Annotated in this window: 36 protein-coding genes, 4 tRNA genes, 1 riboswitch and 3 other annotated features; of the genes, 36 read left to right on the top strand and 4 right to left on the bottom strand. The window is 37.3% G+C overall.

All coding sequences use genetic code 11. From position 1 onward, the window contains the following. The first annotated feature begins 21 nt into the window (after nt 1-21). From BUC45_RS09025 to BUC45_RS08935, 20 genes are all read left to right on the top strand, one after another. Nucleotides 22-96 (top strand) — tRNA-Gly (locus tag BUC45_RS09025). A gap of 12 nt (nt 97-108) precedes the next feature. Next, nucleotides 109-182 (top strand) — tRNA-Cys (locus tag BUC45_RS09020). 13 nt (nt 183-195) lie between these two features. Further along, a tRNA-Leu gene (locus BUC45_RS09015) sits at nt 196-284 on the top strand. Between the two features lie 7 nt (nt 285-291). Next, nucleotides 292-366 (top strand) — tRNA-Val (locus BUC45_RS09010). A gap of 126 nt (nt 367-492) precedes the next feature. Next, on the top strand, nt 493-1401 hold the full coding sequence (locus BUC45_RS09005; RefSeq protein ID WP_296971750.1) for a putative sporulation protein YtxC: 909 nt from the start codon (nt 493-495) through the stop codon (nt 1399-1401). 146 nt (nt 1402-1547) lie between these two features. Continuing rightward, a complete protein-coding gene (locus tag BUC45_RS09000; protein WP_296971747.1) occupies nt 1548-2156 on the top strand; it encodes a DUF445 family protein in 609 nt (202 codons plus the stop codon). 102 nt (nt 2157-2258) lie between these two features. Continuing rightward, nucleotides 2259-2433 (top strand) — a binding site (T-box leader). A gap of 79 nt (nt 2434-2512) precedes the next feature. Continuing rightward, nucleotides 2513-4423 (top strand): threonine--tRNA ligase, encoded by a 1911-nt coding sequence (thrS, locus tag BUC45_RS08995; RefSeq protein ID WP_296971746.1) that lies wholly within the window; start codon nt 2513-2515, stop codon nt 4421-4423. A gap of 167 nt (nt 4424-4590) precedes the next feature. Then, entirely contained in the window at nt 4591-5136 is a 546-nt protein-coding gene (infC, locus tag BUC45_RS08990; RefSeq protein WP_366750043.1) for a translation initiation factor IF-3, read from the top strand. A gap of 5 nt (nt 5137-5141) precedes the next feature. Continuing rightward, nucleotides 5142-5339 carry a 50S ribosomal protein L35 gene (rpmI, locus tag BUC45_RS08985; RefSeq protein ID WP_013777781.1) on the top strand — a complete coding sequence of 66 codons (198 nt, stop codon included), beginning with the start codon at nt 5142-5144 and terminating at the stop codon, nt 5337-5339. 22 nt (nt 5340-5361) lie between these two features. Further along, nucleotides 5362-5718, top strand: a complete 357-nt coding sequence (gene rplT / locus BUC45_RS08980) for a 50S ribosomal protein L20 (protein WP_013777782.1) — start codon at nt 5362-5364, stop codon at nt 5716-5718. 21 nt (nt 5719-5739) lie between these two features. Then, nucleotides 5740-7107 carry a TrkH family potassium uptake protein gene (locus BUC45_RS08975; RefSeq protein ID WP_296971745.1) on the top strand — a complete coding sequence of 456 codons (1368 nt, stop codon included), beginning with the start codon at nt 5740-5742 and terminating at the stop codon, nt 7105-7107. 12 nt (nt 7108-7119) lie between these two features. Then, a complete protein-coding gene (locus BUC45_RS08970; protein WP_366750046.1) occupies nt 7120-7776 on the top strand; it encodes a TrkA family potassium uptake protein in 657 nt (218 codons plus the stop codon). Nucleotides 7777-7824: 48 nt separating this feature from the next. Next, nucleotides 7825-8640 (top strand): RNA methyltransferase, encoded by an 816-nt coding sequence (locus tag BUC45_RS08965; RefSeq protein WP_296971743.1) that lies wholly within the window; start codon nt 7825-7827, stop codon nt 8638-8640. Between the two features lie 21 nt (nt 8641-8661). Then, nucleotides 8662-8784 carry a YqzL family protein gene (locus tag BUC45_RS12030; RefSeq protein ID WP_366750040.1) on the top strand — a complete coding sequence of 41 codons (123 nt, stop codon included), beginning with the start codon at nt 8662-8664 and terminating at the stop codon, nt 8782-8784. Beyond that, nucleotides 8782-9007, top strand: a binding site (T-box leader). Its footprint overlaps the gene before it by 3 nt. Before the next feature lie 49 nt (nt 9008-9056). Continuing rightward, nucleotides 9057-10073, top strand: coding sequence for a phenylalanine--tRNA ligase subunit alpha (gene pheS / locus BUC45_RS08960; RefSeq protein ID WP_296971742.1), 1017 nt, complete (start codon nt 9057-9059; stop codon nt 10071-10073). Nucleotides 10074-10085: 12 nt separating this feature from the next. Continuing rightward, the gene (pheT, locus tag BUC45_RS08955) at nt 10086-12482 is read left to right on the top strand and encodes a phenylalanine--tRNA ligase subunit beta (RefSeq protein WP_296971741.1); all 2397 of its coding nucleotides are present in this window, start codon (nt 10086-10088) and stop codon (nt 12480-12482) included. Between the two features lie 75 nt (nt 12483-12557). Beyond that, nucleotides 12558-12827 (top strand): cell division protein ZapA, encoded by a 270-nt coding sequence (locus tag BUC45_RS08950; RefSeq protein WP_296971739.1) that lies wholly within the window; start codon nt 12558-12560, stop codon nt 12825-12827. 6 nt (nt 12828-12833) lie between these two features. Continuing rightward, the gene (polX, locus tag BUC45_RS08945) at nt 12834-14555 is read left to right on the top strand and encodes a DNA polymerase/3'-5' exonuclease PolX (protein WP_296971737.1); all 1722 of its coding nucleotides are present in this window, start codon (nt 12834-12836) and stop codon (nt 14553-14555) included. Then, the gene (locus BUC45_RS08940; protein WP_296971736.1) at nt 14552-16915 is read left to right on the top strand and encodes an endonuclease MutS2; all 2364 of its coding nucleotides are present in this window, start codon (nt 14552-14554) and stop codon (nt 16913-16915) included. Before polX ends, BUC45_RS08940 begins: the two co-directional genes overlap by 4 nt. Continuing rightward, nucleotides 16912-17373, top strand: coding sequence for a DUF523 domain-containing protein (locus tag BUC45_RS08935; RefSeq protein ID WP_296971735.1), 462 nt, complete (start codon nt 16912-16914; stop codon nt 17371-17373). Before BUC45_RS08940 ends, BUC45_RS08935 begins: the two co-directional genes overlap by 4 nt. A 264-nt stretch (nt 17374-17637) precedes the next feature. Here BUC45_RS08935 and BUC45_RS08930 read toward each other — a convergent pair whose 3' ends face one another. Next, nucleotides 17638-20037, bottom strand: coding sequence for a transglycosylase domain-containing protein (locus tag BUC45_RS08930; RefSeq protein ID WP_296971734.1), 2400 nt, complete (start codon nt 20035-20037; stop codon nt 17638-17640). Nucleotides 20038-20327: 290 nt separating this feature from the next. Beyond that, nucleotides 20328-20563 (top strand) — a binding site (T-box leader). A 45-nt stretch (nt 20564-20608) separates the two neighbouring features. Here BUC45_RS08930 and ileS point away from each other — a divergent pair. From ileS to BUC45_RS08915, 3 genes are all read left to right on the top strand, one after another. Continuing rightward, nucleotides 20609-23746 carry an isoleucine--tRNA ligase gene (gene ileS, locus BUC45_RS08925; protein WP_296971733.1) on the top strand — a complete coding sequence of 1046 codons (3138 nt, stop codon included), beginning with the start codon at nt 20609-20611 and terminating at the stop codon, nt 23744-23746. Nucleotides 23747-23909: 163 nt separating this feature from the next. Next, a complete protein-coding gene (locus BUC45_RS08920; RefSeq protein WP_296971731.1) occupies nt 23910-24767 on the top strand; it encodes a DNA glycosylase in 858 nt (285 codons plus the stop codon). A gap of 83 nt (nt 24768-24850) precedes the next feature. Next, nucleotides 24851-25024 (top strand): hypothetical protein, encoded by a 174-nt coding sequence (locus BUC45_RS08915; protein WP_296971730.1) that lies wholly within the window; start codon nt 24851-24853, stop codon nt 25022-25024. Between the two features lie 131 nt (nt 25025-25155). Here the strand turns inward: BUC45_RS08915 and BUC45_RS08910 are convergent, their stop codons facing one another. After that, nucleotides 25156-25371 carry a DUF3006 domain-containing protein gene (locus BUC45_RS08910; RefSeq protein WP_296971728.1) on the bottom strand — a complete coding sequence of 72 codons (216 nt, stop codon included), beginning with the start codon at nt 25369-25371 and terminating at the stop codon, nt 25156-25158. 1 nt (nt 25372) lies between these two features. Beyond that, nucleotides 25373-26260 (bottom strand): ComEC/Rec2 family competence protein, encoded by an 888-nt coding sequence (locus BUC45_RS08905; protein ID WP_296971726.1) that lies wholly within the window; start codon nt 26258-26260, stop codon nt 25373-25375. 198 nt (nt 26261-26458) lie between these two features. On the opposite strand from BUC45_RS08905, the gene BUC45_RS08900 reads away from it, so the two are divergent. The 13 genes from BUC45_RS08900 (at nt 26459) to mgtE (BUC45_RS08840) (ending at nt 40084) form a co-directional block, all read left to right on the top strand. Next, on the top strand, nt 26459-27457 hold the full coding sequence (locus tag BUC45_RS08900) for an HD domain-containing protein (protein WP_296971724.1): 999 nt from the start codon (nt 26459-26461) through the stop codon (nt 27455-27457). Between the two features lie 35 nt (nt 27458-27492). Next, nucleotides 27493-28422, top strand: coding sequence for an HPr(Ser) kinase/phosphatase (gene hprK, locus BUC45_RS08895; RefSeq protein ID WP_296971722.1), 930 nt, complete (start codon nt 27493-27495; stop codon nt 28420-28422). A 37-nt stretch (nt 28423-28459) separates the two neighbouring features. After that, nucleotides 28460-29515, top strand: a complete 1056-nt coding sequence (locus BUC45_RS08890) for a bifunctional phosphoglucose/phosphomannose isomerase (protein WP_296971721.1) — start codon at nt 28460-28462, stop codon at nt 29513-29515. 25 nt (nt 29516-29540) lie between these two features. Further along, on the top strand, nt 29541-30290 hold the full coding sequence (locus BUC45_RS08885) for a phosphatase (RefSeq protein WP_296971720.1): 750 nt from the start codon (nt 29541-29543) through the stop codon (nt 30288-30290). A 23-nt stretch (nt 30291-30313) separates the two neighbouring features. Further along, nucleotides 30314-31165 (top strand): D-amino-acid transaminase, encoded by an 852-nt coding sequence (dat, locus tag BUC45_RS08880; protein WP_296971718.1) that lies wholly within the window; start codon nt 30314-30316, stop codon nt 31163-31165. Nucleotides 31166-31360: 195 nt separating this feature from the next. Next, nucleotides 31361-31621 (top strand): hypothetical protein, encoded by a 261-nt coding sequence (locus BUC45_RS08875; protein ID WP_296971717.1) that lies wholly within the window; start codon nt 31361-31363, stop codon nt 31619-31621. Nucleotides 31622-31740: 119 nt separating this feature from the next. After that, complete coding sequence (gene murB, locus BUC45_RS08870; RefSeq protein WP_296971716.1) at nt 31741-32652, top strand: UDP-N-acetylmuramate dehydrogenase; 912 nt, start codon at nt 31741-31743, stop codon at nt 32650-32652. Between the two features lie 14 nt (nt 32653-32666). Then, entirely contained in the window at nt 32667-34346 is a 1680-nt protein-coding gene (locus BUC45_RS08865) for a hydantoinase/oxoprolinase family protein (protein ID WP_296971713.1), read from the top strand. Beyond that, nucleotides 34333-35649 (top strand): histone deacetylase, encoded by a 1317-nt coding sequence (locus BUC45_RS08860; RefSeq protein ID WP_296971710.1) that lies wholly within the window; start codon nt 34333-34335, stop codon nt 35647-35649. The genes BUC45_RS08865 and BUC45_RS08860 overlap by 14 nt, the downstream gene beginning before the upstream one ends. 157 nt (nt 35650-35806) lie before the next feature. Then, a complete protein-coding gene (locus BUC45_RS08855) occupies nt 35807-36391 on the top strand; it encodes a hypothetical protein (protein ID WP_296971708.1) in 585 nt (194 codons plus the stop codon). Between the two features lie 81 nt (nt 36392-36472). After that, the gene (locus tag BUC45_RS08850; protein ID WP_296971706.1) at nt 36473-36898 is read left to right on the top strand and encodes a hypothetical protein; all 426 of its coding nucleotides are present in this window, start codon (nt 36473-36475) and stop codon (nt 36896-36898) included. Between the two features lie 106 nt (nt 36899-37004). Then, a riboswitch (M-box (ykoK) riboswitch) is annotated at nt 37005-37173 on the top strand. Between the two features lie 176 nt (nt 37174-37349). Further along, a complete protein-coding gene (gene mgtE / locus BUC45_RS08845) occupies nt 37350-38747 on the top strand; it encodes a magnesium transporter (protein ID WP_296971704.1) in 1398 nt (465 codons plus the stop codon). Beyond that, nucleotides 38744-40084: a magnesium transporter gene (gene mgtE, locus BUC45_RS08840; protein ID WP_296971703.1), complete on the top strand. Its 1341-nt coding sequence runs from the start codon at nt 38744-38746 to the stop codon at nt 40082-40084. Before mgtE (BUC45_RS08845) ends, mgtE (BUC45_RS08840) begins: the two co-directional genes overlap by 4 nt. Nucleotides 40085-40158: 74 nt before the next feature. On the opposite strand, the gene BUC45_RS08835 is transcribed toward mgtE (BUC45_RS08840), so the two are convergent. Then, the coding region (locus BUC45_RS08835) for a YlbF family regulator (RefSeq protein WP_296971701.1) at nt 40159-40521 on the bottom strand (363 nt) is incomplete at its 5' end.

Below are 40521 nucleotides of genomic sequence, written 5' to 3'. Positions count from 1 at the left end.
GCCCCAAGGCACCATAGATGTGCGGAAGTGGCTCAGTGGTAGAGCATCGCCTTGCCAAGGCGAGGGTCGCGGGTTCAAATCCCGTCTTCCGCTCCATTTGTATCTTCAGGCGGCATAGCCAAGTGGTAAGGCAGAGGTCTGCAAAACCTTTACCCCCAGTTCAAATCTGGGTGCCGCCTCCAATTAATTAGTTCTGCCGGGGTGGCGGAACAGGCAGACGCACAGGACTTAAAATCCTGCGGGAGTCAAATCCCATACCGGTTCGATTCCGGTTCCCGGCACCAATGATGTGGGCGCTTAGCTCAGTGGGAGAGCACTTCCTTGACGCGGAAGGGGTCGTAAGTTCAATCCTTACAGCGCCCACCATTTTTATGCAGAAAAAAGACTGAAAATTCAAAATGAATTTATTGGAACTACTTCCTTTGTTTTGTTGTATATGGTATAAGCTACAGACATATAATATATACTACAAAAATAAAAGGAGTGGTTGAGGTGAGAATACTGTCAATTGGTTCTATTAAACCTGTAGAAGGTTTTGAAGATAGATTGAAACTGGAATTTGATATTTTAAGTAAAAAAGGATTTAATGTAACCCTGAAAAAGAATTATAAAGGTAATGCTGTATTTTTTTATTGTTATATAGAAGATGAGATAATATTAAAAGAAAATCATTATAAAATCATGCGGCAAACATTTGTTAATTCCATAGCTAACGCACTTTCAGATATTGTAATGGATTATTGGGAACCAATTTTGATTAAAAAAATAATAAGAGATAACTGCTTTTATTTCAACGAAATCGAACAAAATCGAATATATGATTTCACGTTGGATATTGCAAATTGCGGCGAGTTAAATTTAACTCAAGATACCTCAAGCAAAATAAAACGTAAGATTTGTGTAGTACATAAAATCAGAGAATATCTTGCAGATAATAATATAATCATGCTGGACGGTTTTATTGACTTTCGCTTAAGAGAATATATGGAACAGTTGGAAGAGTTAGTAGACACAGCTATTGATGAATACCTTATTGATAGGGAGTATAAAGAGTTTATCGACTTACTTCGTTATTTTGTCGACCTTCAAGAACCTAAAAGAGATTTAGTAAATGTGGTATTTTGCAATACCAAAATAATACTAATGGATGAAGACTCTAAATTTATAGAGAATGATTTGAGTTTGGATTTACTGGCACAGGAAAATGATGAAGTGAGTACAGATGACATAGTTATAAGCACTTTGATAAATATAGCTCCAAGGAAAATCATTATCCATGGGTTTACGGGAGAAGATAAAATAGAGGTTATTAATACCATTTATAATATTTTTGAAGGCCGGATACACTTTTGCAATAGCTGTAATATATGCCTAAAATCAAAACCTTTAACGACAAAATGAGGGCCAAAGGCTCTTTTTTTTCTATTGAAAGTATGCTATCATAGTTAAGGCTGTGTTTAAGCTAATTTTAAATACTTTGTTTGAATTTTAGTTATAGCTTATCTTATTTATTTAGAATGCTAAATCGGAAAAATGGTGATACTTTTATGAATGCATACATTCAGTTGGCATTGATGCCGATAATCGGAGCATTTATCGGTTGGGGAACTAACCTTTTTGCTATAAAACTTATCTTTCGGCCTTTAAACCCCATTAAAATTCCCCTTCTTGGGATTGAAATACAGGGTTTAATTCCGAAGCGAAGGCTGGATATATCTAGAAGCATTGGAGAAGCTTTAGAAAATGAGATTATTTCTATGGAAGAAATTATAGAAAGCTTGGCTTCCGATAAAAATAAAACTGAAATAATAAAATATATAAAGGATGTTGTAGCAACAAAGATTGATGATAAACTTCCCGGATTTCTACCTTCCGGTCTTCGCGGGTCTATAGCAAATTATGTTGGCGATATAATCGATCGTAATGGAAATGAACTTTTTGATGAGATGAAGGCAACGCTCATTCAAAAGGCAAAGAAAGAATTTCAGCTTAAAGAGCTCGTGGAAGAAAAGATTAATTCATTTGATTTAGAAGAACTGGAAGATTTGATTATCAGACTTTCAAAGCAAGAATTAAAGCAGATAGAAGTTCTAGGAGGTGTAATGGGATTTTTTGTTGGTATAGTACAAGCACTGGTTTCTTATTATTTCTTATAATATATATAGCAAAATTCGTTGGCATTAGTTGTCATAGTATACGGCAAGTGCGCTCTTGACAATAGTAATCAATAGAATTATAATAAATAAAATTCTATTTATATAAAAACTATGAAGAGAAGAGTAAGTTTACGATTTTCTCTAAAGAGAGGGGCCGGAAGCTGCGAAAGCCCTGGGAATAGTAGACCGAAGACCAACTCGGAGTTTTATGGCTATAAGCCTTATTAAAATGAGTTTAAATTAGGGTGGAACCGCGGGAAAACCTCTCGTCCCTTAAGGGATGCGAGGTTTTTGATTTTAAAAAATAAATTATATTTGTAACATATCTGTATTTAAGGACAAAAGGAAGGGATATTATGGAACAAGTAAAAGTGAGTTTAAAAGATGGAGTTGAAAAAGTATATCAAAAAGGTATTACATTACTTGAAATCGCCGAAAATATAAGCAGGAAATTAGGCAAGGAAGCTCTAGCTGCTAAAGTTGACGGCGTTATTAAAGACCTTAGTTCGAAAGTTGATAAAGATTGTAATGTACAGTTTTTGACATTTGAAGATGAAGAAGGGCGAAAAGTATTTTGGCATAGCTCGTCACATGTTATGGCACAAGCCGTAAAACGATTATTCCCCGAAACTAAATTAGCCATAGGTCCGGCTATCGATGAAGGATTTTATTATGATTTTGACCGGGATGAAAGCTTTACCCCATCGGACCTTGAAAAAATAGAGCAGGAAATGGCTAAAATAATTGCTGAAGACTATGCTTTTTGTCGTAAAAATGTATCCAAAGAAGAAGCTATAGAAGAACTTAACAAAATAAATGAACCATATAAGGTAGAATTAGTAGAAGCCCTTCCGGAAGGAGCACCCATTAGCTTTTATCAGCAGGGCGAGTTTAAGGATCTTTGTGCAGGGCCTCATATTCCTTCCACTGGAAGGATAAAGGCATTTAAACTTACGAGTCTGGCAGGTGCTTATTGGAGGGGCGATGAACATAATAAGATGCTCCAGAGGATTTATGGCATCTCATTTCCAAAAAAATCTATGCTGGACGAATATTTAACACGCATAGAAGAGGCCAAAAAACGCGACCACCGAAAACTAGGTAAAGAATTGGATCTTTTCAGTATTCACGAAGAAGGTCCTGGATTTCCGTTTTTTCATCCAAAGGGCATGATAATATGGAATTTGTTGACAGATTTCTGGCGCAAGGAACATAGTAAAAGAGGCTATCAAGAAATAAAAACTCCAATCATATTAAATGAAGAGCTTTGGAGAAGATCTGGCCATTGGGATCACTATAAGGAAAATATGTATTTTACAAAAATTGATGATATGAATTATGCTGTAAAACCCATGAATTGCCCTGGAGGCATACTCATGTATAAAACAGATTCTCGAAGCTACAGAGATTTACCCATTAGATTAGGCGAACTTGGCTTGGTGCATCGTCATGAGCTTTCTGGAGTTTTGCACGGCCTTATGAGGGTAAGATGTTTTACACAGGATGATGCACATATATTCATGATGCCTTCTCAAATAGAAGATGAGATAATTGGTGTGATAGATTTGGTAGACTACTTTTATCAGATATTCGGTTTTGAATATAATGTAGAGCTGTCCACAAGACCAGAAAATTCCATGGGTTCTGATGAACTATGGGACCAGGCAACAGCAGCTTTGCAAGGAGCTTTGGATAAAAAGGGCATGTCATATAAGATTAATGAGGGTGATGGAGCTTTTTACGGCCCTAAAATTGACTTTCATTTAAAGGACAGTTTAGGCAGAACATGGCAGTGCGGAACCATTCAATTGGATTTCCAGATGCCTGAGCGCTTTGACTTGTCATATATCGGGGCAGATGGTGAAAAGCACCGGCCGGTTATGATTCACAGGGTTATCTTTGGAAGCATTGAGCGCTTTATCGGAATATTAATTGAACATTATGCAGGAGCCTTTCCGGTTTGGCTTGCTCCCGTGCAGGCAAGGATTCTTCCCATAAGTGAAAAACACATGGATTATGCCTATAAAGTAAAGAAACAGTTGGAAGAAGCCGGTATCCGAGTGGAAGTAGACGAAAGAAATGAAAAAATAGGCTATAAGGTAAGAGACGCACAGATGAAAAAAATCCCTTATATGCTTGTCGTAGGTGACAAAGAAGCGAATGAAAACACGGTTTCAGTGCGGACTAGAGAAAAAGGCGATGTAGGGCAAAAACCTGTTGAGACGTTTATCGATGAGGTATTGACATTGGCTTCAAAATTTAATTGACATTAAAGGTAAATATGTGATATATTTACTGATGTAGTGAAAAGATAATAAAGTAATTTTAAGCAGAAGATATATTCTCACCTTATGGCGAAAGCTTATAAGGTTATTATCCCACAGATTTCAATAGGGACGAGTGATTCTTCTTGTCCCTTTTTATTTTTATAATTTTGGAGGTGAACAGTATTAGTAAAGACAAAGACATCCAGGTGAATCATGAAATAAGAGACAAAGAGGTAAGAGTAATATCCCCTGATGGAAAGCAACTTGGAATTATGTCATTAAAAGATGCCTTGCATTATGCCCAGGAAGTTCAGCTAGATTTGGTAAAAATCGCATCTGATGCAAAGCCGCCGGTATGTAAAATTATGGATTTTGGGAAGTATAAATATGAACAGAGTAAGCGTGACAAAGAGGCTCGTAAAAAGCAAAAAATAATTAATGTAAAAGAAATCAGAATGAATCCTACCATTGATGAGCATGATTTTCAAGTAAGATTAAAAAATACCATTAAATTCTTAAAAGATGGGGATAAAGTAAAGGTAAGCATAAGATTTCGTGGCAGACAGATGACTCATACAAAACTGGGTGAAGAGGTTTTAAATAGAGTGGTTGAAAGCATAAGCGAAGTGGGTGTGGTTGAAAAACCGCCCAAAATGGAAGGCAGAAATATGGTCATGGTAATTGCACCAAAACAAACTACAAATAAGGAGTGATATTAATGCCAAAAGTTAAAACACATAGAGGTGCAGCAAAGAGATTTAAAGTTACAAAGACAGGGAAAATAAAAAGGTCAAAAGCCTATAAAAGTCATATATTAACCAAAAAAACTTCTAAGAGAAAAAGGCATCTGAGGAAACCTGCAATTTTAAGCAAGGCAGATCACAAGAGAATAAAACAGGTAATACCTTACATGTAATGAACGCTAAAGGAGGATAAGTATGGCACGAGTTAAAAAAGGAGTTACTGCTCGTAAAAAACATAAAAAAGTTATCAAGCTTGCAAAAGGATATAGAGGATCAAAAAGCAAATTATTCAGACCGGCTAATCAGGCTGTCCTCAAAGCTCAATCTCACGCTTACAGAGGAAGAAAACTTAAGAAGAGAGATTTTAGGAAGCTGTGGATCGCTAGAATTAATGCAGCAGCCAGATCTAACGGCATATCCTATAGTAAGTTTATTAACGGGCTTAAAAAAGCCGGTGTACAGATTAATCGCAAAATGTTATCAGAAATGGCGATAAATGATGCTAACGGTTTTACACAATTAGTAGATATTGCTAAGGCAAACAGTAAATAAAAAGCGGCTTCGGTCGCTTTTTTGGACTTTTCGGAGGCGGTTGAAATCAAGATACTGCATTTCGGGTTAAGAAAGTTAAAACCTACTCAAATACTTGTATTCGGCTTTGCCGCTTTGATACTTGTCGGAGGTATTCTTTTAAATCTGCCTTCAGCTTCAAAGAGCGGTCAGAGCATAGGTTTTCTAAATGCTTTATTTACTTCCACATCTGCCGTATGTGTTACAGGTTTGGTGGTTGTTGATACACAAACTCAATTTTCCACATTTGGTCAGATAGTTATAATGTGCCTAATTCAAATGGGTGGTCTAGGAATAATGACAATGGCTACCTTGATTTTTTTGCTGCTTGGGAAAAAAATAACGCTTCGCGAGCGTATTGTGATGCAGGAAGCTTTAAATCAATCCACATTATCGGGCCTTGTAAAATTAACGCGGCATATACTGCTTACAACATTTATTTTTGAAGGAATAGGTGCAATGCTTTTATCTATACGATTTACACAGATATATGGTATAAGCAAAGGGATTTACTACGGAGTGTTTCATGCAGTTTCGGCATTTAACAATGCGGGCTTTGACCTTATAGGAGGATTTAAGAATCTTACACCTTTTGTAGAAGATCCATTAATAAATGGTGTAATAATGGGGTTAATAATATTTGGTGGGCTTGGATTTACGGTAATTAATGATCTTCTACTAAAAAGAAATTTCAAACATCTTTCCTTACACTCTAAAGTTGTTATTACTATGACGTTACTATTATTGGTTTCAGGCTTTATTGCCTTTTATTGCTTAGAGTATTCCAATATTAAAACATTGGGCAATCTTTCTCCAACCGGAAAAATTTTAGCTGCGGCATTTCAATCAGTAACGGCAAGAACGGCAGGTTTTAATACACTCAATCTTTCGGACTTGACAATGCCGTCAAAATATTTCACGATATTTTTAATGTTTATAGGAGCATCACCCGCTTCTACCGGAGGAGGCATAAAAACCTCTACATTTGCAATAATCATCATGATGATTTATACGATACTTGCTTCCAAAGAAGATGTTGAGATTTATCAAAGGCGAGTGCCTATAGATAATATATTTAAGGCTGTGGTTATTGGAGTAATAGCTTTATTATTAGTATTTACAAGCTCATTTTTGCTGACCATTACTGAAAAAACAGATTTTCTATCAATTCTGTTTGAAACGACCTCAGCTTTTGGAACAGTTGGCTTAACTTTAGGAATTACTACCGAGCTTACAAGTATTGGTAAAATCATAATAATTTTAACCATGTTTGCAGGACGAGTTGGACCACTTACCCTTGCTATGGCTCTTGGCAGCAGAATAAACAAGGCTATGATAAGATTTCCGGAAGAAAGAATTCTGGTTGGATAAGATGCGGAGGCGATTGTATTGAAACAATTTGTTGTTATAGGGTTAGGCAGGTTTGGATTAAGTTTAGCTGAGACATTGTATGACTTAGGCCACGATGTACTTGGGATTGACATTGACGAGGAAATAGTTCAAAATGTAGCTGACAGTATTACACATGCTGTTAAGGCTGATGCAACGGACGAAAATGCATTAAAGGCATTAGGTGTTAGAAATTTTGATGTGGCAGTGGTGAGCATAGGAAATGATATTCAGGCTAGCATACTGGTTACACTAATATTAAAAGAAATGGGCATTAAATATGTAGTAGCAAAGGCACAGAATGAGCTGCATGGAAAAGTGTTATATAAAATAGGTGCGGATAGGATAGTTTTTCCTGAAAGGGATATGGGTATCAGAGTAGCACATAATTTAACCCTATCTAATATTCTTGATTATATAGAGCTTTCACCTGAGTATTCTATTATAGAGATAAGCGCTATACCGCCTTGGTTCAATAAGAGCCTTAGTCAGCTCAATATGAGACGCAAGTATGGCTTGAATGTTATTGCTATAAAACGCGATGGCGATGTAATGATATCACCTAATGGCGATGATGTCATTTTAAAAGGCGATGTGCTTGCGGTAGTTGGGCAAAAACACGATATCGAAAATATGGAAAAGCATTTATGATGTATATGATATGAAAGCATCTCATAATGGCTGGGTGTCGGTAAAAAAATGACAAAACAACTTTCTAAAAATCAACAAAAACTAGTTAGAGATTTAAGAAAATCCAAGAAAGCCAGAATGAAAAACCGTTGTTTTATTGTTGAGGGTTTAAAAAATGTAGCTGAATCTATCAAATCGAATTATGAAGTTAGGTTTGTTGTCATATCTGATGATTTTCTTAAATCAAATACCGATTTCATTAAAACATTAAGCAAGCAGGTTTCTTCAAACCGATTATATCAAGTAAAAGGCAACCTATTTAACGAATTGACTGATACGGTCACACCCCAAGGTATCATGGCAGTTGTAAATTTCAAGGATACAAATATCGAAGATGTGCAAAAAGAAAATTTCCTGATGATTGCACTAGATCGAATACAGGATCCGGGCAATATGGGAACGATAATAAGAACAGCTGATGCTGCCGGCGCCGATGCAATTGTTATTGGACAAGAATGCGTGGATATATATAATCCTAAAGTTGTGCGCTCTGCCATGGGTTCCCTATTTCATATACCAATAATTCAAACTGATGATTTGATAAAAACGCTCATTGAATTAAAAGGAAAAGGCGGGAAAGTAGTAACAACACATTTGAAGGCTAAAAAGCATTATTATGATATAAATTACAAGGTTTGTACCGTAATAGTTATGGGTTCGGAGGATGAAGGGGTTTCAAAAGAAATAGTTCAGATTTCCGATGAATTGGTTAAAATTCCAATGCCAGGTAGCGCCGAGTCTTTAAATGTCGCCATAGCCCATGGAATTATGGTTTTTGAAGCGGTAAAACAAAGGATTAAGCCTGTTCCCTCAACTTGTAAATAGTTTTATGCTGTGCTATAATATGTGTGTGTAAACCTTAGGAAAGGGTGGAGCACAGTGCCTATAGCCGAATTTTTTTGGAATATTTTTGAGGTTACCGGGTCTATTACGGCTTATCTTATTTATAGAGAATTGCTAATGTCATGAAATGCTATGAAGGAGAGAGTAAGCGCGAGGATCCTTTTAGGGAGCGAAGGTCAAAGACTGTAAGCCTTCGCAGGGAGAATCCGCCGAAGTTCGCTCTGAAGCAGGGAGGTCGAAGCCTAGCAGGTAGTAAATCTCCCCGGTTTTCGCCGTTACAGAATTTGTGAGAGTTTGTATTTCAAACTAAAAAAGGGTGGTACCACGGAAGGAAACTTTCGTCCCTAGCTGGACGAAAGTTTTTTTGTTATTTAATTTTATACAGGAGGTTAGTCAACTTGAAAGAAGATTTAATGCGCTTAAAAGAAAAGACCTTAGAAATTTTATCCAAGTCTGACAATATCGATGAATTAAACGAGCTAAGAGTAAAGATATTGGGTAAAAAGGGTGAACTTACTCAGATACTCAGAGATATGGCTAAATTAACTCCGGAAGAAAGGCCGATTATCGGTAAATTGGCAAATGAAGTAAAGGCAGACTTAGAGCAAAAGATTTCTGAGAAAATGCAACAACTAAGGAAAACTTTAAAAGAAAATAAAATGCGACAGGAATTTATTGATGTGACTATTCCTACAAAAGTTTCCTTAGGCAGCAGGCATCCGCTTACCTTGATTATGGATGAAATCAGAGATATATTTATAGGCTTGGGATATCAAGTAGCGGAAGGACCAGAGATTGAACTTGATTACTATAATTTTGAGGCTTTGAATACACCGCCGGATCACCCGGCCAGAGATGTTCAGGATACTTTTTATATAACCGATGAAATCTTGCTTAGAACCCAGACATCACCGGTTCAAATAAGGACTATGGAAAAACAACAGCCACCGTTGAAGATTATTGCGCCTGGCAGGGTTTTTAGATCTGATGCTGTGGATGCCACACATTCTCCTATGTTTCATCAGGTGGAGGGCCTTGCCATAGGTGAAGGCTTTACCATGGGCGACCTTAAAGGGACCCTTGTTGCTTTTACACATGAAATGTTTGGCCATGATCGAAAATCCCGATTTCGTCCTCATTTTTTCCCTTTCACAGAGCCCAGTGCTGAAATGGATATATCATGCATAGCCTGTCATGGAAAAGGCTGCCGTGTATGCTCTTATACCGGTTGGCTGGAAATACTCGGTTGCGGTATGGTGCACCCTAATGTTCTTTGCAATGTAGGCCACGACCCTGAAAAAATAAACGGATTTGCCTTTGGCATGGGTGTAGAAAGAATAGCTATGCTTAAATATGGTATAAATGATTTAAGACTTTTTTATGAAAATGACCTGCGATTTTTAAAGCAGTTTTAAGGAGGAGTTCAAATGCTGGTACCAATTAGCTGGTTAAAAGAATTTGTTGATATAAATGAAGAACCCGAAGAACTTTCAAAAAGACTTACTATGTCTGGTTCGAACGTTGAGGGCATCGAGCATTGGGGGACAGATATTAAGAATATAGTCATTGGCGAAATTCAAAAAGTCCAAAAACATCCGGATGCTGATAAACTGGTGATAGTGTATGTAAATACAGGGGCAGAAACCATTCAAATTGTAACGGGAGCCACAAACATAAAAGCAGGGGATAAAGTTCCGGTAGCCCTGCATGGTTCAACCATCACAGGCGGTAAAAAGATTCGAACATCTAAACTCCGCGGCATAGAATCGGCTGGAATGCTGTGTTCGGCAGAGGAATTAGGATTAGACGACCATGGCTTGCCTAAAGAGATGCAAGATGGAATATTAATATTACCCGAAGATGCTCCACTAGGGATGGATATTAAAGACTATCTGAATTTAGAGGATGCGGTTATCGATTTTGAAATAACTCCCAACCGCCCTGATTGCTTAAGCATTATAGGTATAGCCCGTGAAACGGCAGCGACCTTCAAATCTAATTTTAGGATACCTGAGATAAACTTAAAAGAAGAAGCTGAAGACTGTGTTAAAGATAATGTAAAGATAAGTATAGAAGCCGAAGATTTGTGCAACAGGTATGTAGCCCGCTTAGTGAAAGACATTGTTATAGAACCATCACCTCTGTGGATGCAGCGAAGACTTCAAACCTGTGGTATTCGTTCTATAAACAATATTGTAGATATTACAAACTATGTAATGTTGGAAGTGGGACAGCCACTTCATGCTTTTGATTATGATAAAGTCGAAGGGCGTTCGATTATTGTTCGTAGAGGAAAGGCCTCTGAAAAAATAGAAACACTGGATGGCAATATTCGCGAAATAAATGAAAATACGTTACTAATCGCAGATGATAAAAAACCTCTAGGTATTGCTGGAGTAATGGGCGGGGCCGATTCCGAAATAACTTCGTCAACCAAGTGTGTACTTATAGAATCAGCTAATTTCTTTGGACCTAATATACGCAGAACATCAAAGCAGCTGGGACTGAGGTCGGAATCGTCTATGAGATTTGAAAAAGGCATTGACCCAAATATTTGTTTGCAAGCTGCCAATAGGGCTTGTGAGCTAATAGAACAGCTTGGCGCCGGAAAAGTTTTAAAGGGATACATTGATGTGTTTCCCGGGAAAACCGCTCCAAAAGAAATACCTTTTAATCCGGATAAAATAAACAGTGTGCTTGGAACAGATATTTCTACAAATGAAATGGTAGATATATTAAACCGCTTGGAAATTACGGTTAATTCCACAGCAGATGGCATGAAGGCAATTGCTCCTACTTTCAGGTCAGATCTTGTAGAGGAAGCAGATATAATAGAGGAAATCGGGAGAATGTATGGTTATGACAGGCTACCTATTACTTTACCAACAGGTAATGTAACACATGGTAAATTAAGTGACCATCAGAAATATATAAATGAGATAAAGGATGTATTAGTGTATAATGGGTATTCTGAAATATACACATATTCTTTTATAAGTCCAAAAGTCTTTGACAGTATAAATGCACCGCAAAACAGTCCTCTAAGGCAGGCTATCACGCTTTTAAACCCCCTGGGAGAAGAACATAGCATAATGAGAACTACGCTTATGCCAAATATACTTGATGTTATAAGTTTTAACTTAAACCACAAAGTAGAGGAACTAAGATTTTTCGAAATTGGTGCTGCCTATTTACCTAAAAAATTGCCGCTTGAGGAGCTCCCTTATGAAAATAGGCGAATTGCTATCGGACTATGTGATGACTTGATGGATTTTTATGATTTAAAAAGAGTAATAGAAACGCTATTTAGAAAGTTGCGGATTAAAGACTATAATTTCCTCCAAGAACAGCATTTTGCTTTCCATACGAGCCGATGCGCTAAAATTGTACTGGGTAATTATGTAATCGGATTTGCTGGAGAAATAAACCCTGATGTATTGGAAAATTACGAAATAAGTAAAAGAGTTTATGTAGCAGAATTAGATCTTGATATAATATTGAGTAATACTTCTGGTAAAATAGACTTTGAACCACTACCTAAATTTCCAACCTCTGATCGTGATCTAGCAATAGTAGTAAATGAAAAAGTTCTTGTAGGAGATGTAATAAATACTATAAAAGAAAGTGCAGGCAATCTCTTGGAAAGGGTAGAACTCTTTGATATATATCAAGGGGACCAGATAGCTAAAGGTCACAAGAGCATGGCTTTTTCACTGGTATTTAGAGCAGAAGACAGGACTCTCACAGATGCTGAAGTCAATGAAATCATTGAGAAAATAAAGAAGCATCTTCAAGATAAATTCAATGCTACTTTGAGAGAATAAAGGATTTCATCGGTATTTGAAGAATATTAATATTAATTGTTAAAAAACCGATAATAAATACTAAGGGTGGTTGGGATGCCTAATAAAGCTCAACCCTTAAATAGGGTTAAAGTAAATATAAATGGTGAAGATTATTATTTAAGAGGCACGGCATCTGTCGACTATATTAAAAAAGTAGCTCAATATGTTGATAGGGAGATGTTTAACCTTTCCAAAGATTACCCAAATTTGAGCCGAACCCGAATTGCAGTGCTGGCGGCTCTTAATATTACCGATGAATTGTTTAAACTAAAACAAGAATATGAAGAGTTTTTAGCAACATTTGGAGATGAAGCAAAGGATTGAACAATTATGAGAAATTTTGAAGTGGCTTTTATCTTTAATGATATTGCCAATATGCTGGAAATAAAAGGTGAAAACTTTTTTAAAATAAGAGCATATCGCAAAGCCGCTTATACAATTGAAAATCTTCCGCTGGAGATTGAAGATTTAGCAAAGCAATCTCAATTACAGGAAATCGAGGGTATTGGAAAGGCTCTGTCGGAGAAAATTTATGAAATTATTGATACAGGCACATGCCGTTATTATGAAGAACTTAAAAAGAATTTTCCGCCGGGCCTTGTTGAAATGCTTAAAATACCCGGTATGGGGGCCAAAAAAATAAAGCTCGTTTATGATTCTCTCGGCATATCCTCCATTGAAGAATTAGAAGAGGCTGCTCGCCGCCGCAAACTCAGAACATTACCGGGTATTGGAGTAAAAACAGAACAGGCTATTTTAAAAGGCATACAGACCTTAAAAAATCATTCGGACAAGATTTTACTGGCAACAGCCTTGCCCATTGCCGAACGAATCTCATCTATATTGTCCGGCATGACAGAAGTTACAAATGTTGAGATTAGCGGCAGTTTGCGCCGCAAAAAAGAAATGGTCAAAGACATAGATATAGTCATAGCTACTGAAAGTCCGGAGGCAATATTGAAGGATTTTTTAAGGCTTCCATATATTGCCGAGGTCCTTGACCAAGATTTGACTAAAGTAAGTGTAATGCTTAACATGGGTATCAAACTAGATTTAAGTGCTGTCAAAACCAGGGCTTTTTGCGCTGCACTGCAATGCTTTACCGGCAGCAAAGAGCATAATATTAAACTTCAAAATATCGCTACAAATATGGGATATGAACTGAATGAGCATGGCATTTTAAAAAAAGAAAACAAAGAGGTATTTTATCCTAAAAGCGAAAAAGAGGTTTACGAAAAACTGGGAATGCCCTATATAATACCGGAGCTGAGAGAAGGGCGGGGAGAGATCGAGGCTGCTATGAAGGGCTGCCTGCCTGAGATTATAAAGCAGCAAGACATCCGCGGCGACCTTCATGTCCACAGCAACTTCAGTGATGGAGTAAGTTCTATGGAATCAATAGCCAAAAGAGCCAAAGCCCTAGGATATGAATATATAGCTATAACCGACCATTCTAAGTCTTTGAGAATAGCCGGTGGCCTTAATGAAAGCAGGTTAAAAGAGCAGATTGATATTATCAGGGATATGAATAACAAGCTTGAGGGAATACACATTTTAGCAGGTGCCGAGGTTGATATATTAACCGATGGGACACTGGATTTTGCAGATGATATTTTAAAGGAATTAGATATCGTTATTGCATCAATTCACAGTGGGTTTCGCCAAGACCGAAAAACTTTGACAAAACGCATTGTCAATGCTTGTCATAATCCTTATGTAAATATAATTGCACATCCTACGGGAAGAATTTTAGGCAGGAGAGCCCCCTATGATATTGATATGGACTTGGTATTTGAAGCAGCGGCTACAACCGGTACTGTACTTGAAATAAATGCTTCGCCTGATAGACTGGATTTGAATGATGTGATGGCAAAAAGGGCAAAGGAGATGGGCATAAAAATTGCCATAAATACCGATGCTCATGACAAAGAAACATTGACGGACATGAAGTATGGATTATGGGTAGCAAGGCGAGGTTGGCTTGAACCCGAAAATGTTATAAATACTTTTTCCCTTGAAAAACTTTTGGACTTTTTAAAGGTGATGCAATGAACAATAAAGTCGAAACTGTTTTAGAATATGATAAGATAAAGAGCATATTAATGGAATACGCAGTTTCATCGCTGGCAAAAGAAAAGATAGCCCGCATGAGACCTTCTTCTGATGAGGATTTGGTCAAAACGCTCCAGAGGGAAACCAGCGAAGGTTTGGCATTGCTCAACTCCGGAATCAAAATACCCCTTGGAGGAATCAAGGATATAAGAAATAGCCTTAATTTGGCTAAACTTGGGTCTGTGCTTTCTCCGGGCGAGCTTTTGGATATAGCATCAACAATGAGAGCCGCCCGATTAATTAAATCTGCATGGAATGAAACGAAGCTGGCAGACAGTGTAATCATAAATGAAATAGTAAATGGCTTGCATATATTTCAATCCTTGGAGGAAAAAATAGAAAAAGCAATTGTAAGTGATGAGGAAATAGCTGATAATGCCAGTCCTAAGTTGAGTTCAATCAGAAGACAAAAGAAGAATCTGGCCCAGAGCATAAGAAACAAATTAAATGAAATAATTTCCTCTCCTTACTACCAGAAAGCATTACAGGATCCAATAGTTACTGTTCGACAAGACCGTTATGTTGTTCCGGTAAAACAGGAATTTCGCGGCAGTATTCAGGGAGTTATCCATGACCAATCGGCCAGTGGAGCGACGCTATATATAGAACCCATGGCAGTAATGCAAATGAACAATGAACTCAGACAACTTGAGATTGAGGAAAAGAAGGAAATTGAAAGAATTTTATGGGATTTTTCAAAAAAGATACAGGAAAATTATGATTTTATTCATGATACATTATATGGTTTGGCTCATCTGGATTTTATCATGGCAAAGGCAGGCTACAGCTTGGACATAAAAGGCACTGAGCCAATCTTCAATAATCGAGGATATATAAATATAATACAAGGAAGGCATCCGCTCCTAAAAGGTGAAGTGGTTCCCCTGGACGTGTATCTTGGCGATAAATTCAACATATTGATAATCACTGGGCCTAATACCGGAGGTAAGACGGTTGCTTTAAAAACCGTCGGCCTTTTTATACTTATGGCTCAATCGGGACTGCATTTGCCTGCTCAAGAAGGAACTGAAGTTTCAATTTTTGAAGAGGTTTTCGCAGATATAGGTGATGAGCAAAGCATTGAACAAAGTCTCAGCACTTTTTCTTCTCACATGAAAAATATAAAGGAAATCCTTGACCTGGCTACGAAAGATAGCTTAATAATTCTTGATGAATTAGGAGCTGGCACAGACCCGACAGAAGGTGCGGCTTTGGCTATGGCTATATTAAATTACCTCTATGAAAAAGGAAGCAGGGTTTTGGCTACTACCCACTACAGTGAACTTAAAACATTCGCCTTTTCTAAAGAGGGTGTTGAAAATGCCAGCATGGAATTTGATATACAAACCTTAAGCCCAACTTATAGACTAACAATAGGGATTCCGGGCAAGAGCAATGCTTTTGAAATAGCAAAGAGACTTGGCTTAAAGCAAGAAGTGGTGGACTTAGGCAAAAGTTTGATGGCTGAAGAAAGTTTAAAGCTGGAGGATTTGCTTACACATATAGAGTTGCAAAAGAATAAGGTCGAAGAAGAAAGGGAAGAACTGCGAGCTTTAAAAATGGAATACCTAAAAAAAATCGATAGGTTAGAAGAAGAACAACAAAAACTGCGAATACAGCAGGAAAAAATTATTGAAAAATCCAAGATAAAAGCTCGATTGTTACTTGATAATATTGAAAGAGAAGCTGAACAAATTATTGGAAGCTTAAAAGATGCCGAGACAGAAAATCAAATTCATATTAGAAACAAGGCTGTAGAACAAGCAAGGTCTTGGCTTAGAAAAACTGATGAAAAACTGCAGGACTCAAAAAATGCTTTAATTATAAATGCGGCAAAGAAATACAAAAAACCGTTAAAACCCGGTCAAAAAGTAAAGATAGCAGGTTTGAATCAAGAAGGTTATATTTTATCACTGGATGAAGCCTCGAAATCAGCTCAGGTACAGGTTGGAATTATGAAAGTAAATGTTCCGGCAGAAAGTCTTATACCTATAGAACAGATAGAGTTTGAGGAGGAAAAATCCAGATATTCATCTATTGCTATGAGTAAAGCCAAGGAAATTTCAACAGAAATTGACCTAAGAGGTCTTACGGTTGACGAAGCTTTGGCTGAAGTAGACAACTATCTTGATGATGCAATGATGGCAGGTGTGGCGAGGGTAACTTTAATACATGGCAAGGGCACCGGCGCTTTACGTCAGGGAATAACAGATATGTTAAAAACCAGGTCGGATATTAAGGCTTTCAGATTAGGGAATATGGATGAAGGAGGCTCCGGTGTGACGGTGGTTGAATTGTGAAAAGATTTTTGATAAGTGCGTGTTTGATCGGCTTAAATACCAAATATGATGGTGAAAATAATATAGAGCCCTGTTTTTGCGAAATGGTAAAAAAAGGTATAGCAGTGCCTTTTTGCCCTGAACAGGCAGGTGGCTTGCCTACACCTAGAGATTGTTCAGAAATAGCCGATGGAGACGGTCGGGATGTAATAGATGGCAAAGCAAAGGTAATTACAGATAAAGGCCAAGATGTAACTGAAAATTTCTTAAGAGGAGCCAAAGAAGCACTAAAACTTATAAAGCTATTAAATGCGGATAAGGCTATATTAAAGTCAAAAAGCCCTTCATGCGGATGTAAATGTATTTATGACGGAACATTTAAGAAAAGCCTGCGCCAGGGGATGGGAGTTACGGCAGCATATTTACAAGAGCATGGTGTCAATGTAATAGATTCGGATGAATACCTAAAACAGAAGTAAAGTAAAATGCCGATAAGGATACATTTACCAAGAATCTTTAATACCTAATTAGAGTAACAAAAAAACACTTTTTGGTCGTATTGAATCAAAAAGTGTTTTTTTATTTTATTTAAACAAATTAGTTATGTGATAGTTTTTCTCAAGTTTGACAGTTCAAAGCAAAACCCTGTTAAAATTTTCGAGCTTGGAACATCGTGGCATGGATGCACATGATGAAAACAAGGAAAAATTTGCTAAATCCAAGAACTGGTTGACATCATGCTGTTAGTTGCTGTTATTGTTTTCATTGTTATGGTTATGCTCATTATTTTCCCCATTACCGTTGCCGCTTTCATTGAATCCGTTTTCCTCATTCTCATTATTATCTTCATCGTCCCAGGGGAAAATTATATCAGGAGGAGTAATTACCGGCTCAGATTCGTGAACATCGCAGTATTTTGTTGGCAATTCATATTTTGCATCTAATGGTATCTGACCGGTGGGAGATGGTGAATAAGGAACACGTCTCTTAATGAAAACTTGTCTTTGAACTAACTCTTCCGGGCAAAATTCTGTTGCTAAGCAATTTGTAGAGGTATCAATAAAATCTTCTACATGAACATCACAGGTTTTTACAGGCTGCGTACCTTTTATAAAGTATTCCTGTCTAATTCTATTACCTCTTGGATCTTTTGAACAAAACTCCGAGGGTAAATCCCCTGAATCTATGCAAACAGCTATCGGGCCAACTATACCATCCGGTTTTACAAATGTTGCCTTGGGAAGGTCTTTATGTGCCACTGACATAATTTGTTTCCACATTAAAGCCGGCTGATATCCCCCAGCTACATTATGCATAGTTGTTGGCTCATCATGTCCCATCCATACTACACCTGCCAGATGAGGAGTATAAGCTACCCACCAAACGTCTTTGTCATCAGAGGTGGTACCGGTTTTTCCGGCTACCGGGAACGGAAAATCAGCCACTCTTCTTCCAGTGCCTTCTGTTACGACACTTCTAAGCATATCGGTTACAATGAAAGCAGTCTGTTTGCTGACGGCGCTCCACATCTCCGGCTTATTTTCAAAAATTGTTCTTCCATTTTTATCTGCAACTTTTAAAATTGCTATAGGTTCCACATGAGTTCCCTCATTTGCTAAAGTACCAAAAGCCGAAACCAGTTCCAAAGGCGTAACCCCCTTTGTAATACCTCCGAGGGCGGCTGAAAGCTGCCTATCATTTTTATTTCCTGTAAGTACGAGATTTTTTATACCTAGTTTTTGTGCATATTCTATACCCCTGTCCACGCCAATTTCATTAAATACCTTCACAGCTACGATATTTACCGAATTGGCTATGGCTTTTCTAATGGTTGTAAGGCCCTTGAAATCATTGGTATAATTCTTAGGAGACCATACTGTGCCGGATCCCGATGGAAAAGACACCGGGGAATCGTCAATTACTGTAGCAGCCGTATAGCCCATATCAATTGCAGCGGTATATACTAAAATAGGCTTAAAAGTCGATCCAGGCTGCCGAAAAGCTTGAGAAGCCCTGTTGAATCCTAATTTTCTCTGATGCTCACGACCGCCTACTAGAGCCTTTATATATCCGGTATGCGGATCGATTATAACAGCAGCGGCTTGTGGCTGGACTACCTCATTGGCATCATTTTTAGAATAGGGGTAATTCTTCGGGTCTGACAAGACCTTTTCGGCTTCTTCTTGAATTTTCATATCAACCGTTGTATATATCTTTAAGCCGCCTGTGTAGATTTTATTATAGGCTTCGTCTTCGGCAAGCCCTAACTCCTTTTGAAAAAGTGCTGCCAATTCTTGTATTACATAATCGGTAAAGTATGGAGCTTTGTAATCTGCAGCTACATCTTTTATTCCTACAAGCTTTATTTCTTCTTGTTTAGCTTTTTCTGCTTCTTCCTCACTTATAAATCCCATTTCGGCCATAGCATTTAAGATAATTTCCTGACGCTCCTTGGCCTTATCGAAATTAGTGTAAGGTGAATAATAAGCAGGTCCCTTTGGTATCCCGGCAAGCATGGCGGCTTCAGCCAAATTTAAATCCTCAACACTTTTTCCAAAGTAAGTGTCGGCGGCTGATTCAACCCCGTAAGCAGAATGCCCGAAATAAATTTGATTTAGATAAAACTCCATTATCTGGTCTTTTGTATAATGTCTTTCCAATTGTATAGCAAGCCATGCCTCTTGGGCTTTTCGCTTTAAAGATTGTTCAGGAGATAAAAAAGCAGTTTTTACCAACTGCTGGGTTATAGTACTGGCACCTCGCTTAATACCTCCATGAACCAGGTTGGTAACAAGAGATCCGATTATTGAACGTATGTTTACACCTTTGTGTGAATAAAAGTATTGATCTTCAATAGCAATAAAGGCATTTATTAGGTTTTTAGGTATTTTCTCTAAAGGCACCTGTATTCGATTTTGCTCACCGTGTAATTCGGCTATAACTTGGTTGTCTTGAGCATACACTATGGAAGTTTCACTGGGTTTTAATTTTTTCGGGTCAAACTCCGGCGCATCCTTTACATATGATGCAAATACTCCGATGCCTGTCCCAAAGCCAATGATAATTAAAACCATAATGAAAATAATTATACTGCGCCAATTAAGTATTTTTCGCTTTTTTGTATTCTTTTTTTTATTTGACATGATAACCTCCCCTTGGTCCTCCCAATTAAATGAGCTTGAGCAAATAAAGTTTTAAAAAACCAATCTTGTTTGAGGCATATATGGTCGGTTAATATTAAATTAAAAATAATTATAAAGTAGATAAAAACATTATACCACACAACAAAATATAAGGGAACTTATCAAATTTTTCACTATAACAAATGTGCAGCAAACAACCCAAAGCTTTTTGAAGCAGCTTATTGCAAGGGCAAACGTTGACATTGACAATAAAATAATATATCATAAAAAAGTAATATAGTTGATATTTGATTAAAACTATGATGGGGACAGTAAGCATCAGGAAACCTTTTAGCGAACCGGGGAGGGTGCAAGCTCGGTAGGTGATGATGGCTGAAGATCACCCCAGAGTGCAATTCTGAAACTAGAGGAGTAAGAATTGCCGGCTTATTTGCCGTTATCAAAAATAAGAGGGAAAAAAGATGTAATAATATAAATGATCTTTTTCCTATTTGGGTGGTAACGCGGGAGAAATCTCGTCCCTTTCGGGACGGATTTTTTTTTACTCTAAAGTTAAGACAGGAGGATAGTAATGTTTAAGAAAGTAGAACCGACAATGAATTTTGTCCCTATAGAAGAAAAAATCCTTGATTTTTGGAACAGGGAACAGATATTTGAAAAGAGCATTGAAAATCGCAAAGATGCTCCCAATTATGTGTTTTATGAAGGGCCGCCGACTGCTAACGGCATGCCCCATGCCGGTCACGTTCTTACCCGGGTGGTAAAAGATTTAATTCCCCGTTACAAGACTATGACCGGCTATAGGGTAGACAGAAAGGCAGGCTGGGATACCCATGGCCTTCCTGTAGAATTAGAAGTGGAAAAGCAACTGGGTATCAGCGGGAAACCTCAGATTGAAAGCTATGGTGTTGAAAACTTTATTAAAAAGTGTAAAAACAGTGTCTTTACCTATGAAGAGGAATGGCGCAAGATGACTGAAAGGGTAGGCTTTTGGATAGATATGGACAACCCTTATGTCACTTATCACAACACTTATATTGAATCTGTGTGGTGGGCGCTTAAGCAAATATGGGAAAAGGATTTATTGTATAAGGGGAATAAAGTAGTTCCATATTGCCCGCGATGCGGCACGTCTCTTTCCAGTCATGAAGTTGCACAAGGGTATAAGGAGGTTGAAGATCCTTCGGTTTTTGTAAAGTTTCCGGTAGCAGGGAAAGAAAATACTTATTTTCTTGTTTGGACGACAACTCCTTGGACTCTTCCGTCTAATGTAGCTTTAGCGGTAAAGGATACCTATACTTATGTAATGGTTGAACAATGCGGCGAAAGACTAATTTTGGCCGAAGGCAGACTGGAGATTTTAGAAGGGGAATATACCATAATAGATAAATTCCCTGGAGAAAAATTAGTTTCCTTGAAATATGAGCCGATATTTCCATTTTTTGAAGAAGAGAAGGACAAAGCTTACTATGTAGTTACAGCAGATTTTGTTACATTGGAGGATGGCACAGGCATAGTGCATATGGCACCGGCCTTTGGTGAAGATGACTCACGAGTGGGTCATGAGTATGGTTTGCCGGTATTTCAACCGGTTGATGCACAGGGCAAGTTTACCGAAAAGGTATCTCCTTGGGCAGGCATGTTTGTTAAAGATGCCGATAAGGGTATTATCAAGGATTTAAAAAGCCGAAACATCCTTTATAAATCACAAAAGTACAAGCACAGCTATCCATTTTGCTGGCGGTGTGATACTCCGCTTCTATACTATGGCCGCAGCAGCTGGTTTATAAAGACAACAGCTATCAAAGAAAGACTTCTTGAAATAAACAAGGGTATTAATTGGCATCCTGAACACATTCGAGATGGGCGATTCGGCAATTTTCTAGAAAATGTAATTGACTGGTGCTTAAGCCGTGAGAGGTATTGGGGGACACCTTTAAATATCTGGATTTGTGACGAATGTGGCTGCCAGCATGCGGTAGGAAGTATAAAAGAACTCAAAGATATGAGCAAACAACCTATTGAGGATATAGAACTGCATAAACCGTATGTCGATGAGGTGATTTTAAAATGTCCGGAATGCGGCGGCAACATGAAACGGGTGCCTGAAGTAATAGATTGTTGGTTTGATTCCGGCGCCATGCCTTTTGCGCAATTCCATTATCCTTTTGAAAATGAGGATTACTTTAATAAACACTTCCCGGCAGACTTTATTTCAGAGGCCATTGACCAGACGCGAGGATGGTTTTACAGCCTTTTGGTGATTTCTACACTACTGTTTGACAAATCACCTTACAAAAATGTTCTGGTTATGGGGCATATCCTTGATGAAAAGGGAATTAAAATGAGCAAGCATAAGGGCAATATTTTAGACCCATGGAAGGTTCTTAACGAACAGGGTGCCGATGCTATGCGCTGGTATCTGTATGTGGCAAGTCCCCCCTGGAGCCCCAGCCGATTTTATCAAGATGCCGTAAGTGAAGCTCAAAGACGGTTTTTGGGGACACTGTGGAATGTATATTCATTCTTTGTACTTTACGCAAATATTGATGAATTTGATCCAAGGAAGTATTCTTTAGACCCTGAGGATAGAAGCGAATTGGATCGATGGTTATTGTCAAGGATAAATAGCGTGAATAAACAAATACGCAAATATATGAATGACTTAGACATAACAGATGCTGCAAGGACTATGGAATCGCTTATAGATGATATTAGCAACTGGTATGTGCGACGCTGTCGAGAACGCTATTGGAAATCTGAAATGGACAATGATAAAATAGCTGCATATTTGACACTGTATGAAGCACTTGTAACATTTATTAAAATGGCAGCACCTTTTGTTCCTTTTATCACAGAAGAATTATACCAGAACTTAGTTTTAACACCATACCCCGAAGAGCCGGCAAGCATACATCTTTGCGACTTTCCAGAGGTCAAAGAAGAACTTATCGATGAAATACTGGAACACAAGATGGAACTTGCAAGGAAGATTGTAGAACTTGGCAGAGCTGCTAGGAACAAAGGTAAGATTAAAAACCGTCAGCCTCTTCAAAAGATGATGGTACAACTTCGAAACTTCAATGATAGAGAATTGGTTTTAGACTTGTCGGATATTATTAAAGAAGAGCTGAACATAAAAGAAATTGAATATATTGATGTAGCTGAAGAATATTTCACATACATGGTAAAACCACGGTTCGATTTATTGGGACCAAAATACGGAAAACTCATGTCCGGCATAGCAAAAGAGATTGCTGCCGCTGAACCTATGGAGCTTATAAAAAGAGCAAGAGAAAACGGCCAAGTTGTTATCAGTGTAAATGGGGAAAACATAACTATTTTAGAAAATGAGTTAGATATTCGAGCTCAAGATAAAGAGGGTTTCTGCGCCGAAGGTGAAGGCGGCTATTATGTGGTTCTTGATACTACAATTACTCCTGAACTTATGCTTGAGGGTTTTGCCAGAGAACTGGTAAGTAAAATTCAAAACATGCGAAAAGAAGCAGGCTTTAAAGTTGAGGATAAGATATGTCTGTATTATTTAGGTGACGACATTATAGATGAAGTGCTAGAAAAACACGGAGAAGAAATAAAAACAGATACGCTGTCTATTGCGATTGAAAGAGTTTTTCCGCCAGAAGACAGCTTTGCAAGAGAGTGTGATATCAACGGTCACAAGGTTAATATTGGTGTAAAACAAATTTAATTAGGAGCAATATCATACAGAACAGGTAATACAATGGGAAAATACTAATATAATATATTAAGTTGCGGCATTTGTTTGCAGTAAATTTTAGAACAAATGCCGCATATTTATAGTATGAGTGATTATTGCAGTAAAGTGTTTTGACTTATGGAGAGAGGATATTATGAAAATGTATTTTAACAATATTTTTCCATTTAATCTTGAAATAATAGCCGACGGAGGTCAGGCATTTCGGTGGAATCGCAGCGAAGATGGGAAATATATCGGTGTTGTTGAAGATTATGTTTTTGAGGTTGCCCAGGCCAATGATGAGCTAATAATTGATTCTAACTTAGAAGGCAAAGAAGAAGCATTTGCTAAGGAATACTTTGATCTGTCTAGAGATTATGAACAGATAGAAAAGGAATTGATGTGTTTTAAAGAGGTAGCTGCTGCGGTGAATTACTGCAGTGGATATAGAATTCTCTTTCAAGATCCGTGGGAAACCACCATATCTTTTATTATATCGGCAAACAATCATATTAGAAATATTAAAAATACCATTGAAAATATGTGTAAAATCTATGGAGAGCCATTGGAATATGGAGGAAAAACTTACTATTCTTTTCCTTCTCCGAATAAACTGGCAAGTCTATCTGAAGATGAGCTAAAAAAGACAAAATGTGGATACAGGGCCAAATATATTATAGAAACAGCAAGGATTATAGCTGATGGTAAAGTTGATTTATATGATTTAAGAGAACTGCCGATAGATGAAGCCAGAGAAGTGCTATTGACCTTGCCCGGCGTTGGCAGAAAAGTGGCAGATTGTATAATGCTTTATTCCATGAGAAAGTTTGATGCTTTCCCTATAGATGTATGGATAAAAAGGGTTCTTGAACATATTTATTTCAGTGGCAACCAAATGCCTATTAAAAAACTCCAAAAATTTGCAGAGGAAAAATTTGGGGATAAAGCAGGTTTTATGCAGCAATATCTTTTTTATTATTCCCGAAATTGCTTGCAAAATATTATAAAGTGAAATATAAAATCTGGAAAAGTGTCATATTATATACTTAAATATGCTATAATAATAGTATCAAAAAAGAGGCGGAGGAGATAAATATGAGTCCTGAACAAACTATTATTGTAGCAAAAACATGTAAAGACTATAAAAAGGGTAGCACATTTAAATATCCTGCTGAATACATTATGCAATATAGATCCTGTAAAAACTGTTCAAATTGGCAGGTTGGCCGATGTGAAAAAGCTCATGATATCTTAAATACCTTAGATTGATTATATAATATAGAAATTTGATTATTAAAGACAAAGATGGCATTCAAATGGGTGCAAAAAACGTATTTGAATGCCATCTTTATGTATCTAAAACTAAATTTTTTTCTGATAAATTAGGTTTACTGCATCAATTAAATTTCATCCTCAAACAGCTCATCTGCAAGTTTTCGAATAATATTTTTTCTAATTTCGGTTTCATTTTTGTCAACAATCATATCATCTAGGTTTATTACATCGCCTTCCTTGGTATCTTCCGGCAAAAGCTGTCTTTTAACATTTAACATTTGACCGTCATCGGTTTCTAACACAGCATATTTGTCTTCAAACCTATCCACTACGGCATACATTTTATTTCACCCTTTTTATTTCAATATTTTGGCCATCACTGGTTATCAATATATTACCATTATCGGCAGTAGTATATACTTGCACACCGTAGTCAGATAAAAGTTCTAATGTTTCTTTATGTGGATGACCGTAAGGGTTATCACTCCCTACGCAAATAACGGCATATCTAGGAGATACAGCCGATAAAAATTCTTTTGTTGTACTGGAACTGCTGCCGTGGTGAGCGACCTTAAGCACATCTGCATTTAGATTATAATTCTCGTTTTTTAGCATTTCTTCTTCAGAAATTTTTTCGGCATCACCGGTAAAGAGAAATGAAGTATTTCCGTAAGTAAGCTTTATTACAATACTATAGTTGTTAAGGCTTTCATAGCTACTGCTATTGGGTGCAAGTATATCTATATTCACACCTTCATCAAGAGAAAACTCCATACCTCCTCGTGCCGAAGTGACTTTTAAGCCTTTATCTTTTACTGCCAATAGAACATCTTTGAAGGTTTTTGTGTTTGCAGTGACTTTTGGCATGAGGATTTTTCCGATATCAAAATGTTCAATTATGTCATCCATTGCACCAATATGATCTTCATGCGGATGTGTTCCTACTACAAAATCAAGTCTATGTACATTTAGCCTCTCAATATAATCGATAATCGTCTGCCCATCGTCATTATTTCCTGCATCTATTAGCATGCTTTTTCCATTAGGTGATTTAATAAAGATGCTGTCAGATTGACCAGTATCAATAAAATGAACTTCAAGAAGGCTATCATCGGCCGGCTGTAATGTATCAATTTCAATTGAGCAGGCAGAAAGTAAAAGCAAACCCAAAAGTAAAATAATAAAGTATTTGTGGTATGGTTTTTTACTTCCAACATTAGAATGTTGCAATTAGAAATCACCTCTAAAAATATGTCCATATTTTTTATTTATTTTTTTGAAAATAAGTTAAGCAAAGAGCATGTAAATAATACCATATCAAAATCCTCTCCACAAGGTAAACTGTCGTTTGTTTCTTTTTAAATGGATAAAATTGTGCTATAATCTTATTGTATCATAGAATTATTTAACAGGTCTTTGGAGGTTGTAATGGAAAAACAATTTATTAAAGATTTAAAAGTCGGAGATAAAGTAAAGACTTTATTTGGCGTAGTAAAAAAGAATTTTGCAAATTACTCGCCTTCAAGTGCTAAAGCTCCGGGTCAGTTTCTGAAACTGGTTCTGGCAGATGCGACTGGAAATATTGAAGGTAGGGTATGGGATGGAGCTTGCGATGTGGCAGGTCTTTTTGATGAAGGCGATATTGTAATGGTTGAAGGCTATGTATCAGAGTATAATGGCCTGCAGATAAATATTGTTAATATAAAAAAGTATGAGGATAATGTAGATTTAACTCTTTTTCAACAATCCACTTCAAAAGACCGTAAAGAGATGGTAAAAAGATTTAATGAATTAATTCAATCAGTGGAGGATACATATCTTAAAAAGTTACTATTATCAATTTTTAACGACAAAAATACATATTGGGCTTTTATAAACAGCCCGGCGGCGCAGAGAATCCACCATGCATATATAGGCGGCCTTTTAGAACACAGCCTTGAAGTGGCACAAATTTGTGAATTAATAGCTTCTGAATATAAGGATATCATAAACCGCGATTTACTGATTACAGGTGCTTTATTGCATGATATTGGGAAGATTAAAGAATATAATTTTTCAAGTATTTCTTTTGAAATGACAGATATAGGAAAACTCATAGGCCATTTAGTAATTGGAAAAGAAATGGTGGATGAAAAAATCCGAGAAATTCAGGACTTTCCGAAGGAACTACAATTGTCCATCAGCCACATGATAATTTCACACCATGGTGAAAAGCAGTGGGGCAGTCCTGAGGTGCCAAAGACAATAGAGGCTTTTGCGCTCTTTCATTCTGACCTTTTAAGTGCCAGATTAAACCAATTTTCCGGTCTTCTCGATAAACATACTGATTCGGAGTCGCCTTGGACTCCATGGGATAAGTTTTTAGAACGCAGTGCGTATATGTCAAACTACAGTGAGGGTAATTCAAAGGAAAATATGAAAAAATAAAAATAAAAAGGATTTTAAAATCAGTGGAGAGTAAAATGCAAAAAATAAATCTTAGGGACCTGATTGATAAGTTTAAATTAAAAATAATCGCAGATACCGATTGCGATATGCCCTGTATTACGGTGGCGGATTTAAACCGTCCGGGGCTTGAACTTACCGGATACTTTGATTATTTTGCATATGATAGAATACAAATTTTAGGAAGAACGGAAATATCTTATTTGGAAGGTCTTCCTAAAAATATCCTCAAGGCTCGCCTTGAAAAATTTTTTTCCTATGATATACCATGTGTAATAATAACCCGCGACCTTATACCACCGGAAGAGCTTACTTTAGTGGCGCGAAAATATCAAAAACCTGTTTTGGGGTCTCCTGCCGCAACCACACAATTTATGAGCAGGCTAACGGATTTTCTGGAAAGTATGCTTGCACCGCGTACGACAATGCATGGCGTATTAGTTGACATATACGGTATAGGTATATTAATAATAGGCGAGAGCGGTATAGGTAAAAGTGAAACTGCAATAGAACTCATTAAGCGCGGTCATCGTTTGGTTGCTGATGATGCTGTGGAAATAAAACAAGTTGCAAAAAATGTTTTAGTCGGAACAGCCCCTAAGCTTATACGGCATTTTTTAGAGGTGCGTGGGCTGGGAGTTATCGATGTGAAAACCATTTTTGGAGCAGGCAGTATACGAAATGATATAAAAATTGAGTTGGTAGCGGAACTGGTGGAATGGGAAAAGTATAAAGAAGGCGATAGATTAGGATTAGAAGAAGAAAAAATAAAAATTCTTGATTCAAATATAACGAAAAAAACGATTCCAATTAGGCCGGGAAGAAACCTGGCTGCTATTTTAGAAGTTGCGGCGATGGATTTCCGCTTAAAAGCTCTTGGCTATAATGCCGCATTAGAGTTTAGCAAAAGACTTCTAGAAGAAATCAATAAAAATAAAGAAACTTAGCAGTAAATATTAATAAAAAAACAGGAGGTATTTAAAAATGTTAGATAATCTGGAACAAATAAAGGAATTGGACAAAGGTGCCATGTTTGACCTTATATACAAATTTCCGGACCACTGCATAAAAGCTATCGATATTACAAAGAATTCTATATCTGGGTTACGATTTAACAATATTATGAATGTGGTAATAACAGGAATGGGAGGTTCTGCTATTGGCGGCGACTTAGTTCGCATGCTGACAGCTGACAGAGCACAGATTCCTGTTATTGTTAATAGGGATTACAAGTTACCTGCTTTTGTTGACGAGAAGACACTTGTTATTGCTTCCAGTTATTCCGGCAATACGGAAGAAACCTTGACTGCATATGATTATGCAAAAACTAAGAGAGCTAAAATTATAGTTATTACTACGGGAGGCGAGCTAAAGGAAAAAGCCACAAAAGATGAAGTTCCTGTTATTACGATTCCGGGGGGATTGCCTCCACGCGCGGCTTTGGGATTTTCGCTGTTTCCGATTTTAGTATTGTTTAAAGATCTGGGAATAGGATTTGGCAAGAAATCAGATATAGAAACAGCCGTTAATCTTTTAAAACAGGTCCGTGAAAAATACTGCCCACAGGTACCAGAAAAGGATAACCCTGCAAAAGCCTTAGCTAGAAAATTGCATGGAAAACTTCCTTTGATTTATGGCACTTCAAATCTGACTGATATTATTGCGGTGAGATGGAAAGGGCAGATGAATGAAAATGCTAAACATCCGGCTTTCTATAATGCTTTTCCAGAGCTAAACCACAATGAGATAATGGGCTTTGAGGGTGACAGTAAGCTTTTAAAGACCTTTGAAATTATTATACTAAGGTCACCGAATGAAAGTGAGCGCATAAAAAAACGCATTGATATAACGACGGACATTTTAAAAGAAGAAGTCAGTGGTATTACGGAGATATGGCCTGAAGGAGAATCAGTACTGGAACAAATGCTTTATCATATAATGTTCGGAGATTATGTGAGCGCATATTTGGCGATACTAAATAACAAAGACCCTAAAGAAATAGATTTTATCGATGAATTAAAAGAACGGATGAAGGATTGAAATTTCATTTTATGAGGTGGTAATATTGAAATACGAAGTAGATACCCATTGTCACACTATAGCAAGTGGGCATGCCTACAGCACAGTTATTGAAAATGCTCAAGCTGCAGCAAAGAAAGGTCTTAAAATGATCGCCATAACAGACCATGGGCCGGCTATGGGAGAAGGTGTAAATCGCTATTATTTTGGGAACATGACAGTTATACCGCAGCAGATTGAAGGCGTATATATACTAAGAGGAATTGAGGCAAATATACTTGATAATGAAGGAACCCTAGACCTTCCTGAACGCTATTTAAAAAAGTTAGATATAGTGCTGGCAGGTCTACATACCGGATGTTCTGTGAAAGGAACGATTGAAGATAATACAAGAGCCGTCATTGAAGCGATGAAAAACCCCTATGTGGATATCATTGTGCATCCCGGGAATCCGGAATTTCCCTTGGATATTGATAAATTTGTTGAGGCTGCTCATGAATATAATGTGCATATAGAGATAAACAATAGTTCTTTTACTGTTAGCCGCAAGGGCAGCAAAGATAATTGCATATTAATTGCGAAAAAGGCCGCAGAAATTGGAGCCAAAGTTGCTTTGGGAAGTGACGCACATATTTGCTTTGATATCGGTAATTTTGATGAAGCCGAAAAAGCAATAAAAGAAGCCGGGATTCCTGAGGAAAACATTTTAAACACTTCCATGAAAAAGGTCATAGACTTCTTAAAATCCAAGGGTAGGGAAGTAGTACCTAGTTACAAAACATCAACTAAAATTTAAAACATCAAAAGGGGGCACTACGCATGTCAACAGTGGTGTATTTAAACGGGCAAAGAGTAGATTATGAAAATGCCAAAGTATCGGTTGAAGACAGAGGTTTTCAATTTGGAGACGGTTTATATGAAGTAGTACATATATATAATGGCAGATTCTTCTATCTTGACCGTCATTTGGCTCGCTTACAAAATGGAGCAAAAGAAATATATCTGGATCTCGATTTTGGACTTAACAATTTGGAGAAAGTGTGTCGGCAGGCTGTAAAAGAGAGCGGATTCAAGGATGCCTCGGCATACATTCAAGTTACACGAGGTGCGGCTGTCAGGCAGCACGCTTTTCCTGAGGAAAGCTCCTGTACTTGGGTAGTTATAGTGAGAGAGTCAAAAGGAAATCCACAGGAATTTTACGAAAACGGCATTACCTGTATAACAGTGCCAGATGAGCGTTGGAGCCGCTGTAATATCAAAACAGTTCAGCTTCTGGCAAACTGTATTGCAAAAGAGAAAGCAAAGAGAGCCGGTTCGTTTGAGGCGATTTTCCATCGAGGAGGAAGCGTAATAGAAGGTTCCAGCAGTAATGTGTTTATAGTTAAAGATAATAAGCTGATTACACATCCTGTAAACAATAAAATACTTAATGGTATAACTCGCGGTGTGGTTTTAGAAATTGCAGATAAAAATGACATAAAATATTCTGAAGAGGTTTTTTGTATGGACGACCTTTTTGATGCTGATGAGGTTTTTTTGACAGGAACTACTACTGAGATAATGCCGGTAGTTAAAGTTGATGGTAAAATCATTGGTGATGGGATTCCCGGTAAATTAACAAAAACAATACAGAAATATTACAAAGAACACATCCAAACAGTAGACTGCTAAGCAAAGAGATATGGCGTAGAATATCTGTTAATCAATATGTTTATAAAATGGGATAGAGGATTCTTAAAAGCTTCCTTTATCCTATTTTTTATGTTGCGATTCTATATATCTGAATAAGAAAAAATAAAAAGGTAAAAAATAACATTAAGTAGCAGCACGGTAAAACTGAAAAGTACAAATAAGGAATGTTCATACATGAGTTTTGATAATTATGCCATCTATGATAAAATGATATTAGGTAAGCCAAGGCCTATAGGGGATTTAACATTTATACCTCTTATTCATATTACTGTAAGAGCCTACTATATATTTAGCCTATTTTTGGGTATGAGCATATCGCCTGAGGCTTTTATTATAAGAGAAGCAAGCGGGATGATAAGCTTTTATAATATTTCTGATGATGCCACTTTTGCAGAGCTGCTGGCAAATATCATGTCAACAGTCGATGAAGAATAAATTATAATAATTATGAAGGTTCCTTTTTTGACATATTGCAGGAATTATAGCCTTTATATAGAAATAAACTATGTTAGAAGATAAAATTGTATTTTTATTGAAGAAGAAGGGAAGGTATCATGGACGTTACAAAAATATATGAAATTATGAGAGAATTCTTGCCTGAAAGTCAAGTTAAAATAAATGAACCAATGAAAAACCATACCTCGTTTCGTATTGGGGGGCCTGCGGATATAATGGTTTTACCTACAAATATAAAAGAGGTAAAAAGCATTATCGAAGTATGCAGGCAAAACGATATTCCCTTTTTCGTCATGGGCAATGGAACAAATTTACTAGTAAAGGATGAGGGTATTAGGGGCGTAGTAATGAAATTGGCACAAAATTTTAATGATGCCAATGTAAATAAAAATATTATAAGGTGCAAAGCCGGAGTTCCCCTGTCGGCATTGTCAAGAATAGCACTTGAAAGCAGTCTTAGCGGGTTAGAGTTTGCCAATGGCATTCCGGGTACTGTTGGAGGTGCCGTGGTTATGAATGCAGGAGCTTATGGCGGAGAAATGGCTGATGTTGTAAAAAAGGTCACGGTAATAGATATGAATGGTAGATTGTATGAGATGCAAAAAGAAGAACTTGATTATTCTTATCGCAGATGCATCCTTCAAGATGGTGATAGAATTTTATTGGAAGTTGAAATGGAACTTGTACCCGGAAATTACGAAGACATAAAAAAACAAATGGAAGAATTTGCAGCTTGTCGAAAAGCTAAACAACCGCTTAATTTGCCGAGTGCCGGCAGCGCTTTTAAAAGACCTCCAGGCCATTTCGCAGGAGCTCTGATAGAAAAGGCGGGCCTTAAAGGGTATAGAATAGGCGGAGCCATGGTATCTGATAAACATGCAGGTTTTATCGTAAATGTAGAAAATGCAACTTTTAAGGATGTGATAAGCCTTATCAGTCACGTGCAAAAGGAAGTCAAAAGAAAATTCAATGTTAATCTTGAATCCGAAATTAAAATCATAGGTGATTAAAGGAGGAAGAAAAATTGATTGTTGGGCTGGATATGGGGGGAACTAATGTAGATGCGGTTCTTATTCATCAAGGCAAGATTATTGAAACATCTAAAATTCCCACCGATCACAGCAATTTACTGGAATCTATTTGGGGAGCTTTAAAGCCCTTGCTTTCAGGACAAGATCCTGCTAAAATTGAGCGAATGATATTGAGTACCACTATTTCTACTAATGCCATTATCGAACAAAAGACAGATCCGGTTGGAATGATAATCGAAAGCGGACCCGGTCTGCAAAAAGATTTTCTCAGTTGCGGCCGGGAAAATATTTTTATTGGGGGTTATATAGACCATCGGGGCCGGGAAGTAAGTCCTATTGATAAATCAGAAATAGAAAAGGCAGCAAAGACTTTGAAGGGCAAAAATATCTCAGCTGTAGCGGTAGCTGGAAAGTTTTCTGTGCGCAATGCCGATCATGAGATAAGAATAAACGAACTATTGAAAGATGAATTTTTCCCCATAACTTTGGGTCATACTGTATCAGGCAAATTAAACTTCCCTCGCAGGGTTTTCACTTCGTATTATAATTCTGCAGTTTATACAACATTTCTAAAGTTTAGTGAAAGCATATACAAGGCTCTTCAGCGCGAAAAAATCAATGCACCCGTAAGTGTCTTGAAAGCTGATGGAGGAACTATGAGTCTTAAAGCCGGTGAAAGATATCCGGTTAATACTATTTTGTCAGGCCCGGCAGCAAGTGTAATGGGCGGACAAGCCTTTCTTGAAACTTCTAAAGATGCCATATTTCTAGATATCGGCGGAACTACTACTGATATTTCATTTTTAGCCGATGGTGTTCCGTTGCTTGAACCGTTGGGAATAAAAATCGGAGAATTTCCAACACTGGTAAGATCTCTTTACAGCGTATCCATAGGCGTTGGCGGAGATAGCAGTGTTTGCGTGAAAAATAATAAGATTGTTATAGGTCCAAAAAGGCTGGGACGACCACAGGCCTTTGACGGACCATGTCCGACGCCAACAGATGCAATGATAGTTCTGGGATTAATCAGTTGCGGCAATAAAAGCAAGGCCTTAAGTGCTATGAAGGAAATAGGCGAACAACTAAATCTATGTCCTGAGGCCGCAGCATCTGCAATTTTAGATACAATGGCTGAAATGATAAAAAATAAGGCAGAAGAACTGTTGCATGAAATAAATTCTCACCCGGTATACACTGTAAAAGAATTACTTTACGGCAAAAAAATTAAGCCTGGATTAATACAAGTTATAGGTGGTCCAGCTAAGGCGATGGCTCCTATTCTTGAAAAAAGTTTTGGCATACCTTGCCGCTATCCCAAAGTTTATGAAGCGGCAAATGCGGTGGGGGCTGCTTTGGCTAGAACTACAGCGGAAATTACCATGTTTATAGATACAGCACAAAGAACCCTTGCGGTTCCCGAGATGGGTTTATATGAAAAGATAAGTAAAGATTATACTTTGGAAGAGGCAAGACTTAAAGCCATAGATTTATTAAAACAGCAATCTTCGCTGCTCGGAGCTGAAAAGGGCGAAATTCAGGCTGAAATAGTAGAAGAAAACAGCTTTAATATAGTGCGCGGCTTTTACACAAGTGGCAAGAACATAAGGATAAGAGCCCAAATTAAGCCCGGACTAATATACGGGTTATGGGGTGATAAAAATGTTAGTGGCTAAGAATCGGTTGGGCGTAGTCTTATTTCCTGCTTTTGATTGGGCAATCAGTCCAACACATCCTGAACGTGAAGAAAGGCTGCTATATACTCAGGATCAGATATTTGAGGAAGGCATAATGGATATAGAAAATATCAAATTCTACAACCCTGAAATAGCAGTAAAGCAAGATATCCAGAGAGTCCATTTTTGTGTTCCAGATGTAGAACAAAGAGTTACTAAATCCCATTTAATTTCAGCAGGTGGTGCTATTAAGGCAGCACATGCGGTGATGGACAAAGAAACAGATAAGGCATTTGCCCTTGTAAGGCCGCCGGGGCATCATGCTCAGCGTGTTGTATATGGGGATAGAGGTTTTTGTATTATCAATATTGAAGCAGTTATGCTGGAAAATCTCAGGAGAAAATACGGGCACTGTCGGGCGGCAATAGTTGATACGGACTGTCATCATGGGGATGGAACTCAAGATATATATTGGAATGATAGAGATACCCTGTTTATTTCTTTTCACCAGGATGGGAGAACTCTTTATCCGGGAACAGGCTTTATAGATGAATTTGGCGGCCCTGGAGCCATGGGCTACAATATAAACATTCCGCTTCCTCCGGGAACCGGCGAGGAAGGATTCTTATATGTGCTTGATAATCTTGTCCTTCCAATATTGAGTGAATACAAACCGGACTTAATTATAAATTCGGCAGGGCAGGACAATCATTATACAGATCCGCTTACTAATATGAACTTCACTGCTTGGGGTTATGCCGAATTAAATCATAAACTGAATCCTGATATAGCAGTTTTAGAAGGAGGATATTCCATAGAAGGGGCATTGCCCTATGTGAATCTTGGAATAATATTGGCTATGGCAGGACTAGACTATTCCCATGTTAGAGAACCGGATTATGACCCGGTAAAATTAAAACAATCAAAGAAAATTACAGAATATATCAAAGAACTTTGTGAAAATATCTATAACCGCTGGCGGCAAAAAGATTTAATCGCATATGAGTTTATAAAAGATAAAGACTATATTACAAGACAGCGGCAGATATATTACGATACTGACGGTATACTTGAAAATCAAACACAAACATTCAAAGTATGTTCTAAGTGTTCGGGTGTAAATATGATTAAGTCTAATAGCGACCGAGGCATGCCTATTTTTGCGGTAACCATACCTCGTGATGCATGTTCTTCATGCGTGGACGAAGGTTATAAAATCTATAAAGATGTCGACATGCAAAAATATTTTAAAGTTTACCTACAAGATCGTGTAAATGATGCTTACCTTGATAAACAATCTTGAAATTAAATTTAAGAAATTCTTAAAGCTCGAGTATTCAAAAACTCGAGCTATTTTTTTGTATAAAAAACTTTTTTTAAAAGAAAAATATGGATGTAGAAAAGAATATATAAAAGGACAAAATATCTAAAAGGAATTAGCAAAAAAGGAAGGTGATAACTTGGACGATTTTAAAAATCTTTGCAACAATTTTTCAGATCAAACTCTAAAATTTGAAAACTTCATCGCACAAAATAAAATGAATTTTAGCGATTTGACTAATCAATTTAAAAACATTCATCAGGATATATTAAATTTTAAAAACGACTTAGATACTACAATTCAACAAATTGAGATAGAAATAGAGCGAAACCAAAATCTTCTCGCCAAATGGGTATCTGGTGCTAATACTAAACTTTTACAAGAACAAATAGCCCAAAAGCGAATTGCCTTGACAAATCAGGCACAGAAAATCAACGATGGTTTTGCTAAACTTTCCCAGCAAATAGATCAAATATTAAATGATTTTAATACATCATCTCAACAAATTACCATTGATTTAAAAAACACTGAAAATCAACTACAGACCATATCAAAAGCAAATCAGGCTGGGGAATATATTTTTTCTACTTCGAATGATACCACATATCATCTTCAACAAAATTTGCAGCAAGTTATAGATACTCTCAATTCTGCACAACAAACCATAGAGCAACAAAAGGTATTTAATGAAATAAATAAATCTATTGATAGTTTAATTCAGTAATGGGGAAAACTTATCTATTAAAATACAATGCACAGGGTATGCTAATATGGGAGGTTAAAATTCCTTAAGGGAGGTGTTTGTTTGACTGGAAAAAAAGACTTTAAAGATTATTTGTTGGAAAAGAAAATTGACGCTGAGGTTTCTGAAGAAATAAATAATAAGCTGGAAAATAAAGGCATATATGCTGACCAAACTGGAGTAAATCAACAAGTTCAAGGGAGTGTAAACAATCAAATGACAAATCAGACGCAACCAGAGCAATTTAATCAACTACTGAATCAGTTAAAAAATCAAGCACAGACTCAACAGCAACAGACGGATAGCCAGATAAATCAAGCAATTCAGCAGGCGATTGATGCTCTTTCACAGGCTCAACAAAACATCCAGACCAACCAAGTATTTTATCAAATGAATCAATTATTAGATCAGTCGACAAAACAACTCCAACAATTAAACCAACAATCGCAGCAGCAGCAACAACAACAGGCCGGTCAGCAGCTTCAGTAAAATGCATGAAGGGGAGGTTTGTAAAGGCAGCCTCCTCTTTATTTTTAAGTTTTCCTTGACATATATTTCAAAAAGAGATTAAAATAGTATTAAAGCAAAGATATATCTAACTTCCCGTTAGGTGAGGCTCCTGCGCGAATACAAGCCACTGCCCGGAAATGTCGAGAGACACCAATGGGTTAACAGGTTTTACCGGATTAAGGTGGAATCTAATGTGGCTGGAATTTAAGTTCCAAAGTCGCTCAGTGCTAAAACCGATGACGAGGGGAAAATATTTTTTCATGCCCTTTCATCGGAAAGGGTTTTTATATTAATTTTGATAATTAAAGGGGGCGGTAAGGTGGACCCTGGTCCTAGTAGTCGATATTTACTAAATAAAAGAATATTACGAGAGGTTTACCCTACCGCTAATGCAGCGTTCGGGTGACCATCTTAAAAAGGAGGTACTGTAATGCTGCCAAAGAAAGACATCATTCTTATAAAGCATCTTGTACTTAACAAAAGTGACGAAGCACATAAAATACTGGCAAATCTACATCCGGCAGATATTGCCGAAATACTAAATGAAATAAAAAACGGCAATAAAAAACTTTTCTTGCATATGATGAGTAGCTCTAAGGCCGCAGAAGTTTTAGAAGAAATGGATCCGTCGGATAGGCTTCAAATACTTGAAGAAATGAGTGAGGAGGAAACTATAAAAATCCTGGAAAATATGTCTGTAGATGAAATTATAGACCTTATTCAGGAGATGCCTACAGCTCAGGCAGAACGCCTTCTCATGAAACTTCCCCAAGAAGATTACGAGGAACTGAAAGAGCTTCTCAAAATGGCGGAAGATACGGCCGGCGGACTTATGACTACCGACTATGTTTATATTTTTTCTGATGAAACTGTGAGTCAAGCCATAGAAGATGTTCGTCAATTTGGCCAAAAAGCCGAAACAATTTATTACCTATATGTAGTTGATAATAAAAAACATTTACAAGGTGTTCTATCACTTAGAGAACTTATAAGCGCTCCGAGAGATAAAAAAATCCATGAAATAATGCATAAAAAAGTCATCTCGGTAAATGTAGACCAAGACCAAGAAGATGTTGCCAAAATCATATCGCGGTATTCACTGCTGGCCGTTCCAGTAGTTGATAATGAAAATCGTTTACTGGGTATTGTTACTGTTGATGATGCTATGGAAGTTTTGGAAGCGGAGAATACTGAAGATATCCATAAAATGGCCGGTATCACTACAGAAGAAGATGTGATTTTAACAAGTACAATCTGGGGTGCATCAAAAAAAAGGATTTTCTGGCTTATTGTCTGCCTTTTCGGGGATATGCTGTCAGGAAAAGTTATTGACGGATTTTCTCATGTGTTGGAATCTGTTGTAGCTGTAGCATTTTTTATCCCGGTGCTCATGGCCACCGGAGGTAATATTGGAACTCAGTCCTTAGCATTAGCAGTTCGTGGCATAGCTACCGAAGAACTAAACAGAAAAAATATTTTTCAATTTATTATTGGAGAAACTTTAGCAGGGCTACAATTGGGAATAATATGTGGTGCACTAATTTCAGTTATAAGCTATATATGGCAAAAAAATGCTCAACTAAGTCTGGCAGTAGGTCTTTCTATGTGCATTTCATTAATGCTTGCAGCACTCATAGGTGTCTTAATACCGCTCATTTTTAATATGTTCAATATAGACCCTGCTGTAGCTTCGGGGCCCTTTATAACCACAGTGGTGGATATAACAACACTCATAGTATATTTTACATTTGCCATTTACTTTATTGAAATAATTTCTCCCAATATGGTCGGCTTTGCAAGGCTTGGATTAGAGGGGGTGCTGGCATGAACGGAGTAGAAGAAATACGAGATATTTTAGGTAAAGAGGATTATACTAAGTTAAAATCGGTAATTCATAAGTATCATCCTGTAGATATAGCTGAATTTTTCGAGGAGCTTTCACCCAAAGAAAGCCTAAATTTGTTTAAGATACTAGATTTCGAAGATGCCATACAAGTCCTAGAAGAAGTCGATTCAGATAAAAAGTACTTTATTTTAACAAACATTGAAGCAAATTATGCCTCTAAATTACTTGCAGAAATGTCATCAGACGATGTGGCAGACTTTTTAGGTGATTTAAAAGAAGAAGAAAAAAAGCCTATACTGTCTTTAATGGAGGAAAGTGCAAAATTAGATTTAAAAGACCTTCTGGCTTATGATAAAAACACGGCCGGCGGTCGTATGACAACTGAATACATTGCTTTTTCCAAAGATTTAAAAGCAAAGGATGTACTCAATAAATTGGCAGAGCTTGCCCCCGATGCGGAAACCATATACTATCTTTATGTGGTGGATTCTGAAGGCAGGCTTGCAGGAGTTATTTCCTTAAGGGATTTGATTTTGGTACCTGAGCAAACTCCAATTGAAGATTTTATGAAGACAGATGTAAAGAAAGTAAATGTGATGTCACACCAAGAAGAGGTAGCACGACTTATCAAAAAATATGGTCTTTTAGCATTACCCGTGGTTGATGATAATGATGTTTTGCTCGGTATTGTTACTGTAGATGATGCTATGATGGTGGTGGAAGAGGAAACTACCGAAGACATATTAAAATTCTCTGGTTCCGATGTAGATGAGAAAATAGATTTAAAACAGATATCCCCTTGGAGTCGAGCAAAGCGAAGATTGCCATGGATTTTGGTAGCTATTATCGGGGAGATTTTTTCCGGAAGAGTAATCAACGGCTTTTCTGCCACTTTACAGACTATAGTTGCCTTATCATTTTTTATACCGGTTATCATGGACATGGGTGGAAATGTTGGCACACAATCTGCTGCAATTGTTGTCAGGGGACTTGCTACAGGGGAAATCGACACTGCTTCTATAATAAAAAACGTTCTTCGGGAGTCGGCAGTCGGGATAATTTTAGGCATAATTAACGGCATATTAGTGGCTGTAATAACATATTTTTGGCAGGGAGAAGTATTATTGGGCCTTGTAGTAGGAATTGCCATGGCATTTAATCTCACATTAGCTGCCGCATTAGGTACATTTATTCCGCTGTTATGGCATAAGTTTGGGCATGATCCGGCGGTTGCTTCTGGTCCGTTTGTAACTACGCTTCTTGATATCATAGGGCTCTTTGTTTATTTTTCTACAGCAACATGGATTTTAAAGCTGTAAGCATGAGAAATCAACCGCCCAGCTATTGATACACAATTTTATCAGAATAGCATAGCGGTTGATTTCTTGAAAAATTATTCATCCTCTGTATCTATATCAAATTCTATACCTTTCATAATAATATTCTGAATATCGGTAAACAAGACTGCGAACCGTTCTTCTGCTTCTAAATACTGCCTTAGCAGTGAGTTGTTGATTGCAATATTATAGAGATTCTCAAGGCTTTTTTGAGCTTCGGCGATTGGCTTTCCGGATATACTAAGAGCCTGAACCTCAATTTGTTTAGCTCTCAAATCTTTAAGCATTTTTTCAACTTGAGGGTCTTGCTTAATGGTTTCCTTAGCCTTTTTGTATTCTAAGTATTCCGGACTCTCATTTAAACTTCGCGCAAGTTGATGCGCAAGATCGTAGACATTCATCTTATAACAACCTCCCTT

This window comes from Tepidanaerobacter sp. EBM-38 (genome assembly GCA_001896545.1).
In the GTDB taxonomy this organism is placed as follows: domain Bacteria; phylum Bacillota; class Thermosediminibacteria; order Thermosediminibacterales; family Tepidanaerobacteraceae; genus Tepidanaerobacter.
This window is presented reverse-complemented; position numbering and strand designations above follow the sequence as displayed.

What these genes read in the sequence shown, in the direction of transcription:
- BUC45_RS09000 (WP_296971747.1), top strand. Translation starts at nt 1,548, where the DNA reads ATGAATGCATACATTCAGTTGGCATTGATGCCGATAATCGGAGCATTT.
- thrS (WP_296971746.1), top strand. Translation starts at nt 2,513, where the DNA reads ATGGAACAAGTAAAAGTGAGTTTAAAAGATGGAGTTGAAAAAGTATAT.
- rpmI (WP_013777781.1), top strand. Translation starts at nt 5,142, where the DNA reads ATGCCAAAAGTTAAAACACATAGAGGTGCAGCAAAGAGATTTAAAGTT.
- rplT (WP_013777782.1), top strand. Translation starts at nt 5,362, where the DNA reads ATGGCACGAGTTAAAAAAGGAGTTACTGCTCGTAAAAAACATAAAAAA.
- BUC45_RS08965 (WP_296971743.1), top strand. Translation starts at nt 7,825, where the DNA reads ATGACAAAACAACTTTCTAAAAATCAACAAAAACTAGTTAGAGATTTA.
- pheT (WP_296971741.1), top strand. Translation starts at nt 10,086, where the DNA reads ATGCTGGTACCAATTAGCTGGTTAAAAGAATTTGTTGATATAAATGAA.
- BUC45_RS08950 (WP_296971739.1), top strand. Translation starts at nt 12,558, where the DNA reads ATGCCTAATAAAGCTCAACCCTTAAATAGGGTTAAAGTAAATATAAAT.
- polX (WP_296971737.1), top strand. Translation starts at nt 12,834, where the DNA reads ATGAGAAATTTTGAAGTGGCTTTTATCTTTAATGATATTGCCAATATG.
- BUC45_RS08940 (WP_296971736.1), top strand. Translation starts at nt 14,552, where the DNA reads ATGAACAATAAAGTCGAAACTGTTTTAGAATATGATAAGATAAAGAGC.
- BUC45_RS08930 (WP_296971734.1), bottom strand. Translation starts at nt 20,037, where the DNA reads ATGTCAAATAAAAAAAAGAATACAAAAAAGCGAAAAATACTTAATTGG.
- ileS (WP_296971733.1), top strand. Translation starts at nt 20,609, where the DNA reads ATGTTTAAGAAAGTAGAACCGACAATGAATTTTGTCCCTATAGAAGAA.
- BUC45_RS08920 (WP_296971731.1), top strand. Translation starts at nt 23,910, where the DNA reads ATGAAAATGTATTTTAACAATATTTTTCCATTTAATCTTGAAATAATA.
- BUC45_RS08915 (WP_296971730.1), top strand. Translation starts at nt 24,851, where the DNA reads ATGAGTCCTGAACAAACTATTATTGTAGCAAAAACATGTAAAGACTAT.
- BUC45_RS08910 (WP_296971728.1), bottom strand. Translation starts at nt 25,371, where the DNA reads ATGTATGCCGTAGTGGATAGGTTTGAAGACAAATATGCTGTGTTAGAA.
- BUC45_RS08900 (WP_296971724.1), top strand. Translation starts at nt 26,459, where the DNA reads ATGGAAAAACAATTTATTAAAGATTTAAAAGTCGGAGATAAAGTAAAG.
- hprK (WP_296971722.1), top strand. Translation starts at nt 27,493, where the DNA reads ATGCAAAAAATAAATCTTAGGGACCTGATTGATAAGTTTAAATTAAAA.
- BUC45_RS08890 (WP_296971721.1), top strand. Translation starts at nt 28,460, where the DNA reads ATGTTAGATAATCTGGAACAAATAAAGGAATTGGACAAAGGTGCCATG.
- dat (WP_296971718.1), top strand. Translation starts at nt 30,314, where the DNA reads ATGTCAACAGTGGTGTATTTAAACGGGCAAAGAGTAGATTATGAAAAT.
- BUC45_RS08875 (WP_296971717.1), top strand. Translation starts at nt 31,361, where the DNA reads ATGAGTTTTGATAATTATGCCATCTATGATAAAATGATATTAGGTAAG.
- murB (WP_296971716.1), top strand. Translation starts at nt 31,741, where the DNA reads ATGGACGTTACAAAAATATATGAAATTATGAGAGAATTCTTGCCTGAA.
- BUC45_RS08860 (WP_296971710.1), top strand. Translation starts at nt 34,333, where the DNA reads ATGTTAGTGGCTAAGAATCGGTTGGGCGTAGTCTTATTTCCTGCTTTT.
- mgtE (WP_296971704.1), top strand. Translation starts at nt 37,350, where the DNA reads ATGCTGCCAAAGAAAGACATCATTCTTATAAAGCATCTTGTACTTAAC.
- mgtE (WP_296971703.1), top strand. Translation starts at nt 38,744, where the DNA reads ATGAACGGAGTAGAAGAAATACGAGATATTTTAGGTAAAGAGGATTAT.